This window comes from Mobiluncus curtisii subsp. curtisii ATCC 35241 (assembly GCF_000146285.1).
Classification (GTDB): Bacteria; Actinomycetota; Actinomycetes; order Actinomycetales; family Actinomycetaceae; genus Mobiluncus; species Mobiluncus curtisii.
Window position 1 is genome coordinate 900,614 of record NZ_GL385912.1, and the last position, 57,671, is coordinate 958,284.

The following is a 57,671-nucleotide window of genomic DNA, read 5'->3' on the forward strand; positions in this document are numbered from 1 at the left end:
GCTTGGAGCCAAATTACGGTATCTGCACGCGGAGCTTGCCACTAGGCAACTCCGGTTGCTGGAGTTAGTGGAATGCTTGGCACCAACGACCGTTTTCACCCCACCGAACATCCCTTTCACGAAAGCGAAATCGCCACCACCTGCATTTTTACCAAAACGAGAGATGAAGATAACCCTGAATCTGTGTTGAAATCGGTCATTCGTGTCCGCGCTAGGGGTGCAGAAGCTGCTCAATGGCGTGACGCCGCCGGTTTAAAGTGGTACCGGGTTGGTCGAACTTGGTGAACTGCCAGGGGGCAGCCAGACTCATGAAAGTATTAATGGCGACTTCCGGGCTGGTTTTCATTTCGTTTTGCAGCCAGGAGCGAATAATTACGAAAGTATTTTGCACCTGCTGCTCGGCAGCCATCTCTATCCAAAGCTCACCGTTGTTTTCTCCGGAATAAGTCACGTAATCCAGGACGTAGCGACGCAGGTATTGGTGAAAATAGTCGCTGAAATAGCCGCGCGTTCCCGACGAGGGCACGTCGAGGAAAATATGCCCGTAGACTTCGGCGTGACTGGCAATATGCTCCAGCAGCTCGATATAAATTTCGCGCCAGCGCAACAGGTAGTTTTCCCGGCTGGCACGGAGTAGCTGACCGATAGCCGGGAAGAACTCGTGGATTTCTGCCAGTAAACACTTGGCTAAAAGTTCGGCGGGGCTGGAGGCGTGAGCGTAAAACGTCCCTCGAGACACGCCCGCAGTTTTCGTTAGTTCTGACACGGAGACATCTTCTGGAGCCCGCGTGGCGCAGAGACGCAAAATGGCTTCATTCAGATTGGCTCGCGCGCGGGCATAGCGCGGATCCATCACTACTTCTCCACTCGGAAAGTTCAAAGGCTCATTTCTCGCCACAAAAGCATTGTGGCACAACCCTGAGACAGCCCGAAACAAAATGAGAATAACACAATACCCTATTGAACACCTGTCCAATAGGGCGTAATATAATTCCCGAAGCAAAGTGACTTCATTTCAACTCCGGAAAAGGAACACTTATGGCACATCAGAGCGAAACCCCCTCGGGAATCTCCCGACGGTCATTTTTACAATGGTCCGGTGTGGCTGCGGGAACCGCCACCTTGTTGAGCGTGGAAGGCTCCCTTCCGGGCTCTTCGGAGGCAAACGCGGCTGCATCTGACGACACCAAGCTGGTGTGGTCGGCTTGTACCGTGAACTGTGGTTCGCGCTGCCCACTGCAGCTGCAGGTTAAGAACGGTCGGGTAGTACGAGTTCTGCCTGACGACACCGGCACGAACGAACTCGGCTCGCAATCCGTGCGTGCTTGCGTGCGCGGTCGCTCCATTCGGCACCGGATATACAATCCGGATCGGCTGAAGAAGCCCTTGAAGCGTAAACCCGGCACGAAACGTGGTGCTGGCGAATGGGTCGAAATCAGCTGGAAGCAAGCCTTGGACGAAATCGCCCAAAAGATGAAAGAAATCAAAGCGAAGTACGGCAACGAAGCCTTTTACATCAACTACGGCACCGGCACCCTCGGATCTATCGTGTCTACCTCGTGGCCCCCGGATGCGACCGCCTTTGCCCGCCTGATGAACTGCTGGGGTGGCTACCTGGATCACTATTCCGACTACTCCACCACCGAAATCACCACTGCCTACCCGTACTTTTATGGGTCTTGGTTCGGTTCTAACTCACTCGATGACGCGGCACGCTCGAAACTGCAGGTCATGTTTGGCAACAACCCGCTGGAAACCCGCATGAGCGGGGGCGGGCTGACCTTCACCACGCTGGAGACAAAAAAGGCCTCTGGAGTGCGCACCATCATTATCGACCCGCGCTATTCCGAGACTGCCGTTGACCTAGCAGACCAGTGGGTGGCATTGCGTCCGGGGACGGATGCGGCTCTCGTGGCAGGCATGATTCACGTCATGCTGGAGGAAAACCTGCACGACCAAGCCTTCCTGGACACCTATTGCATCGGCTTCGACGAAGCCCACATGCCTCCCGGCGCTCCTGCGAATGCGTCTTACCGCGCCTATATCGAAGGCAAAAAGGACGGCGTCGAAAAAACTCCCCAGTGGGCTTCTGCCATCACCGGAGTTCCGGAACAAACCATCCGCCAACTGGCTCGTGAAATTGCCACCGCAAAGCCCTGCGCAATCACCCAGGGGTGGGGTCCGCAACGCCACGCCAACGGCGAAAACGCCGCGCGCGCCATCTTCCTGCTGGCTTGCGCGACCGGCAACGTGGGCGTCCCCGGCGGCGGTAACGGAGCTCGAGAGTCCTCACCCGGACTGGGAGTCGGCAAGAATCTGACCAGCTCGAAACCAAACCCGTCGATGAAGATTATCTCGGTGTTCTCCTGGCTGGACGCGATTGAACACGGCGAAAAAATGGACACGTTCAACTCGGGGGTCATGGAAAAGCCCGAGCCGGGAGCGCGTGACTTTAAAGTCCCGGTAGATGACAACGGCACCCCGACCAACACGAAGCTGGATGTCCCCATTAAGATGGTGTGGCAATACGGCGGAAACTCGCTGGTCAACCAAACTGGGGAAAACGCCGCTTCGGTGAAAATCCTCCAAGACGAATCCAAGTGCGAACTCATCGTCGATTGCGATATTCAGATGACGGTGTCTTGCCGATACGCTGACTACGTCCTACCTGGCACTTCTGCCGCCGAGGAATGCGACTATCATGCCGGGGAAAACGGCGCACCGATGGCGTATGGGATTGTTTCCTCCCAAGCCATCAAGCCTCTGTATCAGTGCAAGGACGTTTACACGATTTGCACCGAGCTGGCTGACCGCCTGGGTGTAAAGGATGACTTCACTGAGGGCAAGACTCGCGAAGATTGGCTGAAAGAGGCCATTGACACCGCGCGGGAGGATGACCCCGAACTGCCCACCTACGAGGAATGGAAAAAGATGGGCGTCTACCGTCGCTACGAAGGACCGATTGTCTCGATGGAAGACTTCCGCACGGACCCGCTGGCTAACCCCCTGTCGACGCCCAGCGGAAAGATTGAAATCTATTCCCAGCGCATCGAACAGATGGCTACCAAGTGGACTTTTGACGCCTTCCGCGAAAAAGCTGAAGGCGACCGGCTGGTGCCTTTGCCCGAGTACGTCGAGACTTGGGACGGACCGGCAGCCGCCATGACCGGCAAGTATCCGCTGCAATGCATCGGTCACCACTTTAAGGGTCGGACCCACTCCACGTATGGAAACGTGGACTGGCTGCGCGAAGCCCACCTGCAAACCATCTGGATTAACCCGATTGACGCCAAGGCTCGCGGAATCAAGAACGGCGATTTGGTGTTTGCCTACAATGACCGCGGCACCGTGCGAATTGAAGCGAAAGTTACTCCCCGCATTGCCCCCGGAGTGGTTTCCCTACCGCAGGGAGCCTGGTATCACCCGGTCGATGCCTCCGAGGTAAAACCTCCAGCCGGCGCCAATCCGGATATTCCGGTGGACATCGGCGGAAACACCAACACTTTGTCCTCGCTGCACCCCTCGCCCTTGGCGCACGGCAACGCGGTACATACCATCACCGTGGAAATTGAGAAGGCTTAGGAGGACATATCATGGCTGAAAACTTCACCAAAGCTGGCGCCAAGTACGGGTTCTATTTCAATCAGACCCGCTGCAACGGCTGCAAGGCCTGCCAGATTGCCTGTATCGACAAGCATGACCTGCCGCTGGGCGTACACTGGCGCAAAGTCGCGGAATACTCCGGCGGGACCTGGAAAGTCCAAGGCAACACCTTCCAACCGAAAGTGTTTGCCTACTATGTCTCCATTTCTTGTAACCACTGTGAATACCCGGTCTGCATGGAGGTTTGCCCCACCACCGCGATGAGCCGCCGCGAGGATGGCACCGTGTATGTGGATGAGTCGAAATGCGTGGGCTGCCGCTACTGCCAGTGGGCTTGCCCCTACGGCGCGCCCCAGCTCAACCCGGAGACTGGTCACATGTCAAAGTGCGACCTGTGCTACGACTATCGCTCGGAGGGCAAAGACCCGGCGTGCGTCGCGGCCTGCCCCTCCCGGGCTCTGGAGTGGGGTCCCATCGACGAACTCCGTAAGAAACACGGCAACCTCAACGGTATCGCTCCCCTGCCCGACCCGTCCTTGACGGAACCGCACCTGGTCATCGAAGCGCACCGGGACGCGGAACCGTGGGACCAAGCCACCGGCGAAATCACCAACCCGAAGGAGATCTGAAAATGGAAGAACTCCCTATGATTCTGTTTACCGTCATCGCCCAGATGGCGATTGGGGCTTTTTGGGCTCTGGGCTTTGTCCAGCTGCTCGGAAGGCTCCGCAAACTGCCTGGTGAATCCATTGACCGGGTGACTGACACCTCCCTGTTCGCAGTCGGACCGCTGCTGGTTCTCGGGTTCTTTGCGGCATTTTTCCACCTGAATGACCCGTTCCATGCGCCATTTACGCTGTTGCACGTCGGCTCCTCCTGGCTCAGCCGCGAACTGTTGAGCGGGGTACTGTTCGGCGGTTTCGGCTTCGTCTTTGCGGCATGCCAGTGGAATAAGTGGTTGACCCGAACCCTCCGTGACGCGTTGGCAGTCCTCACTGCGCTGAGCGGTCTGGCTCTGCTGGCGGCAATGAGTGGGGTCTATTGCACCGTCAAAACTATTCCGGCGTGGCATACTCCCGCGATTCCCGTGTTCTTCTTTGCCTCGGCTCTGTTGACCGGTCCGCTCGCGGTAGCGCTGAGCCTGCTGCTGGTGTGGAAAAAGGCACTGTCTGCGACCGATACGGTGTCTGCTCCCGAGAGCTGGAAAGACTGGCGTCAGCATCTGGCAGTCGGTCAAATCAGCGATGATCTGAAGTCGCTGGTGCATTCCGCGATGCAAATCCTCACCATTGTGTCGGCTGCCAGCGGCATCATCATCATGATTACCTACCCTGCCTACCTGTTGGGTCTGCATCAGCAGGGTGGGGCGGCAGCTCACGTAGCTGACGTTATCTCGGGTGGTTTCCTGACCTGCCGTCTGATCCTGCTGGGTATCGCGGTCGTTGGCGCGGGTGTGTTTGCGTTCACCCAGATTCGTTTGCATTCACAGCCCACTACCACTCTGACGGTCCTGCTGTGCGGGTCGCTGCTGCTGGCATTCATCAGTGAACTGATGGGTCGAGCCGTCCACTACGAAGGCTTGTGGCATGTAGGCTTGAATACAGTGCAACACGTTATCGCACCCTAACCGGGGTCCTAGAGAAACCTCGGTGGCTCCCGGCGCATTACCGGGAGCCACGCTTTATTACAGAAGGAAGATACCCATGAGTCAGCTAATCGACGCGCCCTCTCTCGATACTTTTGCCGCGTCTTTTTTGGTCTTGGGCCGGCTGCACCTTGGCCACGCAACTCCGGAAACCCGCCGCGAGGTCTATACGAACCTGTCAGACTGGCCCTTTTGGAACGAACCTAACCCCCACCCGGAGCTGGCTAGCCTCCACGCAGACGCCCACGCTGCCCTCACTCGCGGCACCGACCTGCTGCAACGCTCTTGGGAAAGCCACGAAGAGGACTCCACGATTCGCATGGATCAGGATTTTCTTTATGGAGTTTCTGCCACCGCCCGAGTCTCACCCTTTGAGTCTGTCCACGTCGGCGAGGAACAGCTGGTGTTTGATACCGAGACGATTCAAGTCCGGTGGTACTACTCCCAGCTAGGTTTGCGGGCTCCCCAGCTGCATACCGAACCGGATGACCACCTCGGGTTGGAGTTCGCCTTTCTGTCTCAGGGCTGCCAACGGATGCTGTCGGCGCTAGATGCGGGGCGGATTGAGGATTACCACGGCGTGCGCGACATCGTGGTAGCTTTCATTCGCGAACATCCTTTGCGGTGGATTCCCGCGACTCTGCGCGAAGCCGAGGTCCAGGCGCAAACTGCCTGGATGCAGGGGGTCGAAGCCCTGAGCTACGCTGCCTTCGCGTCTTGGTGCGTGACCCTGTCGACCCGGGGTCTGCTTCCCGCCGCGGAGGTTACGTCTGGGTTCGCTGCCCCCTATCGAGGTATTACGGCAGGTCACAAGGGAGTTGCGACGGGTAAGTTTGGTGACCCCGGCGTGCCGGGGGTAACGCGCGACGCGGTGAGCACCGCGGCACGTCTCCGCCATGAACTGCCCGGTGATTCCGGAACTTCGAGCGAACCAGGCACTCCTGACAGCCCCGAAAACCGCTCTGATCGCACTGGGGAAACCCCATCCTTATGAAAGACTCCCTGCTCGAACTGCTGCGCTATTTGAGCGCGGGGGAAGTCCCCGAAACTCTGGTTCTGGCTTGCGATCACAGCCCCCTGCCGCGCATACCCCGCCGGGTGTGCGCGCTGCATTACGATGCCTGCTGGAGCGGGGCACCTTTGGGTTCCCTCGCGCAGATTCTGGCACTAGGGGTGAGTCAGATTGCCTTTGTGCCGTGCTCACGAGGTGAGGGCTTGGGGCGGCTATTACAGCTCGGTGACGTGGTTTTCCCCGGTCGCTTGCGCCGATGGGAGACACCCCACCAGGGCAGGTTCGCTGGAAAATGGGTTGAGGTTTCGCAGCTGGGGGTATCGCGCCGGTCGTTCCTAGGGCTATCCACCACCTGTGCCCTGGATCTTCACGCCAACTGGCAAGAACGCAGCGCGCAGGCTTTTGCCTTGTTGGGGGTATCTGAGCCGCCGTCGGACCTGCCACCAGCGTGGACACTGCAGGTTGGCAAGTGTAGCGTCTGCGGGGTGTGCGTCGCTGCTTGCCCACACCAGGCTTTATCTCTGACACCTGACCCCGAGGACGCGGATGTGCTCGCCCTCACGCAAGACTTGGCTCGCTGTGAAGCCGATGGCGCCTGCCTGAAGCTATGCCCGGAACACACCTTGACAGCGCAAGGTCACCCCACTTGGTCACAAATCCACACCGGAGCCACCCAAACCCTGACCGAAGTAAAAACGAAGATTTGTCCCTCGTGCCGTAGCCGTTTTCCCGCTACCGCTGGCGAGCTCTGTCCCCTCTGCGCATTCCGCCAGGACCACCCCTTCGGGTCACTCATGCCCCGTTAGGAAATCAGAACCTCCGGGAAATCTGGTTTAGAAAATTGCACCGTCAGTTGACGGCATTCACCAGCAGCATGTCACTATTTCCATTTGCACTCTATGGTTAGTACCGAAACAGGCATACCGATAAACTGCACATCAAATTTGAGACTGGGTTCAACCCTAGAGCTGGCATTATGGATCCTGAAACTGAGCTGCCAACCATTGTTTAAATACATTTCTACAGTGTTGGTACTACCCTGTTTAAACTTTAGGGTCACAAGCTCGGTAGGAAGTTCAACTATAGGTGCAGATATTGTGGCTACAGTAATCGCGCTAGGTCTGTTCAATGTACCATGGATATTGAACGTGCTGATGATGGTGAGATGGCTGCGGTCATGGCTGACGACTTTGTAATAGTCTCTCGTACCAATGAGGTACTCAACCATTTTTTGCGGCATGTCAGGGTTAGCAGTATAGGCTCGGTACAGCTCGTCGATAAATGCCTGAAGCAGAGGTACGTAAACCGTTGTGTCTTTGTCGCGAATTTCGGACCACTTAAGACCTTGAGCTTTTTTAGCCGCCAGACAGGTAAAGATCGGCTCGACGTCATCCCAATACCTCTGACTACAGGGAATGCCGAACCACTCGTTGCCAAAGTCTAATTTGTGGCTGAGACGGCTATGCTTAACCGCTTCATGATTGTGCTTTACACTGAGACCGATTTCCCACTCAATAGCGTCCCGTTTTATAACTATGTCTCTAACATCGCCCTGTATTCCAGCACGGTCAGGTTGAAACTCTAGCGTGAGCACATCTGGATTGTCCTCACTCAACATGGGTTCTAGCTGGAGGATTGCATCTACTGCGGAATCAGCGGAGAGCTGGAACACTTCGCGCATATCTCCGCCAATTTGATTCCAGGCACTTTGATTTGCATAGAAGCTAGAATTATGTGCAATTTGGGTATTCCTAGTGTGGTGAAGTGTCTTGAATAAGGAATTTATCCAGGCATACTCATAAGCGCGTCCGTGATCATTGCTGTTTGCACCCATGAGCTTTTTTACCTTTCGGCGCAATGCCTTTAACTTCGTGGCCTCTCCCGGTCAGGAAAAGCCTGATTGCGGTGGCAATCTCGAAAGCAAGATTAACGGGGACGGCATTCCCAATCATCTTGTAGGCATTATTTGTCTCTTTGTAGATAAATTTGAAATCGTCGGGGAACCCTTGTATTCGCGCCACTTCTCGTATTGTCATGCGGCGATAGAGATTCTCACTGCCTTCGACAAAGCGACAGTCATTTTGACCAAATTTGACCATTTTCGGGGCCTGCGGATGCAGTTGGCATTGGCGACCCGATGCCTGCACGGTAAACGCTTGCTCATCCCAATTTTTAACTCGGTTCCGACTCATAAAAATTGGCGAGAATGCCCCGGTAAAGTATTCATTGTTATTAACTGCCTGAGGATTGTGACGGTTTTTCTCTGCCGCGGGGACAGCCGTTTCTTGCAAATCCCATATCACATCGCGCAAGGTAATTTTTTTGGCATCATCCTCAGTGGACCCCTTGGGGAACACGAAATCGATGTTTAAATCTTTTCGGAATCCTATATAGAATACACGTTTTCGTTCTTCGGCAACCCCATAGTTTTTCGCATTGACCATCGTCAAAGTAACATCGTATCCGGCTTCTTCGAATAGCGTAATTATATTTTGTACAGCTTCACTATGCCGGTTTGCCAACATTCCGCTGACATTTTCTGCCAGAAAGAATTTCGGTCTGAATTCTCTCAAAATGCGAATGTAATCATAAAACAGCTGCCCGCGAGCATCTTCAATCCCTCGTAAAGCCCCAGCTTCAGACCAAGACTGGCAGGGCGGACCACCGATGATGCCATCAACTTCACCATCAACAAAGGGCGCTATATCCTCAATAGTAACCCCTCTGATGTCTCCCTCAATGAGATGCGTATGCGGATGATTGGCTTTGAAGGTTTCATAGATTGTGGGATCAAATTCATTAGCTACCGGTATGTTAAAGCCGGCCTGTTCAAATCCCAGGTCAAGCCCCCCACACCCGCTAAACAAGCTAATTACATTCATACCATTTGTCCTCATTTACCATAAGCGTTGCCAAGCTCACCTACGAATCATCCCACTATGCGCCGTTTACGACGTTACTTACAGGTTTAGCTATCCCCTGCCGGACAGCGCAAATCCTCAACTTCAATCTATCAAGCGTCCGGATGGGTGCCTAATCACGCACCTTCCTTCCATACTCATTAAATACCTTGTGGGGTCAAGGTTACCCTTGACCCCACAAGGAAGATATTAACTATTCCTTGGTCGCTAGGGACAGCGGAATAGAGGGACCCATCGTAGTGGAGATAGAGACCTTCGTAATGTAGCGACCCTTGATAGTCGAGGGACGCAGGCGCTGGACTTCTTCCAGGACCGCCCGGAAGTTCTCTGCCAGCTTGGCAGGCTCAAACGAGCATTTGCCGACAATGAACTGCAGGTTGGCGTGCTTGTCGACACGGAACTCGATACGACCACCCTTGATGTCCTTGACAGCCTTCGCCACATCCATGGTGACAGTACCGGTCTTGGGGTTCGGCATCAGACCACGCGGACCGAGCACCTTACCCAAACGACCGACCTTGCCCATCAAATCGGGCGTCGCCACGGCGACATCAAAGTCGGTGTAGCCCTTGGAGACCTTTTCAATGAGTTCGTCCCCACCGACCTCGTCGGCGCCCGCAGCCTCAGCGTCTGCAGCCTTATCACCTACGGCAAAAACCAGGACCCGAGCGGTTTTGCCGGTGCCGTGAGGCAGAGAAACGGTGCCGCGCACCATCTGATCAGCCTTGCGGGGATCAACGTTCAGACGCATCGCAACCTCAACGGTCGCGTCGAACTTCACGGGGGAAGTATCTTTTACCAGCTTGAATGCGTCATCAATGGGATAGAGAGTGTCGGGAAGAATCTTCTTCGCGGCCTCGTTGTATTTCTTGGCGTGTTTCATGTTCTGCTCCTTACGCAGTCGTGGTGTGGGCAAACACTAAGCCCCTCCACAGTTTTGACGATTAACCGACCGTGATGCCCATGGATCGAGCGGTGCCCGCGATAATCTTCTTTGCGGCCTCGATGTCATTAGCGTTGAGATCTTGCATTTTTTCCGAAGCAATCTTTTCTACCTGATCCCAGGTCAGATTGGCGACCTTGACGGTGTTCGGGGTGCCCGAACCCTTCGGAACGCCCGCAGCCTTACGAATCATCTCGGAGGCAGGCGAGCTCTTGAGCACGTAGTCGAAGCTGTGATCTTCGTAAACGGTGATTTCTACCGGAACCACGGAGCCGCGCATCGATTCAGTCTTGGCGTTGTAGTCCTTGCAGAATTCCATAATGTTTACGCCGTGTTGGCTCAGTGCCGGGCCAATCGGCGGTGCCGGGTTTGCCCCACCGGCTTGAATCTGGAGCTTGATAACTCCGATGACTTTTTTCTTAGCCATATTTTGGGTCCTTTTCAATAGGGGTGTCGACCAGAGGTTTCCACCCAAACTCTTTTAACTTCATGAAAATCGTGATGACACGGTTTCCACTCGGTCTGTGTCCTCTCCCACGGCGGTTTCCCCGCGGGACGCTACCCGTTTATAGGCAGCAAAAGGTGCGCGCCATCAAGACGCACAAGGAAATATTCTAACGCTCCCCCGGCTTTTGCACCAATTTAGCCAATTCCCAGATGCGCGGCAGAGGGACGGGGCAGGAAGACCATCAACACGTAAAGCCCCAGCAGCACCAGGAATCCAAAGTGCAGACCCACGGCTGCCAGCAGCACCCCCAGCAGCAGCGGTGTCACGATAGCACCAGTCCCGGAAAGGCAACTAATGACCGCCGCCGCATGTTGCTTTTGCACCCCCGGCAACCCGGAAAACTCAGTCGCGCTGATGGGATACAGACAGCTCACACCCAAGCCGGTGATAAACAAACCAACTACTGCCACCGCGATTGAAGGCACAAAAGCGACCGCGACTGTGCCACAAAATCCTAAGCCCACAAACACCCACCAGGCCCAATAGCGGCGAGCAAAGGCAGCCCCACCCAGACGCCCCACCGCCATACCGACGGCAAATGCGGTCGCCAAACCCGAAGCCAGCGCCAATTCAACCCCCAATTCTCGCAGGCGCGTCACCGCCCAAGCGTACATGGCGAACTCGACTCCTGCAGTAAGCCCGAGCCTCATGATTTGGGAAGTAACCAGCCATCTGGAGGGCTTCACGCTGCCCCTAGGAGGGACTCCGGAGTCGGCGGCAGCGCCAGAAGTGCCCGTCTGGTCGCGGTGTCCGTCCGCAGCAGGGGTGGTGGCCGGGTCGCCGTGCCCCTCACCAGTTGCGGACACCGAATCGATTGCCACACTCAACCCCTTTTGCAATACCTGACGGAACGGCACCGCCGGGAGCTTCCAGCCCCATACCAAAGTGGGCACTGCCATCACCAGGACGAACCACAGCGCCATGCGACCAAAACCGGGAAAGACGCGTTCTACCAGGGCAAAAAGCACCGTTGTCACGATTGACACCGACGAGGAAATCCCGACAGTCAATGACATGTATTTCGTCCCCTCGACACCCACGAAAGTGCCGGCGACCCCTGCCGAAACAGTGGTGCCTCCCAAACAAGCCAAAGTCACCCCCACCAGGCTGACCGTAATCGAGGGACTCCAAGCTACCAGACACGTCCCCAGCAGGACCAACAGCGGAGCCAGCCGCAGCGACCAAACCGGTCCATTGCGCATCACCCAGGGTGCCAGCAGCCCCGAAACCAACATGCCAAAACCATAGGCGGCACCGAGCCAGTTAAGCGCCTCCGGTTTCACGCCGAGATCTCGGGACAGGGTGGCAATCAGAGAACCGGCAGCCGTGACGTAAAAACCTGCCATCGACAGCCCCAGTGCCATCGGCGGGAACATGCGTTTTTGGTCGTGCCAGATTTCCGGCCCTACGTTTGCAGAGTTCTGTGGCTTCGCGTTCATGTCTCACCTTCATTTTTTCGCGGCGGTCGGGTGCGGCTGTCGAGGAAAGAAAACAAAGATTATGGCTACCACCAGGGCTATCACTATGCATCCCGTACACCCCGCGAAAGACAGCACATAGCCGTGGCTCCAGGCGTTTGCCACCGCTAGGTCCACTCCTGGCGTGGTGGTTTCCAATCCCGCGGTGGCGCTAAAGAACACCCCGGTGAGAATCGCCGTTCCGATAGCAGTAAATATGCGCTGTCCGGTTTGCTGAATACCCCCGGCAATACCGCCTCGAGATGGCGGGACTTCCAGCATCGCCTGCGTTTGGTTCGCCGATCCCATAGAACCCGACCCAAAGCCCAGGACTGCCAGCCCCACACTGATGAGCCACACGGAACCACCACGGGCGAACAGCACCGCCATTACCGCGGTCAGTACCACGCCCACCAGCATTATCACCAGCGACCAGGCTTGGATGCTCCGACCGTGTTTGATGGTGTAGCGTGCCACCACGATGGAAGTCAACCCGGATAGAAACGCGCCGGGCATCCCGCTGAGGCCGGCAATCAGGGCAGTCTCACCGAAACCGTTTTGCAAGAACATGGCGTTGATGGCATACACAGAGGGCATACCCAAAAATTGGATAGCACCAATTGCGCTGGCGAAACTGTAGGAGGGAATCTTAAACAGCCGCAAGCTCACCATCGGGTAGCGTCCTCGCGCCTCGTAGGCTCGTTCCCACCAGACCCAGCCGGCCAGCACCGCGAAAGCCGCGGGAATCAGGATGAAACGCCACAGAGAACCGGTCGTGACGAAAGGCAACATCATGCCGATGACTGCTGCCCCCAGCAAAATCATCCCCACTGGGTCAAGGTCGACGCGGGGACGTTTCGGGACTTTCTTGCCAGACTTGGTAGCGAGGGCGATGTCTGCTTCCAAAGCCTCGATGCGGGCGCGACGCGCGAAGATGCGTTCCCGCTTAAACGGCAGCCACAGAATCGCACAAGCCACCCCCAGCAGACCCAGCGGCAGGTTGATGGAAAAAGCTAACCGCCAGCCCTCTTCCCTGCCAAAAATTGCAATCAAGAGACCTGTCAGCATCGGTCCTAGCGCCACAGTGACGGAGACGACCAGCCCCATCAGAGCGTAAGCCAGCGCGCGAGCCTGACCCGAAAAATACTGTTGAATGATTCCCGCAGTCTGGGGGCTAAAGATACCTGCGGCAAATCCTTGCAAAATGCGCATCCACACCAGCATGGATCCGGAAGTTGAGATGGCGCACAGGAATGAGGACAGGGAAAATAGCGCCAGACCCATGACGAACAGGAGCGACCTGCCAAACAAATCGCCAATACGCCCCATCGGCACCATCGATAGTCCAATAGCCAGGGCATACCCGGAAATAACCCACTGCACCTCTTGTGCGCTGGCTCCAATAGAATCGGGCAACACCGCGAGGGCAACGTTCACGGTGGAGACTTGCAGCAGGGTCAGAGCCAGTCCCATCAGGACCACAACCAGTATCAGCGAAGTGCGATATTTCTTGGAAGAACCGGGGACAGTGATAATCCGCGGGTCGCCATTATCAGCCTGGTGGAGAACCTGCGGGCTTTCGTTTTCATCTAAAAGTTCGCCGTTTTCATCGGGGACTTCAGTATTTTTTGCCATGTGTCGCCTGAAATTTCTGTGCCGTAAAAATAACCCAGAATAAAGTGATGGTGGCGGGTAAGGGATTCGAACCCCTGAAGCATTGCGCAGCTGATTTACAGTCAGTCCCCTTTGGCCACTCGGGAAACCCGCCATACGCTGAAAGCGCCCAACTAGACTACCAGATACGCCGCTATTTTCGCAAACATCGCTAGAGCAGAGTTTTGTAGATTACGGAGGCGATTGCATGAACGACCGATTTCAACTTGAATTCCACAGTCACGCTCGTAGTGATGTTTATAAAACTGCTGGTGGGCGCATTTTTAAGCTGTCAAGAATCTGATCAGGCGCGGCGAAATCGGTCGTTCGTGCCGAGTAATGCGTATCTGCGACCGCTCGCGGAGCATTACAAAATGACCGGCTCGGGCACCAGGGTAACCCCGTAAATCCCCTGCACCGCGGCAATGATATAGCTGGACAGGGCCGTGATGTCCGCGGCCGTGGCGTTGCCGCGGTTCGTCAACGACAGGACATGCTTCGTCGAGACACCCGCGCCTGCGCCCGGCAGGGAAAAACCTTTCGAAATGCCGGAGTGTTCGATGAGCCAGGCGGCAGATAGTTTCATTCCCGCCTGCCCGCTACCCCCCGGCAGCGTCGTCTCCCAGCGGGGAGCGTCCTCTGGCAACCCCAAAGCTGCCACCTCCGCGGTCGGCAATATCGGATTGGTAAAGAACGACCCTACTGACCAGGTGTCGTGGTCAGCGGGATCCAAAACCATGCCCTTGGAACGCCGCAACTCCAGCACCGCTGCGCGTATCTGCGCCGCCGGCACGACCGTGCCCAGCGGCACTCCGAGCGCCCCCGCCAACTGAGCGTATCTGACCGGGGTGCCCCCGCCGCGCTGCAGGACAAAATCAGCTTCCAGCACAATCCAGCGTCCGGTGGCAGGGTTTGTGCCGGGACGCGCCGGAGCGAACTGCGGTGTCCCGGAATCAGCCTCGACCTGCAGGCGAGACTGTTTCAGCAGGGAATCCCGGTAGCCGAACCGGAGGTCTGCCGCACGTAAATACACCAGCTGGCGCTCCTGTCGGTCCCACGCGGTGACTCCCAGCAGACAGTCCGCGACCTCCCCACCGTATGCCCCGATATTTTGCACGGGCGCTGCCCCGACCACACCGGGGATTCCGCTCAGCGCCTCCAGCCCGGAAAACCCTTGCGTCACACAAAACTCCACCAGCCGGTCCCAAGCCAGCCCGCCAGACGCGCTGAGAAATACGCACGAGGGAGTGGCAGCGGCCAGCTCCTGAGCTTGCGCCACGACCGCGGCGGCGTGGGAGTCTCGGGACGCACCAGGGCGCTGCTGAGGTCTGTCCGATGAGTTTACTCCGCCCGGATGCGAGTCAGGACCAGGTTCTGCAGTATGCGCCGAATCAGTACCGCCCATCCGCAAATCGCGAAACTCTGCCAGGGTAAATACCTGCACGTCCTCGCGACCATCGCGAAGCACCAATCCGGGAAAATCCCCATCCACTGGCACCAGGTTCGACCCACCACCCAGAAAGAGCAGCGGTTCTCTTGCCGCATCTGCCTGCGTAACCGCCTGAATCAGTTCGTCACGCTGCCGGCTGTGCAAAAATCGGCGCGCGGCTCCACCCACGCGCAAAGTACACAAATCTGCCAATCGCACTTTACGTCTCCTTACGCCCAAACCCTACCACCTGGTTCGGACCGCCCCGCTTAGGGCAGCTCTTCGATTTCGGCTTCGTCCTCGACGAATTCTTCGTATGGTCTGGGGGCAGGTCGCGGCTTCGCAAAGGTCGGCGGGTACACAGCCCGCGGGTCGATAGTTTCCTCGGCGGTTTCCGCGTTTGCCGGGGCATAAGGTTGCGCCGGATGAGGTTGGTTTGGTCCGGCAGCGTTCACCATGCCGGGATTTTGAACGAATCGCGGGTCCGCGGGTGGAACCGGTTGACCAGGGTTAACCGGCGCGCCGGACCCTTGCGCGCCCAGCGATACCGGGTTTACCTGCGGGGTTGCAACTTGCGCACCAAGCTGTCCCGCGTTGACCAGCGGGTGCAGGGACGGCGCTACGGGAGCACCCACGGTGGAATATCCTTCCATCGTTCGCGCCACAAAGGGATAGCCCGGAACAGATTGATTTTCCGGCGTGGCGGGATTGGCAGGATTCACAAGGTCAGCCGGGAGGGCGGGATTCTCAGGTACCGCTGGTGCCTGCGGTGGGGATGGCGTGCCTGGCAGCGGAGCGTTCCCTCCCGGCATCGCGCCTGTCGTGGCAGCTCCCGGCAGTGGCGTGTTTGTCTGCATCGGTATCCCCGGCGTCCCCGATGCCGGCAGAGGTGTCGGCGCGCCTGGTTCTACCGGCACGTTCGGTACACTTAGCGCACCCGGCGCGTTCGGTACACCCGGCGCGGCAAAACCGGAATCCGGAGGGGCGACGGGATTGCCGGGAACTTCTCCGGGGACTCCATTGGTCCCGCCCGCGTCCAGGTAACCGTAGGGCTGCCCGCCGGGAATGGTCGGCGTGCCACCGGACCAACCCCAGGGGTATGCCCCGTAGGCCTCCGCGGCGCTGGGATCCATCTGCCAATATCCCCCGTTGTAACCGTAGGGGTCAAAACCGTATCCACCGTAGGGGTCAGCGTATCCGGGGTCCCCATATAAATCCGCGTAAGGGCTGGTCGTCCCATAGCTGTAGCTGTCTACATACGGCTGCGCATAAGGGTCCATCCCGAAGTCTCCGTAAGGGTTGCCGTACCCGCCGTAGGGGTTGGCATAACCGTAGGGGTCGTAGGCATAAGGATCGAATCCAAAAGTTTTGACCGCTAGTTCCTGCATCTCTTTTTGCTTTTCCCAAGCCTTTTCCTGACGCTCCATCGCGTCTTTTTCTTTGTAAAACTCGCCCCACTCCTGCAAAGTCTGTGAGTCCAAACCGACCGCGGTGTCGTTGACGGATTGTCCCAATAAGTTTGCCAAGCCCGAATCCAGATTTGCGGATTCTTCCTCGTGTTCTTCTGGTAAATCGACAGTTTCTCCAGGGTTACTGTTCGGGTCCCGCACGATGGCAGGGTCAACCGGAATCAAGCTGGAGGCTACGCCCTCGTTCAAGGCGACGCGGTGTTCCACCAGTTCGCGCACAGCTTGGCGAATCTCTGCCAGCCCTTGACGTTCCTCCGGACTCAACCCAACCCCCGCACGCGCCGCCACTTTTGCCATATATGAGAAGGCTTGGGCGACTTCCTCGGGGGCTGAACCGGAACCCGGCGCCGTCAGCAGGTCCTTTTGTGGATTGTCCAGCACGGTCAAGAAATAATTTTTCTTGGGCTGGGGGACCGACCCTTTAATGAGTTCGTCCTCGTTGTAGTCCAACATATTCCGGAAGTTTTCCAAGGTGAACAGTTTTGGGTCGCGTTTATCGCTGAGTATCTCGACTTTCAGTTCTTTCATCAGCCGCCGGGACGGATCCAGTTTGCGCATAAACCACCAGGTCGGGATGCAAGCGAGAGCTAGGGAGCTGAGAGATACCGCCCAGCTCAACAACAGAGAGACAGCCGAAATCGCAAACGGACCGCTTTCGTATTGCAGTTGCGCCAGGAACTGCAGGCACCGCGACACTCCTGCCCCCAAAATGAACGTGCAAAACTTTTGCACATTGTTCAAGTCCTCGCGGCGCAACGCCATGTCCACCGCCAGGGGCACCCCCGGAACGGGGTTGCGCCAAGAAATCCGGTACTGGATGTATATCGCCATGCTCAGGAAGATTGCGCCTTCTATCAGGTAGTATCCTGCCGAGGCCATGATTTCTTCCCCCGAAATCGAGGCGTTGGGCTTTTCGAATACGACTCCCCCGACTACCAGCATGATTTCCGTCGCTATCCAGATGAGGATATACACCATCCAGGCGCGAATCCGGAAGCGCGGACTGATGACCCAGTTGTGGTTCGGTATCCAATTTAGGGGTCGGGGAAACCACACGTGAATCATCAACAGGTACGGCACCAGGAAAGCCACCCCAATTACCAGCACCAGCATGGTATTCATGGAGTTAAACGCATTTTCGGAAAGCAACCCCGAGTTATACATACTAATCAGGACAGCCGGGCTGAACATCACGGCGATCAGGGCGAAAGATACGGCGACGCGGAAAGTCCAGCCCATTTGAATCAAAGCTCGCCGGTGGTGCATCGGCATGGCGCGGGGGACCTGGGGTCGGAGCGGAACCATGAGGATAAAAATCGCCAGCAGAACCGGCAGCGGTCCGTATTTCGTAAAGACCTGAAATGCCCACGCCACCCCATTAGAGGGGAAGGTTAGCCAATCATCGAACACTTTGACGCCTTACCGCTGGTAATCCTAGATGTTTCTCATAGAGCCGAGAGCTGCGGTTTTGTCCGCAAACGACTTCCTGCCATTTCCTGTGTAGCACTCCCCAAACCAGCTCGAGGCATCCAGCCAACTCGTCACCGTCTCGGAGAGCAAACATTATCAGATTTTACCCGTTTAATTCCCAGAATTTGAACCTTTGAGCCACGAATCAACCTGGGTCAACAGTTTTGCTTTGGTTGACGCGCTGGCCAGGGACGCCCGAATCGAACCCGCTGCCAACTCCGCCAGTTCCCGGTCGGTGAACCCGGACGCCTGGCGGGCAGATTCATACTGGTCCAGCAGCCGCGACCGGAACAGCAACGGGTCATCCGCCCCCAGCGCAATCGTGGCACCGGCTTGGAACAGGGTGCGCAGGGGAACTTCGGCGAGGGTGGAATACACCCCTAGGGATACGTTCGAGGTCGGGCACACTTCCAGGGCAATACCGTGGTCAACCAGCGATTTCAACAGGTCGGGTTGTTCCGCCGCCCTGACGCCGTGCCCCAGGCGGGCAGGATGCAGGTGTTGCACCACCTGGGCGATATGTTCCGGACCGCGCAGTTCCCCACCGTGGGGAAAGCTGGCGAGCCCTGCCCTGGCAGCGATACGAAACGCCGGCTCAAAGTCGGGGGTGGAACCGGCGCGTTCATCATTGGAGAGCCCGAATCCAATGACTTCCCCCGGCTGGTCGCCCGCATAGCGGGCAGCTAAACGCGCCAAAGTCCGGGCGTCCATCGGGTTGCGGGTGCGAGATGCCGCCACAATGACCCCGATTTCTACCCCGGTTGCGGCAGTGGAAATTTTCGCTTCGTCCAGGATGATTTCCAGGGCGGGGGTCAGTCCGCCCACCCAGGGGGCATAAGATGTGGGGTCGACTTGAATCTCTAAACGTCGCGAGCCTTCGGCGGCGTCGTCCTCGGCGGCTTCCCGCACGATGCGACGCATCACCGCTTCGGAGCGCACCAGGGCTCGTGCCAAGTCATAGGAGCGCTGAAAGCGGAACCAGCCCCGCTCGTCAGCCGGGACGTGTAGCGGGTCGCCTTCTCCCATGAAACGCGGCAGACGCTGTCGGCTTTCCCGAGCCAGTTCCAGCAGTGTCTGGGGACGCATCGCTCCGGTGAAGTGCAGGTGCAGATGCGCTTTGGGCAAAGCCCGCAAATCCCGTTTTGGTTCACTCACAGTCATTAATCTAGGGGTTTTTCGCGCCGGGGGAAACTTCGCCCCGAAGTCGACGAGGACTCGGGATTAATATCCCGCCATTTCTTCCAGACGCCGAATGCGCTGATCCATCGGGGGGTGGGTGGAGAACAAGTTGCGCATCCTAAACGGGTTAGCAATCATCATGGCAGACACGGTTTGGCGCTGTGGAGTGGGCGCTAACGGAGCGCGCGCCACTCCGGTCTCCAGCTTCTTTAGCGCCGAAGCCAGTGCCAGCGGGTCATTGGCGAGGCGCGCCCCGTCCTCGTCCGCGTCAAACTCGCGGGTCCGGGAGATGCTCAGCTGAATCAGGGAAGCCGCAATCGGGGCTCCCAAGGCGAGCAGTAAACTGGCAACCGCACCCCCGTTTTCTCGATCGCGCCCTGAGAAAAACAGGGCAAACTGGGCTATTGAGGTAATGACCCCTGCCAAACCCGCTGCCACCGAGGAAGTGAGAATATCCCGGTTGTACACGTGCATGAGCTCATGCCCCAGCACCGCCCGCAGTTCGCGGGGTTCCAAGATGTCCAAAATGCCCTGGGTGACGCAGACGGCGGCATGTTGGGGGTTACGCCCGGTCGCGAAAGCGTTGGGGGTTTGGGTCGGGGCTAGGTATAGCGCCGGCATGGGTTGGTCGGCTTGCTGGCACAAGCCCTGTACCATCGAGTACAGTTCGGGGGCTTGTTGGGGGGTGAGCGGCTGGGCGTTCATGGCACGCAACGCAATTTTGTCTGAATTCCAGTAACCCACTGCGGTTTGAATCAAAGCAATGGCTCCGAACACGATTATCCACATGCCGTTTCCGGTGCCGCGCGCCAGCAGAGCCCCGATTGCCAACAGTACCATCCACAGGATTCCCATCAGAGCTGCGGTCTTCAAGCCATTAAAATGTTTCTTCACGGTTTGATTGTAACGATAAGTGAGCTACTTCTCGCCGGAAAGTATCCGCCTACGGTACGAATTTTCGCGCTATTGGTTGTCTTTTGAATCCCGCGGGGAAACTTCCGCACCGGAGGTGGCACCGGGCGAGACAGCTGCGGGGGCAGGAGGTTGCGGCGAGGACGGTGGTTCAGACGGAGGGGGTGCTTGTTTCGTCACGCGCGGCAGCTGGTTGAGTCCGGGATTGGAAAAAACTTTCACCCTGTTCACCGGGAAGTAGCGCAGGATGGTGCGTCCGACGATTTGTTCTTCATCCACAAACCCGTGGTTGTTGTCGTCCTGATGGTAGCGAGAATCCCCGGAATTGTCTCGGTTGTCCCCCATCACCCAGTACTTGCCGGCGGGCACTGTCACGTCAAAAGGTACCGGCATCAGGTTCGCGCCCTTTTTCAGGTAAGGCTCTTCCACAACTTTGCCGTTAACCTCAATCTGGTTTTGGGCACTGCAGCAGGTCACGTGGTCTCCCCCGACCCCGATGACTCGTTTCACCAGGTATCCTCCGGGATATTCAGGTTTCAGCTGCAGCACGCGCAGTCCTTTATCAACAGCCTGTCCGAACGAGGTTGCAGCAAAACCGGTGGGGTTGTCGTTCTTGAACTCGTCGGGGAGCCAGTCGTGGCGGTCCTCGAATACTACGATGTCACCGCGTTCGACGGGCTGAAAGTTCTTCATTTTAGAGACAAAGATTCGATCCCCCTTCATCAGGGTGTTTTCCATCGACTCGGAGGGAATCACGAAAAACTGAAAAATGAACGCTTTTGCCAACGCCATTAAGATGACGGCGACAACAACTCCCACGACCAGGTCTAGCCACCACGGCGAGTCTTTAGCCCTGCCGCGGTGAGTGTGCGACCGTGTCGTATCGGGGGTCACCGTGGCGAGCTCGAGAGGGTCACCAGTCCCCTCGGTCCGCTGCGTCTTTTTTCTCACGCCCTCAATCCTACCGTTTGACTACCGAGGAATGCGTCTCAGGATTAGAATTTGGGCTAATCCGGGGTTTCTGCCAGCCCTCGGTTGAGAAATCTTTGCAGGAAGGCGATTGAGATGTTGTTTTTCAAACCTTACAGAGCGCCGGTTAAAGGGGCCGTGGTGTTGATTACCGGGGCGGGTTCCGGGATTGGTCGACTCATGGCGATAGAAGCTGCCCGACGTGGGGCGAGGGCAGTGATTGTGTGGGACATGAATGCCGAGGCCGGGGCGGAAACTGCCGGTTTGGCAGAAGCTGCCGCTACGGCTCCGCAGTTCCGTGCCGGGTCGTTTCACGTGGACGTCACGGATGCGACGGCGGTGCATGAAGCTGCCAATCAGACTTTGGATGAGTTCGCCAGGGTCGACATCCTCATCAATAATGCCGGTATCGTCACTGGGAAACCCCTGCTGGAGACAACTGACAGCGAGGTGCAGCGGTCTTTTGCCGTGAACACAATTGCGCACTATCGCACGGTTCGCGAGTTTTTGCCGGGCATGATTGCACGAGACCGGGGCTCGGTGGTGACTATTGCTTCGGCTGCCGGGTTGGTCGGGGTCCCGCGTCAGTGTGATTACAATGGTTCCAAGTTTGGGGCGGTGGGTTTCGCGCAGTCGATGCGTGAGGAGTTGCGCCACATGCGCAGTCACGTCCACACTTTGCTGTATTGCCCGTATTACATTTCGACCGGCATGTTTGACGGGGTTAAGACCAAGTTCCCCCTGGTGTTGCCCATTCTCACTCCGGAAAAAGTTGCTACGCAGGTTTTGGACGCGATTGACAGAGGGACCCAATTTAAGGTCCATCCTCCGATTGTGCGCCTGGTACAAATTTTGCAAGCATTCCCGGTACCTTTCATGGACGCCTTGGTGGAACTATTCGGCGTCGCCGACACAATGAATGAGTTCAGGGGGCGCGCCGGCGACGCTACGAAGTAGCGTCAAATCGGCGCGCCAGCAGCGCGTAGCCGTTAAGAAACGGCACCGATGTGCCGTTTTAGGCGAAGCACCACAAAACATAAAACAGCGACGCTACGAAGTAGCGTCAAATCGGCGCGCCAGCAGCGCGTAGCCGTTAAGAAACGGCACCGATGTGCCGTTTTAGGCGAAGCACCACAAAACATAAAACAGCGACGCTACGAACAGGATTAAGCCTGACTATTGGAGCCGATTAATTTGGAGGTGCGCAAATTCGACCAGGGCGCGTTTCACTTCGCTATCCGGAATGTTTTGCAGGTGTGCCAGGGCGCGTTCTACCCATTCGCCCGCCAGGCGTTTCGTTTCTTCCGTCACCGGATGGGCTGCCAATTGGGCTGTGACCTGGGCTAAAACCGCATCATCTTGCAGGGCGTCAGTATCGGCTATCGCCTGCAGCAAGGCGCGGTCAGGACCAGTGTCGCGACCGTCCTGCACGGTCTTTTCCAGCAGCAGGACGGGGAAGGTTTTCGTGCCGTCACGCAGGTCGGCGCCGGGGGTTTTCCCGCTTTGTGCCTCGGTGGCTTGCAAATCTAGCACGTCATCAGCAATCTGGAAGGCCACACCCAAATCCTCACCGAACTGGGTCACTGCCGAGACTGTAGCGGCGTCACAGCCGGATAGTTCCGCCCCGTACAGCGCCGCACAGCCAATCAGCGCGCCGGTTTTGTCTCGCAATACGTCAATGTAGAACTCAATCGGGTCGTCATGGCTGTCGGGACCGAAAATGTCACGCATTTGCCCCTGACACAATCTCTCGAACGTTCGGGAGTGTTGCGCCACAATGGTGGGATTAAGCCCTGAAACCAGCAGGGACGCGCGGGAAAAAATCAAATCTCCTGCCATGACCGCCAGGGTGTTGTTCCACTGCACATGCGCCGCAGGTACCCCGCGACGCATGGTAGCTTCATCCATCAAATCGTCGTGATACAGTGAAGCCAAGTGAGTCAGCTCCACCGCGACTGCACCTTGCTTGACCTGGGAGGAAACCGGCTGATTCGGGGCTCCCAGCTGGGAAACCAACAGGGTCAGCAGGGGTCGCATCCGTTTCCCGCCAGCGGCCCGCAGATGGGACACCAAGGCAGAGGTCTTTTCGCGCTGTGTCTGCGTTTCCTGAACCAGCATCTGTTCGATGTCATCCAAGGCATCCCGGAGTTTTGTTTCCAGTAAGCCTGGGGTTTCCAGAACAGATTCTGTCGAGACTGGGTAATGCGTGTCCGCCAGTTTTTTTCTCACGTATCCAAGACTATGCGCCGAGGGTAAACAACGCCAAAAGGGGCTGGCTGGCAACACCTAACGCAACGGTCGTCAACGCACACAGCACGATGACACACTTGGTCAAGCCGTCACCAGCGGAGATGGTGGCAGTGTCGGGGGCAGGTTCGGTAAAGAACATGCGCATGATGACCCGGAAGTAAAAGAACGCGGTCACGACTGAGGCCAGTAACCCAATCAGAATCAGAGTCCCGTTGGCAGGGTCAGCCGCCAAGCCCGCCTCGAATACGAGGAATTTACCGATGAATCCTCCGGTCAGGGGGATACCCGCAAAGCTCAGCAGGAAGATTGCCATCGCGGCTGCCATTGCCGGGTGCTTGCGCCCCAGACCGTCCCAAGAGCTCAGCGCCGAAGCCTCCCCACGCACCGTGCCTTCTGCGTCCTCGTCACGCACTATCGAGACGACCGCAAAAGCACCAATGGTGGCGACACCATAAGCCAGGACGTAAAAGGCTATCGAGGCAAAAGCGGTAGCCGCCGCCCCAAACAGGGCAATCATGATGAATCCCACGTGCGCGATGGAGGAGTAAGCCAGCATCCGCTTCACGTCGCTCTGGACGATACCCAGGAAAGTGCCCACCACGATGGTCGCGATAATGACCACCCACATGAGGATAACGAAGTCCCAGCTCAGTTGGGTGTACAGGAAACCGTACAGGTGCAGCAGCGCACCAAACGCAGCGACTTTCACACCTGCCGCCATGAAGCCAGAAATCGGCGACGGCGCGCCTTGATAGACATCGGGAGCCCAGGCGTGGAACGGTACGGCGGAAACCTTAAAGAACAAGCCCACCAGCAGCATGGCTCCGCCGGTCAGGAGCATCCAGTCCAGACCTGGATTCAGGGACACCGCAGTGGACATTTCTATCAGGTTCAGGGTCCCGGTGTAGCCGTAGAGCATGGTGATACCCATCAGGAAGAAAGCCGATGCGAACGCGCCGAGGATAAAGTATTTCAGACCGGCTTCTTGGCTCAGCAGGCGGCGACGTCGACCCATCGCGCTCATGATGTAGAGCGGCAGGCTCATCAACTCCAACGCCACGAACAGGGTCAACAGGTTCCCCGCACTAATGAACGCCATCATGCCGCCCAGCGAAAACAGGAACAGGGCGTACAGTTCCGTGCGCTGGTAGCGAATCTTAATCGCGTAGTCCTCTTGGGACGAGCCGGGGGTGTCCGCTGCCTGGGGCGCAAAAGAGCCGTCGTTCGGGGTGGAACGGTCCACGACCACGAGCGCCGCCAACAGTCCCACGACCAGCAAAACCAGTTGGAATCCTAATGAGAGACGATCCTCCATAAAGGTTCCCGCCGCGATTTGTCGCGCTCCTTGGTGACCAACAGCGATAAAACGCCAACCCACCAGCACTATTGCGGCAAGGATGCTGGCAATAGTGAGGAATGCGTTGGCAGCTTTACGGAAACTCGGCCAGGGGAAAGCCTCAATCAGGGTCGCCAATACGGCTGCCCCTAACAGCACCAACAGCGGGCTCAGCGCATCCCATTCCACCACGGGGGTAACCTCCAAGGTCTTCACAAGCACCGGAAGAATCGCGTTCATTGGGCGCCTCCTTCGTTCGTGGCTATGACTTCGGGGGCAGACGCCGACCCGCTCTGTGACACCGCTTGATACATGAGAGCAGCATCGGGCTTAATCAGGTTCAAAGTCGGTCCCGGCAGGACCCCCAAACCGAACATTGCCAAAACCAGCGGAACCATGATGAACTTTTCCCGCCAATTCAAATCTTTGGCAGTACGCACCGCCCCGTCAATCGGTCCGGTAAACATATTCAGGTAAGGCACCAGCAGGTAAACCGAAGCCAACACGACCCCCAAGATTGACACCATCGCCGCTGCAATGTTCAGTTTAAACGTGCCGACCAGAATCAAGTATTCAGGCAGGAAACCGGACAGACCGGGCAGGGCGATAGCCGCCAAACCTGACACCAGGAACAGACCTGCCAAAGTCGGGGTCACCCTCTGGAAACCACGGTAGGCAGCAATTTCTTGGGTGCCACCGCGTGTGGTCAGCCAACCACTCAACAGGAATAAGCCGGCGATAGAGACCCCGTGGGCGACCATGTAGAGCATAGCGCCTTCAATCGCGGTCTGAGAGCCAATGTACAGTGCCAACACCATGAACCCGAAGTGGCTCACAGAGGTGAACGACACCAAACGCAGCAGGTCCTTTTGCGAAATCGCCGCCAGCGCCCCCCACAGAATCGAGAGCACCGCCAGCACCACAATAACCGGAGCTACCTTTGCGGATGCCGCGGGGAACAGCTGCCAGCAAAACATAATCATGCCCCAGGTCCCGACCTTGTCCAGCACACCCACCAGCAGCACGGAGGTGCCACCACGGGCGACTGCCGCGGTCGAGGGCAGCCAGGTGTGTACCGGAACCATCGGGGCTTTAATCGCAAAAGCGACCAGGAAAGTCATCATCATCCACACGCCTGCCGCGCCGGGGTGGAAATTCCCAGAGGTTAGGTAATCCATGTGGAAAGCCTGGTCGCCACCACCGGAATGCACGTACACTCCGATGATGCCAAACAGCATCACCAAACCGCCCACCAGGGAATACAGCACGAACTTGATGGCGGCGTGGCGACGCACTTGGGCGTCCCCGTTACCGTAACGACCCACCAGGAAGTACAGCGGAACCAGCATCCCCTCAAAAGCGATATAGAACAGCAACAGGTCACGGGCACAGAACAGCAGCACCATGAAAGATTCCAAAGCTAGGATGAGGGCGGCGTAGCCAGCTGCCGTGTTCGGGTCGTTGTCGTCCCGCCAAGAAGCCAGAATGACCAGGGGGGTCAGGGCGGTGGCGAGGATAATCATCACCATCCCCAGCCCGTTGACACCAAGCGCCCAAGACAGCCCTATTGCCGGCATCCACGCGTAGGATTCGCCCAGTTGAAAAGCTCCTGGCGTATCCGGTGCAAAGTCAAAGCTGGTAAACAGGGCCACCAGTACGCCTGCCAGAACGGCACCGGACACGGCGAGGCAGATTTCCTTGCCGATGGAACGTAGCCAGGGGATGAGCCATATCGCCAGGGCGAAACCCATGGGGATGCACACCAGCAAAGTCAACCAGGGGAAACCAGCCGGGGTCGGAATAGTCGTTTGAGTCAAAACCATGTTCATCCTTTGTTTACCTCACAGCCTTGTCACCAATACCAGGGCAAGAGCCAAAACTGTGCCGAACAGGGTCCAGCCAGCATAGCGACGCGGCGAGCCGGAGTGGAGTGACGTCCCGACCTTACCGAGCCACAGCGAGAGCCGACCGGAACCTTCCACAATGCCGTCAAGGACCGCCCGGTCTGCCACTGCCACCCCCGAGGACAAAGCCAGCGTCGGGATAATAGCGACCTTTTCATTGACCGCATCTTGGTAGAGGTCATCACGCGCTGCCATAATCAAGGCGTTGGCTTCGGGAATGGCGGTTTCTACGGGGCGTTTCATAAACAGCGCCCACGCGGTGACCACGCCGATGATGACTACGGCTAAGGTCAGCCCCATCAGCAGGGCTTCGGGCATGACCGGCTCGCCGTGGGGAACCGTCTGACCGCGGGCACCGATATTCACAATCGGATTCAGCCAGGTCACAAAGAGGTTGCCTACCGAAAGCAGACCGCCCAGCGCGATGGAGAATACGGACAGCACCAGGAGTGGGATGGTCATCCACGGGCTCGCCTCATGCGGGTGGACCGGGGCACCTTCCGCCTCGGTGGTCCAGCGCGCCTCCCCGTGGAAGATGAGGAAGAACAGGCGAGACATGTAGAAAGCGGTGATACCAGCACCGACCAGGGCAACGAGACCAAATACCCAGGGGTACCAGGTTCCGTAGTTCGGGTTGGGCAGGAAGGCTGCCTCGATGATTTTGTCTTTGGAAAAGAACCCGGAGAACGGCGGGATTCCCAGGATAGCCAGCCAGCCGATAAAGAACGCGAACCAGGTAATTTTCATGACCCGGAACAGCCCGCCGAAACGGCGAATGTTGACCTGCTCGCTCATCGCGTGCATGACCGAGCCGGCAGCGAGGAACAGTTGCGCCTTAAAGAACCCGTGGGTAATCAGGTGGAAGATGGCAAACGCCCAGCCGACTGGACCCAAGCCCGCCCCCAGCATCATGTAACCGATTTGGCTCATGGTAGAGGCTGCCAGCACCTTCTTCATATCGTCTTTCGCGCACCCCACGACGGCGCCGAACAGCAGGGTGATTGCCCCGACAATGGCGACGACCAGGGACGCGACCGGGGTTTGGGTATAGATAGCGCCGGAACGGACCATCAGGTACACGCCGGCAGTCACCATCGTGGCGGCGTGAATCAGCGCGGACACCGGAGTCGGACCGGCCATAGCGTCACCCAGCCAGGCTTGGAGGGGGAACTGGGCAGATTTACCACATGCCGCCAGCAGCAGGAACAGACCAATCACGGTCGCCCAAACCGGCTGTAGTGTGGCGCCCAGCACCTCGGCAAAGTCCACCGAACCCACCACGGCGAACATCGACATCATCGCCAACAGCAGCCCCAGGTCACCCACACGGTTCATGATGAAAGCCTTGTTCGCAGCCAAGGCATTGTTGTGGACCTGGTTCCAGAAGCCAATCAGCAGGTAAGACGCCAAACCGACACCTTCCCAACCGACGAACGTCACCAGGTAAGAGTTACCCAGCACCAGGGTCAGCATGGATGCCACAAAGAAGTTTAGATACGCAAAGAACCGACGCCGATCGGGGTCAGCTGCCATGTATCCCACCGAATAGATGTGAATCAGACCGCCGACGAACGTCACCAGCATCACGAACGAGATAGATAGCGGATCCAGCAGCAGACCGAAATTCACCGTCAGTTCCGAACCGGGCAGCCAGTTCCACACTGTCAGGCTTTGTGCCCGATTCTCGGGGGAACGTCCCAGCATTTCTGTCAGAATGACCACGCCAATCCCGAAGGACGCCCACGGTGCCAGCATCCCCAGGAAGTGTCCCCAAGCGTCCACGCGACGTCCCGCAATGAGCAGGAACATGGAACTTATGAAAGGAATGGCAATCATCAGCCAGGCATATTGGACCATGCCGGTGGCAGACCCGAATTGCAGAACCGCGCCGGTAGCCAGCCCGTTGAGTGGATTGAAAGTTTGCAGCATGTTTTCCTTTCCCCCTTAGCCGTTCAACAGGTTGAAGTCGTCGAGGGAGGTGGTGCGCCGGGAGCGGAACAGCGACACAATCAGCGCCAGACCGACCACGACTTCCGCAGCCGCCACGGTCATCACAAAGAACGCCAGGACTTGCCCGGTCATATTAGTGTTGGCTTCTCCCAGAGCCACCAGCGCGATATTGCACGAGTTCAGCATGATTTCCACGCCCATCAGGGCGATGACCGCGGAACGGTGGAGCAGCACGGTCAAGGCGCCTACGGCAAACAGAGCCAGCGCCACGAATACCAGGAACATCACGTTCATGCGTCTTCTCCTTCAGTCGTGGCGGTACCGGGTTCGGTGTGGTCCGCAATAGTTTTATCAAGCGGTTCTGCATGGTCTGGCAGGGCTTCGGGAGCGCCCGGTCCGGGCATTCCCACCGCGCCGGAACGGGCGACCGCCGCGGAGGCTTTCGCGCCATGCAGACCGACTCCCCCACTAATTTCGGCAGCCAAAGCACGCGCTGTCCACGGCGAGGCTTCCCCGAGCGAACGGTCTTCCCCGAGGACTCGCACCACGCGCGGCACCGATTCCGGTACCGGGCGTTGAGTTTCACCGCTGATAGCCGGCACATCCAAAGCGTTGGTTTCCGCATAGACGCCCGGCGGCACGGTCTGACCCAGGACGTGACCACCGTCTCGGTATGCTTTCATCCGCTGCTTCACCAGGAAAGGCTGGGTCAAGCGCGGCAGCAGTGCCTCGGAGTGAGTCAAGCTCATCGCCCCGACCGCTGCCACAATCAGCAGCGTGGCGACCATTTCCAGCGGTGCGTAGTAGGTGTTGATGACTTCAGAAGCCAGGCGCACCGGATTGGGATCCCCGCTGGGGCGCGCCGGAGCCCCGTTCACCGTGGTGTTTACGGCAGCAACAATCGCCATAATCCCGAAAGCCACGACCAGCAGCACGGCTGCCGCTACCGTCCCGACTTTGGAGTCTCGCGGCGAGTCCACCGCTTGCACCCCCACCAACATAATGACGAACAGGAACATCATCATGATGGCGCCGGTGTAAACCACAATCTGAACCGCGCCCAGGAACTCGGCTCCGACCGAAAAATAGATACCCGCGACACACACCATCATGGCGACCATATATACCGCGGCGTGAACTGCTCGATTCGACAGCGCTACCCCCAATGCCGCAATCAACGCCAGCGCGGAACATGCCGCTACGAAGATTGTCTGACCGGTGCCCATTTCGGGTAATTCCGCGACCGCTTGCAGCAAGTGGCTCATGCTTTCACCTCCTGTGCCGGTTTTCCGGCACTGGCCAAGGAGGCATCCTGCGGACGACGACTCGCAACCCAGTCAATCTGGTCGGGAGTCGCGCCGGTGACGCTTCCGTTGTAGTAATCCATGTCAGAAGTGCCTGACGCCATCGGATGCGGCGTGCTGAGCATCCCGGCGTTTAAAGGAACCAACAGGCGGTCCTTTTCAAAAATCAAATCCTCGCGGTTGTCATCCCAAATCTCGTAATCGTTGGACATCGTGAGGGCTCGCGTCGGGCAGGCTTCGATGCACATGCCGCAAAAGATGCAGCGCAGATAGTTGATTTCATATACTCGCCCGTATCGTTCCCCGGCACTGTACTGTGCCTCCGGGGTGTTTGCGGCGGCCTCTACATAGATGGCGTCCGCCGGGCACGCCCAGGCGCACAGTTCGCAGCCCACGCATTTTTCCAAGCCGTCCGGGTAACGGTTCAATTGGTGACGTCCATGGTAGCGCGGCTGAGTCGGCACCTTTTCAAAAGGGTACTGTTCAGTCACGTAAGGGCGGAAGAAGTTGCGGAACGTGACTCCGAAACCGGCGACTGCTTTCAGCGATTCCGCCAGGGGACCTTTCTTTTTTCGTTGCCACAGTTGCGGATCTGGGTCCGCCACGGGTTCAGGATTGGTCAGTGCTCCAGCGTCGGGATTCTCCGGTTCGTCCGGGGATGCAACCAAGTTGTTGTCAGAAGTTTGCGCGCTCACTTTTCTTCCTTTCCGCCCGTGATGGCAGTCTCAGCCGGGGTGCTGGGAGTTACTTTCAAGAGTCCAGAACGCGGACTGGGAGGCAGCTCCTGTCCAGGGAGGGGCGGGACCGGGAAACCATCCGCCATCGGGTCAAAGGGCTCAGGGGCGGCCGGTTTCACTTTCTTGACGGGAATCAGCATCACGATAATCAACAGCACCACGCAGACCCCAGCCACCGCAAACATGATTTGTTGCGAGTTGAAACCGAAGAATACGGGCAGAGCCTTAATCCACGCGACTGCCATCATCCACACGAACCCGACCGGAATCAAGACCTTCCAGCCGAGATTCATGAACTGGTCATAACGGAAACGCACCTGGGTGCCACGCACCCACACGAAAATCCAGAACAGAGACCACACCTTGACGTTAAACCACAGAATGCCCCACCACGGCGACCCGGCGACAGGATTCATCAAGTCCCACGCCCACGGCGCTTTGTAACCGCCCAGGAACATAGTCACCGCCACGGCGGAAACGTTAAAGATATTGATATATTCCGCCAGGTAGTACCAGGCGAAGTTCATTCCCGAGTACTCGGTTTGGTGCCCTGCCACCAGCTCGCTTTCGCATTCCGTCAAGTCGAAAGGCAGACGGTTCGTTTCCCCGAAAGAAGCGATGAGATACACGACAAAGGCAGGGAGCAGACCCAACAGCCAGCTCGGATCCTTTTGCGCCTCCACAATTTCGGAGGTGGACATAGAACCAGCCATGATGAACACACTGACCAAGGCGGTGCCCATCGCCAGCTCGTAAGAGATAACTTGTGCCGTGGAACGCACCGAACCCAACAGCGGGAACGGAGAGTTCGCGGACCAACCACCTAGGACGATGCCATAGATACCGAGGGAAGAAATCGCCAGCACAATTAGGGTGGCGACCCCGGAGTCGAACAGCTGCAGCGGGGTGGAAATCCCGAAAACTGTCGCATTTGGTCCGAACGGAATCAACGCGTAAATGGCAAAAGCCGTGAACGCCACCAGCATCGGGGAAATCAGATAAATCAGGGTGTCAGCGCCCTTGAGACGGAAGTTTTCTTTAAACACCATCTTGCCAGCGTCCGCGACGGCTTGGAGCAGACCGAACGGACCGCGCACATTCGGACCGGGACGGGTCTGGATGCGCCCCAGCCCACGGCGCTCTACCCACAGCGCCAACAGCACGTAGAGAATCAGCACCACGATGATAATCAGGGCTTTAATCAGGGAAATCCACCAGGTTTCCTGACTGAAGTCAGCCCCTTTCGGAGCCGGAGCCGCGGCGGACCACAGGTCAGTACCCAGGGCGGTCAGGATAGGAGTCAATGTGTACATAATGGTTACGCCTCCGCTGCTTTCAAGCTAACAAGCTGACCGTAAGCCGAACCCAAGGTTTCGTGAACCAGGGATCCGGGGGAGCATTCCGGCATCCACACGACCCGATCCGGCATGTCCGTGAGCACCACCGGCAGGGTCACGGTACCTCGCGGTCCCGTAATCTTGGCAATATCGGTAATGCCGTTCTCCTGGGCGGTTGCCGCGCTCAGGCGCACCACCGGGACTCTGGCAGTTCCTGCCAAATCCGGTTCGCCATCCTGGCAGCGACCCGCATCCAGCAGTGGCTTCCAGGTAATGACCAAAGCCTGCCCCGCTTCGGGGGGAACAATGGGGGGATCCTGCCGGAAAGGCGCCCCCAAACGAATGCCTTCCCAGGAACCCAGTTCCTCGTACTCATGCCAGATAGCAGCCAGAGAGTCCAACCCCAGGTCGTATCCCGCAGCCCGACCCAGCAGGTTCATGACCTTCCAGTCCGGCAACGCGTGCGATGCCAAAGCCTGACCGAAGGGACGCAGTCGTCCCTCCCAGTTGACGAAAGTACCGCTCTTTTCGTGGGGCGGTGCCACCGGCAGCACGACATCGGCATATTGGGTGATTTCGGTCTGGCGCACTTCCAGCTGGATGACATGCTTCACGCCTTTGAGGACTTCTCGTGTCCCCTCCGGGTCCTCCAGGTCGCGCAGGTCAACCCCACCCATCACCATAGTGGTGCCGGGCAGGAACTGTTCCCAAGCCTCGGGGGTCAGCATACACCGGAAGCACAGCGGCAGATTCTCGTGCAGCGGCTCCGTCAAGCCCCACGCCGCGTCAATGTTGGCACGAGCCATCGGATCGGTCACCAGGCGACCGCGTGGCAGCAGACCGGGGAAACAGCCCGCCTCGATGGCGGCACGCGAACCGGCGCGGCGCGGTATCCATGCCCACGCAGCGTTGGTGGCGTCAGCCAGGCGCGCGGCATACTCCAGCTCGTCAACGACCAGGCTGGCACGCTCCCCCATCAGCACCAGCGCACCGGGTTGGCTGAGGGATTCTTTCACCCAGGCAAACTCGCCTTGGCCAGCGATGATGTCTTGTAAAATCTGGAGTTGCTCCCCCGGCTGGTTTTGCACCAGGGTGGCGCCGAGTTTGCGCGCCCCATCGCTCAAGAACGGGGCCAGCGTGGCGACTTTCGTGCCGTGGTTTTGCGTGGCTTTCCGCAGCCGCAAGAACAGGGTGGCGCATTCGTCCTCCGGTTCCAAATCGACCAGGAACACAAACGGTGCTTTTTCAATATCTTGGTAGGTCACTGTTACCGGACGCCCCGCGACCCGCAGTTTGATGAAGTTCACCTCATCCATGCGGAAGTCTCGCGCCCGCGCATCCACGATGTTCGATTTGCCCACCACGTGCGCAAACTTGCCCCAAGCGTAGTAATCTTCGAGGGTGAGATGCTCGCCGGGAAAGAACGTGACCTCGGAGTTTTGTGCAGATTCTTTAACATAGGCGGCAGCCCGCGAAAGGGCGGTGCCCCAGTCAGTTTCCTCCAACTCGCCCGCGTCGTTACGCACCATCGGGCGGGTCAAGCGGTCTGTAGAGGACTGCCAGGCGAACGCGTAACGGTCCTTGTCAGAAATCCATTCCTCGTTGACCTCGGGATTATCCCCTGCCAGGTGACGCAACACGACCCCGCGGCGTGCGTCGACCCGGATTTCTGCCCCGCTAGCATCCTGGTCGGTAATCGAGGGGGTAGATATGAGATCGTGGGGACGCGCCCGGAACCGATAGGAGGCATTCGTGAGCGCCCCGACCGGGCAGATTTGGGTGACATTGCCGGAAAAGTACGAGGCGAAACGTCGACCGGACACGTCACGATGCGCCACGTCCGGGTGTCCCGAATGCATCGAACCGATGATGCCAGGCTCTCCGCTGGGGCCGGTCATTGATTCACAAGGGGTGACGGTAGCGCCGTCCGGGTTCGCCTCCTCGTCATATATTCCCAACACCTGCGTGTCGAAGGAACCGATGTTTTCCCCCATAAAGAAATGGTGATCGCATGGAGAGGAACCGCCACCCCGCCCTTGTAGGTCCAAAAATACGTCCCCGGCGATTTCCTTGCCGAAACGCACGCAGCGCTGGCACAGCACGCAGCGATCCCGGTCCAGCAAAATCTCGGAGGTCAAGCGCACTGGCTTGGGCCAGACTCGCTTTTTATCAGTGAAACGCGAAGTCGGATTGCCTTCCATGAAGGTCTGGTTTTGCAGCGGGCATTCCCCGGCTTTATCGCAAACCGGGCAGTCCAGCGGGTGATTGACCAGCAGGAACTCCAGGATACCGTTCTGAGCCTTCGCCGCGACCTCGGAGCTGAGCTGGGTGTAAATCTCCATCCGATCCGTGCAGGTGGTCGAGCAAGCCGGCATTGGTTTGGGCATCTTGGCGACGTCTCCCTGCCGGTTGGGCATGGCGACCTCCACCAGACACGCCCGGCATGCTGCCACCGGCTTCAGCAACGGGTGGTCACAGAAGCGCGGCACGTACACTCCAGCTTGTTCACAAGCCCGAATCGCCAAGGTGCCTTGGGGCACCTCCAGGGGCTTGCCGTCAACTTTAATATTGACCATTTGCACTTCGTCGCTCATTTATTTACCTACCTCACCCGCTGCCTCGTGGTAATACACGCTGCGTTCGTAGGGGAACAACTCCCAAGCCGGAGTTGTGTAGCCTTTTTCAAACTCGTCACGGAAACGTTCGATGCCCGACTTCACCGGCGTGATGGCCGCGTCCCCCAGCGCGCAGAAGCAGCGCCCACCAATCTCGGAAGTAATCGACAGCAGCTTGTCCACGTCACCCACTTCACCTTTACCGGCTTCGAGACGGTGCATGATTTGCTTCATCCAATAGGTGCCTTCCCGGCACGGGGTGCATTTGCCGCAGGATTCATGCTGATAAAAATCCACCCAACGGGTCATGACACGCACCACCGAAGTCGTTTCGTCAAACACTTGAATCGCTCGGGTCGCCAGCATCGACCCAGCGGCGGCGACTTCCTCATAAGTCAGGGGAACGTCCAGTTCAGCGGGGGTAAAGATGGGTGCCGAGGAGCCCCCGACCGCCCAGAATTTCAGGTCGTGTCCAGCTCGCACCCCGCCGCAGTATCCCAACAGTTGCCGCATCGTAATCCCGAACGGCGCCTCGAACTGACCGGGGCGGGCGACGTGACCGGAAACCGAGAAAATCCCGTGTCCCTTGGACTTTTCTGTGCCCATCGCGGCGTACCAGTTATCCGAATACTTAAAAATACCCGCGACCTGGGAAATCGTCTCGACGTTATTGATGACGGTGGGACGGGCGTACAGCCCCTGAGCGGCCGGGAACGGCGGTTTCAACCGCGGGTGTCCGCGCCTGCCTTCCAGCGAATCCAGCAGGGCGGTTTCCTCACCACAGATGTAGGCTCCCGCCCCGGAGTGGGCAGTAATCTTGAGGTCGCCCAGCAATCCCGCCTCGGTTGCTTCCCGGATAGCAGCCAGCAGTCGGCGCAGCGGGTGGGTCACTTCTCCGCGCAGATACACGAAAGCGTGTTCGCAGCGAATCGCGCGCGAACAGATTGCCATCCCCTCGATGAGGGCGTGCGGGTTCGCCATGATTTGCGGAATATCCTTGCAGGTCCCCGGCTCGGACTCGTCAGCGTTCACCGTCAGGTAGCGCGGCAAACCGTCATCGGGAGGCAGGAACGACCACTTCAACCCCGCGGGGAAACCGGCACCACCACGCCCGCGCAACCCCGAGTTCTTGACCGCAGCCAACACCTCCGCAGGATCCATCGAGTTGGCTTTTGCCAGACCCTGGTATCCCCCACGTGCCCGGTATGCCTCCAGGGTCCAAGACCGGTCCACGCCCCACATATCCGACAAAATCGGGGTCAGTGGCACCTCACCGCCAGGAATATCAGTCAGGTTCAATTCACTCATGACTATTCACCTTCCTTCGGTTCGGGAGCTGACCAGCCCGGGTCGCTGGGGATTCCCCAACCCTTTTCCGCGGCGATACGCTTGCCCAACAGGGTGGGAACACCTGCAGAGTCGCCCTCGTCCGCCAGTCCGTCCTCGAATCCCGCCAAGAGGTGTTCGTTTTCCTTAAAGGTCGGGACGCGATTTGGACCACGAGTCGGCTGCACCGGGTTGCCCGCCCGCAAATCGTCGACCAGTTTCACCGCCGATTGCGGGGTTTGGTTATCAAAGAATTCCCAGTTCACCATAATGACGGGGGCAAAGTCGCAGGCAGCGTTACATTCAATCGCCTCCAGGGTGACTTTCCCGTCCGCGGTCGTTTCTCCGTTGCCGATGCCCAAGTGGTCACACACGGTTTCCCAAATTTCGTCGCCCCCCATGACGGCGCACAGCGAAGTGGTGCACACCCCCACGTTGTATTCCCCGTTGGGACGGCGCTTGTACTGGGTATAGAACGTAGCCACCGCCGAGACTTCTGCGGGACTGATACCTAACAGTTCGGAACACAGCTCGATACCGTTGGCGGATACGAAGCCGTCCTCGGACTGGACCAGATGCAGCAACGGCAGCAGCGCCGAACGCGAGTGCCCCTCGGGATAGCGAGAAATAATCTCTTGACCTTCGCGAACCAGGCGCGCTTTGACGTCCTCGGGATACGGTTTCATCGATCCACACCTCCAAACACCGGGTCAATCGAACCGATTGACACCACCAAGTCAGAAATCAAGCCGCCCTCGCACATCATGGAGGCAGACTGCAGGTTTGCATAAGAGGGGTCGCGGAAGTGGGCACGGTACGGGTGGGTGCCCCCGTCGGTCACCAGGTGCACACCCTGGATGCCCTTAGCGTGCTCGACCTGGGCGTAAACTTGACCGGGCGGAATCCGGAAGCCTTCGGTCACCAGCTTAAAGTGATGTATAAGTTCCTCCATCGAGTGCCCCAGAATGTGCGACACATGCTCCGGGTCTTGGCCTTGGCCATCGGCACCGATGGTCAGCTTGGAGGGGTAGGCGAACTTCGGGTCGGCAATCATCACCGGCTCTCCCTCGCTCTGTTCTAGGCGATCCAGCACCTGATACACGATGCGCAGAGACTGATACATTTCCTCGAAACGCACCTCGGTACGGGTGTAGCAGTCGGAATGGTCGCGGGTGGGAACATCGAACGTGTACGCCTCATACCCGCAGTAGGGCTGCAGCTTGCGCATATCCAGCGGCAAACCGCCTGCCCGCAGGCACGGACCGGTCAGGGACAGCGCCATCATGGTGGACAGCGGCAGCCACCCCACATTCTTCATCCGACCAATAAAGATGGGGTTGGCCATAATCAAGTCCTGCATTTCGCCAATGTCGCGTTTCACCAGCGGAAGCTTTTCCCGAATCATGTCTATGGTGTCATCCAGCAGGTCGTTGGACACACCGCCGGGACGCATATAGGTGTTGTTCATCCGCAGGCCGGTGATGTGCTCGAAAATCCGCAGGATTTCTTCGCGACCCCGGAAACCGGTGGTCAGCATGGTCGTCGCGCCCAACTCGTTCGCGCCGGTACCGACAGCGACCAGGTGCGAAGCAATCCGGTTCAGTTCCATCAACAGCACCCGGATTTCGCTGGCGCGCCGCGGTACCTGATCCGTCACTCCCAGAGCTTTTTCGACTGCCAAACACCAGGCGACTTCTGAAAAGAACGGCGCTACGTAATCCATCCGGCTGCAGTAGGCGACGCCCTGATTGTAAGTGCGGTATTCCATAGATTTTTCGATACCGGTGTGCAGGTAGCCGGTGCCCAGACGGCAGTCCTTAACCGTCTCGCCTTCCAGCTCCACAATGACGCGCAGCACGCCGTGGGTGGAGGGATGCACCGGACCCAGGTTAACGGCAATCCGGTCATTGTGAGCCGACTCGAGGTCAGCCGCCATCGCCGACCATTCCCCGTCATGAACGGAGAACTCCGGCATTCCCGCCACGGAGTCGCTCGCCCCCGCGGCAGCATGAACATGCTGCGTTTTTGCCTCTGGGTTTATCGTTTCGGTACTCAACTGTAGCTCCTCCGCGTGTCAGCCGGCGGGACAGTGCCGCCCTTGAATTGCACTGGAATCCCGCCCAGCGGGTAGTCCTTACGCTGCGGGTGCCCGACCCAATCGTCGGGAAGCAGGGACCGGGTCAGAGCCGGGTGCCCGGTAAAGATGATGCCCATCATGTCGAACGCTTCTCGCTCGTGCCAGTTGTTTCCGGGGTAAATATCCACGATGGAAGGGATTTTCGGGTCATCTTCAGGAGCCGCAGTCTCGATGCGCAAGTTGTGGTTGTGGGTCACACTGATGAAGTGATACACGGCATGCAGTTCCTGCCCGGTGTCGTGCGGGTAATGCACCCCGGAGACACCCATGCACAGTTCAAAGCGCAGGTCCTGGTCATCACGCAACGCTTTTGCGACCGTCACCAGGTGTTCACGGGCGACGTGAATCGTCAGCTCGCCGTGGGAAACGACGACCCGGTCTATGGCAGTGAGAGGCTCCACCCCGGCCCCACGCAAATCCTCCTCCAGATAGTCCACGCAGTCGTCGAACCAGCCCCCGTAAGGCTTCGGGGATTGCCCCGGCATCCGCACTTCTCGGTGCAACAGACCGTAGCCGGAAGTGTCGCCGGTGCCGTGGACCCCAAACGGGTTGTCCCGCACTCCCAGGGATTCGCCGCGAGGATTAGCGTACTGGGGCAGCTTCGGCTCCGGGTCACCCTCCGGGGCGGATTGCAAATCTTGAGTTTCTTCGCTCACGCCATCAGTCCCTTCATGTCGTTCAATGAGGCTGCCTGCAGCGCCGCCGCTTCCGCTTTGCGGATGGCTTCCTCACGATGCTTGCCCAAAGGATCTTGCTTGATATGGTCGCGTAAGCTCAGCAATGCCCCCAGCAGCATTTCCGGACGCGGCGGGCAGCCCGGCAAATAGATGTCTACCGGCACCACGTGGTCGCAGCCCTGCACGATTGCGTAGTTATTGAACACGCCACCGGATGATGCACAAGCCCCCATCGAGATAACCCACTTCGGGTCTGCCATCTCGTCATATACGTTGCGCATGATGGTGGCCATCTTGTGCGAAACCCGACCCGAAACCAGCATGACGTCGGCGTGGCGCGGAGAGGAGCGGAACACTTCCGAACCGAAACGGGCAATGTCGAAACGTGACGCGGCAGTCGCCATCATCTCAATAGCGCAGCATGCCAGCCCCATCGTGACGGGCCAAATCGAGAGGGAGCGTGCAAAATCAGTAATTTTTTCCGGGAAGGCCGCCAAGCCGTCAGAATCTTGATCCATCATTTTTGGTTTCCTCCAAAATACTTGGAACGGTTTAATTCCAGTCAAAGCCGCGACGGGCCCACACATAGATGAAAGGCACTGCCAGCAGTTCCACGAAAGTCATCATCACGAACAAGCCAAACTTTCCTTGCTGGAAAAAGGAAATCGCCCAGGGGTAGAGAAACACCACCTCGATGTCGAAAACGATAAACATCATGGCGGTCAGGTAATACTTAACCGGGAAACGCGCCTGGCTTCCACGATTCGGAGTGGGGTCACAGCCACATTCATAGTTGGCATTCTTAACGCGGTTTGGCTTCGTGGGACCGAACAGGTAACCCGCCAAAACTCCTACTAATGCCACCACCCCGGCCACTAACAGCATAATCAGCAGCGCTACGTAAACATTCATAGCTTCTCCATCTTTAAACCGCCTGAGCTGCTTGCCGGCACTCTAGCCAGCAGATTTTTCCCAAGCGAGTTGCCAGTTCCACCCTACAGTTTTTCCCTTTACTCCGGGAAGCTTTGTCTGCAAGGCGTGATTATCTCCGGGTTTGTCCTGGTTTTGCGCCCCCTGCAGCATTTAACGTGGATTCGATTTAGGAAAAAAAGAGTTTTCATATTGGGACCTGGGTCCCTCTCAGAGGGGAAGGAGCCAGGGGCACCAAAAAACGGGGAGGCAAAATAGCTCGGGTCCCTTCCAGACAGGAAAGATGCCAGGCGACAGCCGCCGGGGGTCCAGTCGCTCTGTAGCGTGGCTTCACCGGCTCGGTAATATCACGATGCGGCGACACAGAGACACGCTCGGGTTGAACGCCAGATTGAACCCCGGACCTCGGGAGCGCTCGGCAAACCTCGCCTCAAATTCCGGTGTTGCGACAGGCGTGCGGTTCTGCACTCTCGGGCGTAGGACTGCGTCGGGAGTCTACCCGCGTGCCCCTCCGCCGGTTTTGGGCGCTGAGCGGGGGAACCTAGGATGGATGGGTGCTATTCGTCCACACTCGCGCCCTTGACCGCGATTTGTCCCCGGAGCTGTTCCCTATGGACCCCGCGGCACTCCCCACGGACGGATTTTTCTTTGCGTCTCCCCCTGCACAAGGCGCCCCCCTCACGTTGGCAGCGCCGGGTTTAGGGGATATTCCCGGCCAGGACTTTGCGCCAGCCTGGCATTGGGAGGACGGCTCAGACCTGGATCGGGCAGGCGCAGCGTGGTACCTGGTAGGACGCCACGCCCAGGTGTTTGATGCGGTGCAGCGACGCGGCACCGGCCCGGTGGCTTTCGCGTCCTTTGGTTTTAACAGCGCGGCGACCCCGGTTTTTGTCCTGCCGTCATTCCTGGTGGGCAGCGACGCCCAAGGGGCGTGGATTACCGTGGCTTATCAAGCCGAGAGTGTTGATGAGCCTAGAGCGGACCGATTGTATCGGGCCGCCCTGGCTTGGATTAAAAACTTTCCCCACCGCCAGCGCCAAGATGCCCTGCAAACGCAACCTTCCGCCGTAGTGGGAAAAACGTCTTACCAGGAAAACGTTGCCGCCGCCGTGCGCGCTATCCGCGAGGGCAAAGCGGAGAAAATCGTGATGGCTCGCCCGGCTCGCTTCGAGTTCGCCGGGGAGGCTGGCGCGGAACGGGCACGGGCAGCCGGTGGGGCTTTGGCCTCCCGCCTGCGCGAACGCTACCCGACTTGCTGGATTTTCAACGTCGGGGGGCTGGTCGGAGCCACGCCAGAGATGCTGCTGGAGGCTGCAGCGGGACGGGCACATTCGCGGGTTTTGGCAGGCACGGCGACGCCCGGCGAGGACGTGGATTTGGCTCACTCAGCGAAGAACCTGGCGGAACACCAGGTGGCGCTGCGTTCGGTGGCCGAGCCTTTGCGTCGCGTCGACCCCGATTTAGAGGCGAGCGGGCCGTACCTGTTACAGCTGCCGAATCTGACCCATTTGGCTACGGATTTGCACCTGCGGGTGCCGGCGGGCAAGACGCTGTTACACCTGGTCGCACAGTTTCACCCCACGGCGGCGGTGTGCGGGCTGCCGCGGGAGTTTGCGCGGACGTTCATCTCTCGGTTTGAAGCGAATCGCGGGCGTTACGCCGGACCGGTGGGCTGGGTCGATGCCCAGGGCGGGGGTCAGTTGGCTTTGGCGCTGCGGTGCGCCCAGCTCGATGCGCTCGGCGTGGAGGCCTGGGTCGGGGCGGGCATCATGGCAGATTCTGACCCGGAAACCGAATGGCAGGAAACCGGGGCGAAACTGGCGCCAATCCGGGATTGTCTGAACTTGTCGGCTGATTGACCCGCGGGGCGCGCCCCAAAATTGCAGCCCCGGCAGGGGGATTTGCATGAACGACCGATTTCAGACCTAAATCTGCACCACAGCGCCCTTGCGCATTTGCAAAACCGCTGGTAGACCCGTTTCTGAAGTGATTGAGTCGCGCCAAACCGAACCGAAAACGGTCATTCGTGCACGCCCGCTAGATTCCCCTGCGGGAATAAACAGTGGGATTTGGGCTGTAGCTGCCATTATTGGCAGCTACAGCCCTATTTCCACCTTTTATCCGCAAAAGTAACCCGGACCGGAACAGCGGGCGCGACCGAAGCAGGGGGGGCGACTCAGCGAGAGGCTGGGGGGTGAGCATTTTGCGACAATAGTCGCGCAAAACGCGAGGGGGCACTCCCCCTTACGCCTCTCGCGAGCACCCCCCGCGACGAAGCGCCCACACCGGAACCCCCTAACCCGACGGGACTAACCCCGGAAACTAATCGAGACTGTTGGGATTCAGCAAGAAATCCAGGACGCTCATGGTGAGGATTCCGTGCTGGTCATATGTGGGTTTCACCGTATCGCGCACCAGCAAGATTTTTTTGAAACTGTCCGGGACCTCCACAAGCGGAGCTTTCTCTTGGCGTTCCTTTTCCGAGTCCGGGATACGCCAGGCAGATTGCAGGTAGCAGCGCCGCGAACCAAGATTTGCCACGAAATCTACCTCGAGGTTTTTCCGAATGACTTTGCCATCTTGACGAGCCTGTTTTTCCACGCAACCGACATCGACCGAGAAACCCCGCAGGCGCAGCTCGTTATAAATAATGTTCTCCATCAGGTGGTTTTCCTCGACTTGGCGAAAGTTCAACCTGGCGTTACGCAGGCCCACGTCCTCGAAATAGTATTTTTGCGGACTCCCGATATATTTCCGACCTTTCACGTCATAGCGAGACGCCGCCTCAACCAGGAAAGACTCCTTTAGATACGCGATATAGGACGCGATGGTGTTCGCGCTGAGTTTTGACTTGAGGACACTCTTGAATGTCGCCTCTATCCGCGACGGGTTCACCAGCGAACCAACCGAGGACGCCAGCACATTCACCAAGTCCTCTAACTCTTGCGTTTTCTCAATTCCGTTCCGGGCAATAATGTCCTTTAAATAAGTTTCCGCAAACAAGCGCTCCAGGTAGCGCGACTTTTGCTGGTCACTGCGCATCGACAGCACCAGCGGCATTCCCCCATAGAGCACATACTCCGCCCAACCGCCATACCGGTCCCCCTCGAATCCACTCATGTACTCTGCAAAAGACAGTGGCCGCACCCGAACCTCGTCCCCGCGTCCCCGAAACTCGGTCAGCACATCAGTGGAAAGCATCTTCGAGTTACTGCCTGTCACGTAAACATCCACGTTGTGGGAACGGAGCAACCCATTCAAGACCCCGTAAAGGCGCGGGACCGACGTTCCTTTCAGCTCTTGGTCTGTAATCGCATACTGGACTTCGTCAATGAGCACGTAGTATTGCGAGGTTTTTTCAAGGAGTCTGGATTTCAGGTAATCGTTGAGCGCGCCGGGGTCGCGGTAAGCTGTCGCGTCTTCCGTATCCAGCGCGATTTCAATAATGTGTTCATCGTCCACACCCAGTTCCCGACGCAGATAATCGGCAAACAGCCTAAACAGCAGGTAAGTTTTTCCGCAGCGTCGAACCCCGGTAATGACTTTAATCATCCCGTTTTGCATCCGATCAATGAGCTGGTTGAGATAAACGTCCCGGCGGATTTCCATACTGTTAGTCTACTTCACTTTGAGCGATTTTGTTACATGTAGCAAAATCGCTCAAAGCACGCGTGTGCGCCAGACCAGACACAGGACTCTGCGCCATTAACACCAAACCCCCTCACCAACAGTGAACTATTCAACTCACCATCGACATTTAAGTGCTACACTTAACGTATTACAGCGCAATGCGAGGGGGAGATTACAATGGCGAAAACTACCACCGCGATACGTTTTGACCAGCAGGAACGTGAGTGGATACAAGCATATGCCGACTTCTTAGGAATCAGTTTTTCACAATTTATCCGTCGGGCAGCGTTAGAAAAACTGGAAGATGCCCTCGACACGCAAGACTATATGCAAGCCCTGAAAGAAGACGACGGCACCCGTTACACCACGGATGAGATTATGCGCGAAGTCATGGAAGACGAGTGACCCAAGCAAATGACTTATCAAGTCCGCTGGACCAATGCCGCTCGCAAAGACCTAAAAAGTATCCCTAAAAAGCAACGCATCCTCCTCGTGACGTGGGTCCGCGACCACCTGGACGGGTGCGAGAACCCCAGAGGCATCCCCCAAGGTAAACAGCTGCAGGGAACCAAAAACGGCTGGCGCTGGAGAATCGGTTCCTACCGAGTGATAGGACAGATTAAAGATCAGGAACTGGTGATTAACATTGTCCGCGCCGGGCACAGACAAGGTGTTTATCGCCCCTTACCCAAGATTTAAGCCACTGATTTATCCCACCAGCAAACACGAGCACTACACACGACCTTCCAACCCGACAAAACTAAAACCACAACCCCGGCACAGAGCGTTGTCAGGATGGCTTTTTGGCGAAAATAAGTACGTAAAATCGCCAATATTGGCGATTTTCAGGACCTAAAACCGGTTTTGGGCTTCATGCGCGGGATCTTATGGGGACTTACACGAACGACCGATTTCAAACCAAAATCCACGATATTGCCCCACCTTGCTTGTGCAAAACCGCTGGTAGACCCGATTCTAGCTGAATAAAGAGGCTCCAAAGCGAAACGTAATCGGTCATTCGTGCAGGGCATGACGTAAACCCCGCCACGGGCCTGGCGGTAGGATAGAACCTATGCGCGCGAACCTAGACAAGAATCCTCACGACGTCCAATCCATGTTCAATGCCGTGGCTCGACGTTACGATTTGATGAATTTCCTCGCCTCCCTGGGGCAGGAAAAAATATGGCGCGCCCACGTGAAGCGCGCGGTGGTGACGCGACCATTTCTGAAAGTTCTGGATGTGGCCGCTGGGACTGGCGCCAGCTCGATTGAGTTCGTGCGCGCCGGAGCCAAAGTCGTGGCAGTTGATTTTTCCGAAGGCATGATTGCCGAGGGGCGTCGACGTCACCCGGAGATTGACTTTCAGCAGGGTGACGCGATGAACCTGGACTTTCCCGACAATACTTTTGATTGCGTCACCATCAGTTTTGGGCTGCGCAACGTCTCGGATCTGGACCGGGCTTTGCGCGAGTTTTACCGGGTGGTGCGCCCCGGCGGGCACGTGGTGGTGTGCGAATTTTCCCGACCGACTTTTGCCCCGTTTAGAGCCGTTTATCGGTTCTTTTTGCACCGGGTTATGCCGCCGATTGCTCGGTTGTTCTCGACCGACGCGGTGGCGTATGACTACCTGGCGGAATCTATCTTGGCTTGGCCCTCTCAGTACCAGTTCGCCGCCCACCTGCGCGCGGCAGGTTTCGAGCGCCTGCAGCTCAAGAATCTCACCGGCGGTATCGTCGCCCTGCATCGAGGCTACAAACTGAAGTAACCGCCGGTCCGGGGGCATCTCCTAGAATCGGTAAAACGTAAAAGTTCCTGGTGGCGTTTTTTCGTCGCACACCCGGCTTTTACTGACAATGCGTGGTGATAGCCGCATCTCTCCGAAGTCCCGATGACGCCGGCGCTCAGCCCCACCTGGTCGTACCACTGGGGATATTTCTGGTCACCCCTGCGGCACCTCGCCTAATTGCTGGAACACTTGAGAGTGAAAGAAAATTCGTAGTGCGGTGCGGCGACTTGGTAGCATTCCTGCAACTTCGGTCCGCAGCTTTGGGAACCGATTCCCGCCATGCGATGATCCAGACACAGCACGGTTTCCGGGACCTCGACCAGTTCATAATCGTGAGCTTTCGCCCCCAGTTCTTCTTGCGTAAAGTGCGACGCGTTGAAACTGAATTCCGCCCCGCTCACCACCTCTAAACTGGCGTTCTCGCCGCTCAACTTGAGGTAGTCACAGGAGCAGCGCGACCCGTTTTCTTGTGGGCGCAAATAGTGCTGGAACAGGTCCCGAACGGGGCTGCAGAAACGCCCGTGCCAGGCAGAACGACGTTTGTCGAGGTAGTTTTCGTGCGGTCCCAGCCCTGACCAGTCCGCTTGGGTAAAGTCTTGGTCCAGGAAGATTCGCCATCCCAAGCGCGGTAGTTCCGGAAACTGCGTATCACGGGTGACGCTGGCGTTCATCCGCAAGGCTCCATCGTCGCCTAATACCCATTCCAGGTCTGCTTTTAAAATGGGCTGAATCGACGGCGCCACCAGCGCTACCTGCGATTTCACCACCATACTGGTGCCGGACACCACCTCGACTGAATAGGCATAGGGGGTGCAACGGTCATAGTGTGCCCGCTCCCACCGCGTCCGGATATACGCGTCGTTGTCGGTCGGGGCACGCCAAATGTTGAGTTCCATCGGTCGGGTCAGGAGCGCCCCCGCGCGGCCACGCCAATCGGTGAGCATTCCGGTGAACCGGGAAAACACGTAGGTGTATGCGCCCAGCTCAATCGTGATTTCCTTGGGACTGGTTTCGATATGGGGAGCGTGAGGTGCCGGAATGGTCCGGAGTTCCTGGCTGAGCTGACGGGCAGGCAGACAGCGCGGGTCGGCGTTATCCAGAGCAAACTCGTCGAACCCCAATAAATGCCCCGCCTCCAGGCAGGCGAACGGACGGGACAGGTACGTTTCCACCCTCAGGAAACACCTCCCGCCGGCAGGAACGTCTATGGAAAGCGGAATTTCTACACTCTGGTGGGGCGCCAGCGGGGGCAGATCGATAGCGCCGCTGTCCTCCGCGCCGTCTCGCACCCTCACCCATTTCAGGGTGGCAAAATCGGCGGTGTTGAGGTGATCAGCCATATTTGTCGCCCGCAGCAACCCAGCCTTTTGGTCATAGCTAAACCGCAAGGGACGGTACACATTTTTAACCTCCCACAGCCCGATATGCGGGGTGCGGTCGGGGCTGACCAGCCCGTCGACGCAAAAGTTCCCGTCGTGGGGGGATTCCCCCGAGTCTCCACCGTAGAGCAGACGACCGTCGGCGTCTGGCACCGCGTGGTCGCACCATTCCCAGATGAACCCGCCGCACATGCGCGCGTCTGCCTGCACCAGGGCCCAGTAATCCTCTAAATCCCCCGGACCGTTGCCCATCGCGTGACAGTACTCCACCAGCAGGAATGGCTTGTCGCCGAGGTTATCCAGGTAGTCTGTGATGTCGGAAAGCGGGGGGTACATTCGGGAGTACAGGTCGATATTGTGGTAATCATAAGTGCGGTCGTGGGACCGATAGTAGGCGCTTTCGTAGTGCGTCACCCGGGTGGGGTCAAAGTCTTTGATCCATTGCAGCGCGGTTTCGACAGTTACCCCGTAAGCACATTCGTTGCCTGCCGACCAGGAGAACACGCACGGACGATTCTTTTCGCTGTGAACACAGCGCTGGACCCGGTCCAGGATGGCAGGAATCCACTCCGGGTTGTCCGCGATGGGTTTATTCCACAGCTCCACCACGTTTTCTTCCGATTCGTCGGTCAGGACGCGGTTTCGGGTGCCATGGCTTTCATTATCCGCTTCGCTCATCACGTAAAAACCCAGCTCATCGCACAGATGATAGAACTGGGGGCAGTTCGGGTAGTGGGAGGTGCGCACCGCGTTGATATTGTGCTGGCGCATCAGCTCTAAATCCCGTTTCATCTGGGCTAGCGAGACGACCGGTCCGGTTTGCGCTTCACTTTCGTGACGGTTTACGCCTTTGATTTTGATGGGGTTGCCGTTCATTTTCAGCACGGCGTCAGTGATGGTCACGGTACGGATGCCGACCCGTTCCGTGATGACTTCGTGCGCAGATTCCATCACCATGGTATAGAGGCGGGGTGCGCCAGGATTCCACAGTTTCGGGTGTTCGAGGTGGAACTCGGTGGCATGGGTGTAGGTTTCGTCCCCATCGCACAAGGGGTGTAGCTCGGTTTGCCCCACAATGTTGGGTCCGTCGGTGAGCGTTACCGTGACCGGGCAGGGTCCCCCGCGGAAATTCGCGCGCAGTTTCACGCCGGCACCGTTGGGCTGTATCTCGGTGGTGAGGAAGTAATCCTTGAGGTGTGCCGCGGGACGTTTCAGCAGGTAGACATCGCGGATAATGCCCGAACAGCGGAACTTGTCCTGGTCTTCCAGGTAGCTGCCATCCGACCATTTACAGACCAGTACCGCCAGCGTATTCGTCCCCTCCCGCAGAAACTCGGTGACCTCAAAAGCGGAAACCGTGTGGGAGACTTGTGAATACCCCACGTAACGCCCGTTCAGCCACAGGTAGAAACACGAGTCAACGCCCTCGAAAACGAGGGTGGCATCGGGGGCTTGCGGATCTGGCTGGTAGTGAAACTCATGACGGTAAGCGCCGGCGGGGTTGGCATGGGGCACATAAGGGGGGTCAAAAGGGAACGGGTAGTTGATGTTCGTGTACTGGTGGGAGTCGTAACCGTGGTACTGCCACGCGCCGGGGGTGGGAATCGTGTCGGGAAGCCCCGCAGCTCCGGGAGTGAAAAAATCCTCCGGCACGTCCTCTACGCAGGGATAGAATCCGAACTTCCACACACCGTTGAGCAGCTGGAAACGGTCTGAACGCTCACGGTCCAGGTTGAAATTCGGGATTTGCGCCGAGGCGTGCGCGACCTCGGGGGAAACCGGAATGTAGTAAGCCCGCGGCGCCACGGTATTTTCGTGTAAAACGTTGAGGTTCTGGTGGTGATTTGGTAACTGCATAAAAGTCTCCTCGGGGAGGTGCCACGGGAATCGTATCCACCGACGCTGGTGTCATCGTTCTCACCGGCACTGGTAACGATAACACAGTTTTGCCGGGGGCGGCGGTGCACATAAATGCCAGGCTGGCCGCCACCCGTAGGTAGCGACCAGCCAGCTAAACTCACGCTCGCGACTATTGCGCCTGGAGCGTCACGGGAATCTTCTTTTCTGTCCCACCGCGCACCACGGTCAGTTCCACCGTGTCACCCACGGCATACTGCCGCACGAAACCGACCAGGGACAACGAGCCTTTCACGGGCTTGCCGTCAATCATGGTGATGATGTCCCCCTGTTTCAGACCGGCTTTATCAGCTGCCGAACCGGAGTTTATTTCTTGCACCCGCGCCCCCAAGCGGGACACTTTGTCTACGGTGGCGACCTCTTGACCCACAACTACGCCGAGCGCTGCGTGTACCGCTTCGCCGTGATCAATCAGCTGGGTAGCAATCATCGAAGCCTGATTAATCGGGATGGCAAACCCCAACCCGATAGACCCTGCCTGCCCCTCTCCGGTCGAGCCGCCAGAACCCGAAAGACTCGCGATAGACGAAGTCACGCCCACTATCCGCCCTCGTGAATCAAACAAGGGACCGCCGGAGTTACCCGGATTCACCGCCGCATCCACCTGAATCGCGTTCGTGGTGACTTCGGTGGGAGCGGTGCTTTTTTCAGGCTGGGAAGGCTGCAGCATCCCGCCACCACCGAAATAACGGCGCAGACCGAAGGGGTCACGTTCATCCTCATCATCGGAACCGCCCCCCTGCACCGCCTGCACTCGCACCGGACGGTTCAGTGCCGAGACAATGCCCGTGGTCACTGTGGACGACAGCCCCAGAGGGTTACCGATAGCCGCGACTGACTCCCCGACTTTCAAGTCGTCAGAGTTGCCCAACGGCGCTACGGTCAAGTCTTTCGGAGGGTTCTCGATTTTTATCACTGCCAGGTCGGTCAGCACGTCACGACCCACAATTTTGGCTTTGTACAAGCGCCCGTCGGACAGTTCCACGGTAATGACTCCGTTGCCGTCCGCAGCCCCCGCCACCACGTGATTGTTGGTCAGGATGTGACCTTTCGAGTCGATAATCGAGCCGGAGCCCTGGTCGGATTCGCTGTTCGTTTCCACCGAGATTGCCACCACGGCGGGACGGACCGCTTTGGCGACTGCCTCCCAGTTCGGGTTCTGCGAGTTGGAGTTCGCTACCGGCTCGGGGGTGGCGACGTCTTTATCCTCTGGATTAAACAGGGTGGAACTGGTCGTTTCCCCGTCATGCCCGAGCAAACCGCTCTGTTCGACGGCGTACAAACCACCGGTGCTCAGCAGCGAAGCCGCCACTGCCACGCCAATCAAGGCTCCCCAACCAGGACGGCTTTTTTCCGCTTTGCCCCCTGGGGTTGCTGCCCAAGTCAAGCTGTTTTGCAGCGGGTTTGTCGCCCCGCGGCCGCCAGCAAAGGGGTCGGATGTCGCAAACGGGTTGCCTCCGGGATTGCCCGGCTGACCGGGGTTCATCCCGTTTGGCTGCCCCTGGTTCGGACTGGTCGCGGCAGGTGACGGGCTGGCAGGGTTCGCGAGGGGGTCAGAAAATCCCGGAGTGGTACCCCAAAATGCGTTGGCGCCGTACTGTGTCGAAGGGTTCGGCGATGCCGGATTGGTCGTGTTGGCAGCATTGGCAGAAGTGGGGTCGGTCGGTTTGGTCGAGGCAGCGTCGGGCACACTGGTGAAGTTACCAACGGGCTGTTCAGCCGGGACGCTCCCGGATGGACTGGTGAACCCGTCACCACCAGGACTTGTGAAACCGTCACCGGACGGACTGGCGAACCCCGCGCTGACCGCTTCGCCAGAGGTCGGCGCAACCGCGCTGGCTTGTCCAGCAGGGGTGACCGAGATAATCCGACCGCTCAGGCTCGGAGTTTGTGTCTCGGGGGTCTGCGGGCTGGCCGGCGCCGCGACCTCATTAGAGTTCTGGGGATTCATGGGAATCTGCGTTTCTTGATGTTCCGGGGTGGACCCGGTGTTTTCCCGGCGTTCCGGCGCGGACGCCTCCTCGGGGGAAGCCCAGGGATTATTCGTATCGCTCACTGTTTACTCCTCATAAGTTCTCTTCGGTTTTAACCCGGCGACTTCAAAATTACCTGGGATGCAGGCGGCTGGCAGTGACCAAAGCTCGTTCCCAGGTAGGATTTGCCGGGTTTGCGCTTACTTTCTGCCGGCACTGGCACAGCACAGGTATCGCGTCAACACCAGCACCGGAACCGACGTCAGCGTAAAGGGTCCCAACTTTGATTCGGACGCTGCGGGATATGTTGCCGCAGCTGCCGGAATCTTCAAAGTCAGGTGGACGGGAGGATGACCTCCATCAGGCTCAAACCCCTGACCGGTTGGCACAGAGCCGCCACCAGCTCTGCCGGGCTGCCTATCTGCACGGCTTGCCAGCCCGCTGCCCGAGCCAGCTCGCAAATGTCTCCGACCTGGGGGGTGAGGAACATCCGCGTGAAAGTATCCGCCGGAGCTGCGCCGTGTTCCAGGCTGCCAAAAATCCGTCCGCCCCCGTTGTTTATCACAATGACCTGCAAGTTTGGCACGGTTTCTACCCGACCGTGGCACAGCGCCCCCAGGTCATGAAAGAACGAAACGTCCCCCAAGACCAGCCGCATCGGTTGCCGCCGTGCCAGCGCGGCTCCCCACGCCGCAGCAATGGTGCCATCAATCCCCGCCAGGCCCCGGTTGGTAAAGACACGATGCCCCCCGAACGCACCGTCCTGGTGATTTACCGACTGGACGTCTGCCTGCTCGGGGGCTGGAATCAGGTTTCGGGCGAAATTGCGCGCCACCGTGTCAAAAACTCGGATGGTCAGGGAGGCTCCCAGGTACAAATCCAGCGGCTCGGACACAGTCATGGTGCTGTCCCAAATCGTTTGTGCGGCGCGGTGAAAACCCCAGTCACGGGTCAGCGCCGCGACGGCGTTTTCCCCCGCGGCACGCCACATTTCCAGCCAGTTTTCCGGGGTCTCGGCGGTGGGATGGCGGGGAGTCGCGACTGACGACGGTTTCGCCACTTTCTCCAGTTCACAAGCCAGGGTGGCAGCGTCTGTCCAGTGCCGCGCGATGTTGCCCGCCAGGTTCACCGTTGTTCCCGGTGCACCCACGGTTTCCACGGGAATGTCCCGGCGAGAAATGAGTCGCGTAATCGGCCGGGTCAGGGTGGGACGACCCGCGACGATGACTCGTTCCAGGTTGTGTTCGACCACTGCCGACAATGTGGTTCCGGCAGCTTTGGCGTATCCTCGCATCGCGTGAGGATGGCAGCGCCAGGCGGTTTGCGGCTCGGCAAGGACGGGAATCCCCGCGTTTTTCACTACCTCACGCAAGTCCGCGTAGGTGGCGTCGCTGAGGTCCCCGGCGATCAGCAGGGTGCCGCGGGGTGACTGGTCGGGGTCAAAAGGTTCCTCGCGGGCGTTGGCGCTGACGCTAGCGCTGGTTGCGGCGAACGCTTCGATAGCTTCGGGGGGCGCCAGAGGTTCGATAAAGCTAGCATTGAGGTGTGCTGGACCGGTGGCTGGGAATTGTTTTTCGTTGGTGGCAGGATGGGGAGGAGGAGCTTCACCCCGACAGGCTGCCGCGACCTCAGAGACTACCTCTGACAATACAGCGGAGGTAATGCCGGGTTGTATATCGGCAGCGAAACGCACGAATTCCCCGAAAATTCCCGGCTGCCAGGTGGTTTGATTCGCACCAGTGCCGCGTAGTGCGGCGGGACGATCCGCGCTGAGGATCAGCAACGGCACCCCCGCATGGGCTGCTTCCATCACAGCGGGGAGGGCGTTGCCCACCGCGGTGCCGGACGTCATCACCAGAACTGCCGGGTGACCCGCTCGTGCCGCCCCTAGCGCCATAAATGCCGCGTCCCGCTCGTCAATACGCACGTGCAGGTCCAGGCGGTGGCTGGCTGCCAAGTGGTTCAAGGCATATCCCAAGGGGGCATCACGAGAGCCGGGACAGTAAAACCAATGCGTGAATCCCTGCTGCACCAATAAACGCGCCAGCTCCTCAGCGTATTGCTGGGATGATGCGTCTTGACCGTGTCGCTGCCTGGTGTCGTCCACAACTCGCCCTTTCGCTGCTTTGCATCCTTTTTTGCGTCTCCCAGAATCTGGTGAAACCGTTGAAATGCCAGGAAACGAAAGCTGTTTCGGAAACTGCCAGATTTTCGTCTCCGGGGTCAATGCTACCTTTCAAGTACTATCGCACGTACCGAAGGGAGGTTTATGGACAGAACACCGTCAGACAGTTTCGATTCAGTTCAATGCTGACATGGCGCGAATGTTTAGCCATCTTGTTGTGCGGGCACTCAGCCGTTTTCTTGGGGCAGCTGGATTTTGGTGGCACGACCGCCGTGAATCCAATATCCGCGGGCAGGCGGAAAGGCAATGCCGTCTTGAGGGACGCTAACGCCAAAGATGGCGGCAGTGTCGGAGGCACTCAAACCTAGAGAGAGTCCCGCGGCGGGGGCTTTCACCGCCGCATTCAGCTCGGAGTCTGTCATCCAAGACAGTCCGTCGCGGGAAGTGGCAGCGCCGGAGGCAAAGACCAGGTGTCCCTGGCGACGTGCCGCGCGGATGATGTCTGCCATCGCTGTGGCAGCGTCCGTGTTCTGCGCGAATCCGGGCAGGTCGGCAATAAAGATAGCTAGACCGGGGAATCTCGGCGGGGACTTTTGCTCCGCGACGGAGAGCAGGTGGTGATAAAAGTCGCGGAAGTCTGAAAAGCCGCAGGCTACCGCGTCCCACATCGCCAGTCCTGCCAAGGTTTTCAACGCGGGCGAGCTTTCCTCACGGCTCTGTGCAGACAACAGCACCATCCCGGTGTCTGGGCTGGAGGTGCGCAGCGAACGAGCCAGCCAGCGCAGGACTGCCAAGCTCACCGCCCGATCGACTTCCCCGCTACCCCGCGCAATGAGGTACACTCCGCTGGTATTGGTGTTGATTTGTCGACCACCGGGGGCGCTCAGTCCCAGCGCCATTTCTCCCGCAGGAGGTGTGGCGAGGGCGGTGGCAAACACCGGCACGGCTAACCGGGCAATCCGGTGGGCTGGAGTTTTTGCCAAGGCGCTCAAGCGTTCCAGGATACGTGTTTGGGCAGGCTCGGAGGGGTCGTTACCGAGGACAGCTACCTGAATAGCTCGCGGGTCATCGGCAACCACGCCACTGCCGGGGATGGAACCGTTCAACTCGATTCGCATCCCAAATGCACCTCGCCAGGCCGCCGGGAGGTTCTCGACGCTGTCGGCACTGATGACGAAGTGGATCCCGACGACCCTGCCGCCGGTGATGAGTTCCAGAAAACTGGCGGAGCTGGCTCCCGGCAAGGACTCCAGCACGGTTTCCAAACCGTCAATCGCGACAATAATTCGCTCACCACGGTCCATTTCGTCGCCGTCAACAGCATCCGTGCCGAGGGGCATGCCAGGCTGCTTTGCAGGTCGTGTGCCACGCAGCACAGCGCGCAGTTCAGGAAAATCACGGGTGGCGTTGCGCTGCGCCACTGCAGTGCGCCAACGCCACCTGCTGACCAGGTATTCCATCGTGTCGGCAATTGTCTCCGGCTCGTTGGCATGAGCTACCACTCCCACGTTTGCCCAGTTAGACAGCACATCGAGAGTCGAGTCGGCGCTGCAAACATAGAGAGCAACGGGGTTACCTCCGGTGTTTAGACTATCGGCAGCAATAGCTCGCAACACTCCAGTGCGCCCACTACCGCGCGGACCTGCCACGAACAGGTTGCCCTCGTGGTCGGGACTAAACCCAAAGGGGACGACTTCTTGACGCCCCAGGTCATCGCGCACTCCCAGGCGGAACTCCGCATCGCTGGATTGCCCCAAAGACGCCAGGTCATAGACTTTCTCCAGCCCGGAAGTCCACCGCCGGACGGTAGATTTACCGCGATAAAACGACCCTGCCAGCACCGAAAGCGGGGTCAAAGCCGCCGAGTCCCCACTTGTGTCAGTCCGAGGAAAATTCCCCCTCACCAGAGCCGGGACTCGCCGCTGACTGCCCGCCGACAGCGCCGGGGGGAACTCCGTTCCGCCCAGGGGTGTGAAATTCACGGGAGCCAATTCGGGATCACTAAAATCCGTAACCATCAGGGAATTTAAGGTTTGAAAACTGGTCGCAACCCCGCCGACCAGCAGAATTCCGCGACCGGGATGTGAAAAAGCCGACCGCGAATCAATTTCGAGACTGCCACAGACCACCTCCAGGGCTGCACCTTCCAGATGCAGCACAACACGTGTCGGCAGATATTTCAAGGCTTCACGGGGCAATTTTTCGGTATTCCCGATACTCACCACCAAATGCAACCCCAGGGAGCGGTACATATGCAGCCGTTCAACCAGCTGCGAGAGCTGCCGCGCGGTAAACGACTCCCCCACGGCGATGACGACAATTAAATCCGCCGGAGTACCCGATATTTTCGCCGCGCGCGCCCGCACCAAGCTGCCCGCCCCGGATTCCCTCAGCCAGTTTTCTCGCCGCTCAGTCTCCGCCTCCAGGTAGCGCAGCAACCGGGCAAACACAGCATTTCCCCGCCCCGACTCAATGCCTAAACAGTGTGGAGTTTGCCCCAGTTCACCCCAGTTCGTAGCGCGGGAATCAAAAATTACCCAGCTCACATCCTCCGGACGCCGGGTCAGCGCCAAACCCGCCAGGTAAGCAGCGATGGCATTGGTCCGGGCAGCCTGGTTTTCTCCCGCTACAACAGCGTTTTTACCGTCAGCCAAATCCAACAACACCGGACCGGCAGCACCGTAGCCTATCGCTGCCGTACAGCGACCCCCGTCTCCCGACTCACCAAAAACCGCCGTGCTTTCCTCAGCTGTCAGGGGATAAACATCGGTCAACTGGGCGCTAATAGGCAAAGGCTCGGCGGTTTTGCCCGGTAGCTTCAGATTAGCCAGGAGCTCCGTAACTTTCCGCGCACCAGGGGTGGTCAGCAGCAACGGTTCCACACTCAGTTGGGTCGGACGGGCTGACTGCAGTGGAATCCCGTTAGCGGCAGTGTGCCGTCCCGCCGGCGGGGTAGTTCCGGGAATGCGGGACACACCGTCCTGCCAAGACCCGGTCGCCAGGTCCAGAACTTGCCGCACGGCACTCACTGCACTGCCGAGATTATCAACGGCGTTAACCAGCCAAATCCCTGGCTCCTCGGCAAAATCTTCCCATCGAGAGCCTGCCGGGACTTCTCCGTCGATTACCAGCAACAGGCGCTGACGCGAACCGCGCTGCCCCTTTTGACCGCTCCAGGCTTGCGCCAATCTCTCGGCGCTCGCTTCACTCAGGTCACAAACCGGCTCGACCGCTAAATCCTCGCGCACCGCGGCGCCGTGCGGCAGATAGTTAACCCACGTCCACTGTGCAGGTTTCGTCCCGGCGACCACGATTTTTAAGTCGGCAGGGGAATAGCGCAAGGCAGCGCGAATCAGGAACTGATTCAGCGCCGGTCCACGCAAGTTCTCGGGACCTGTCATCGCCAGCGGACCGGAATCCGCCGGAACGAAGGCCACTTCCAGACCGGTATGCCCCTCGCCGATGGTAGCGGCACCAATGGCGTTAATCCTGCGGTTAATCGCCGCGATTTGCCCCGAGGCTGCCTGCCCCATCTCCGCGTTAGACACCGAGTCCGGGACCGCGGCTCCGGCTGACCGGTGGACGACCGCGGCGGCTTCTGACCCCGTACTCGATCCCGCAAGCGGTCCCCAGCCGCGAAACGGGGTCGCCGTCCCGTGGCTGCTCAGCGTAATTTCTGGATAAACCTGGGTGAAACCGACCGGAATGCGCATTTGCACACTCGCGTGTCCCCACAGTCCAGGCAGCAGGGCGTGGTGGGGATCCGACAGGTCGGGAACACTGTCGCGTATCGCCACGTCACGGCGATGCAAAGCTGCCTGAATCTGGGGAGTGAGCGCAACCATGTCCCGCTCATAACGCACCCAAGCCGCCCGGTTTTGAGTCAACGCCCACCCGACTTCTGAGCCACCCGCAACTACTGCCAAACCCAGCAGGGCAAACGCGACGGCACTGGGGAAGATGACTGCCAGCACCCCAAACAGCACCACCGGCACCACGGGTAAGGCAAGCGTCGCGGGATTTGCCAACCACAAGCGTGGTCGCGCCGGCATTTCTATGTTGATTCCCAGCGGTTCGGGGTCAGCAGCCGGTGGGGGTGAATACGCCAGCAGCGACTTCATACCCGCGGGAGCCGGCGGTAACTCGTCGCTCTCCCCCACCAGTGCCAAACCTGCCCCCGGCGGTATCGGCGCTTTTGCCAACGGCAAATCGCGCGGCAGCACGTAAGGTTTACCGACCTGCGCCGGATGTGTCCCGCCCGACTCACCGCGCGGGACTTGTGACCCCGACGTCTCGGCAACGACCGGCAGGGACCCGGTACCGCCCGGATCCAGCAGGGGCGCCAACGGCGTGACGCTGAGACGAGACGTCTGCCCGCCGCCTAAAGTGGTGACCACATCTGCCACTCGGGCACGGGCGTCTGCCTGCAGCAAGACTTCGGCAGGGCTGCCATCCACCAAGATTCGGACTGGTCGTCGCATCAGGCTGCAAACCTCAACAGGTAGTTTGGCGCCAGTTCCAGCACGTCACCGGGCTGAATGTTGTACCGCTTGTGCGGCTGTAAATCCACAATCTGACCCGTCGCCCGGCACAAGCGGGTGCCGTTATCAGACCCCAGGTCCTCCACGGTGACTTCCCACCCCTCGGTACAGATTCGGGCGTGAGTGCGGGAAATTTCGAGAATTTCCGGCGGGGTCGTCAGGGAAAATACCCCTTCGCGCCCGTGTGTCTCCGGGGCGCGACCGACCACTAATTCGCCTGTCAGCTCGACAGTCTGTTGGTCGGTGGAACGCACCCAGCCCAGTTTCGGGGATGCCACTTGCATCGGCGCGTCCAGGACACCACCGCACACTCGACAGCGGGGAAAATCCAGCGGGTTATGGTGACCCAGCGGACAAATCCGCACGGTAAACGGGGTACCTCCATCAGCACAGTGTTTCATCGTGCCCCCTCACTGCCCGGAGGAGGAGGCGGGGGTGGCAAAAGGGAGTTTGGGGGCGCGGGCGACTCGGAGAGCGCAGGATCAGCCGGTTCCGTGGGGGCGAGTGCGGATTCCGGGGCGGTCACGTCGAGCACAATCGCGGTCACATTATCGTGCCCGCCCGCCTGTAAAGCCAGATTCACCAGTGCGTTCACTGCCGTTTCGGGGGTGGGGTTGTCGCCCAGCGCCCGCCCGATGGCACCGTCA

44 protein-coding genes and 1 tRNA gene (1 of these 45 cut by a window edge) are annotated in these 57,671 nt (G+C 58.5%); 10 read left to right on the forward strand and 35 right to left on the reverse strand.

From position 1 onward, the window contains the following. Positions 1 to 211 precede the first annotated feature (211 nt). Positions 212 to 898 carry a TetR/AcrR family transcriptional regulator gene (locus HMPREF0574_RS04010; protein ID WP_236585819.1) on the reverse strand — a complete coding sequence of 229 codons (687 nt, stop codon included), beginning with the start codon at positions 896 to 898 and terminating at the stop codon, positions 212 to 214. Between the two features lie 140 nt (positions 899 to 1,038). On the opposite strand from HMPREF0574_RS04010, the gene HMPREF0574_RS04015 reads away from it, so the two are divergent. The 5 genes from HMPREF0574_RS04015 to HMPREF0574_RS04035 all read left to right on the forward strand — a co-directional run bounded on the left by HMPREF0574_RS04015 (position 1,039) and on the right by HMPREF0574_RS04035 (position 7,066). Further along, the gene (locus HMPREF0574_RS04015; protein WP_004007416.1) at positions 1,039 to 3,582 is read left to right on the forward strand and encodes a DMSO/selenate family reductase complex A subunit; all 2,544 of its coding nucleotides are present in this window, start codon (positions 1,039 to 1,041) and stop codon (positions 3,580 to 3,582) included. Positions 3,583 to 3,593: 11 nt separating this feature from the next. Beyond that, entirely contained in the window at positions 3,594 to 4,232 is a 639-nt protein-coding gene (locus tag HMPREF0574_RS04020; RefSeq protein WP_004007417.1) for a DMSO/selenate family reductase complex B subunit, read from the forward strand. A gap of 2 nt (positions 4,233 to 4,234) precedes the next feature. Then, the gene (locus tag HMPREF0574_RS04025; protein WP_004007418.1) at positions 4,235 to 5,230 is read left to right on the forward strand and encodes a dimethyl sulfoxide reductase anchor subunit family protein; all 996 of its coding nucleotides are present in this window, start codon (positions 4,235 to 4,237) and stop codon (positions 5,228 to 5,230) included. 76 nt (positions 5,231 to 5,306) lie between these two features. Then, positions 5,307 to 6,242, forward strand: coding sequence for a TorD/DmsD family molecular chaperone (locus HMPREF0574_RS04030; protein WP_004007419.1), 936 nt, complete (start codon positions 5,307 to 5,309; stop codon positions 6,240 to 6,242). Then, positions 6,239 to 7,066 (forward strand): 4Fe-4S dicluster domain-containing protein, encoded by an 828-nt coding sequence (locus HMPREF0574_RS04035; RefSeq protein ID WP_004007420.1) that lies wholly within the window; start codon positions 6,239 to 6,241, stop codon positions 7,064 to 7,066. Before HMPREF0574_RS04030 ends, HMPREF0574_RS04035 begins: the two co-directional genes overlap by 4 nt. Positions 7,067 to 7,140: 74 nt before the next feature. Here the strand turns inward: HMPREF0574_RS04035 and HMPREF0574_RS04040 are convergent, their stop codons facing one another. The 12 genes from HMPREF0574_RS04040 to lepB form a co-directional block, all read right to left on the reverse strand. Further along, positions 7,141 to 8,094, reverse strand: coding sequence for a HaeIII family restriction endonuclease (locus tag HMPREF0574_RS04040; RefSeq protein ID WP_004007421.1), 954 nt, complete (start codon positions 8,092 to 8,094; stop codon positions 7,141 to 7,143). Further along, positions 8,075 to 9,142, reverse strand: a complete 1,068-nt coding sequence (locus HMPREF0574_RS04045; protein ID WP_004007422.1) for a DNA cytosine methyltransferase — start codon at positions 9,140 to 9,142, stop codon at positions 8,075 to 8,077. The genes HMPREF0574_RS04040 and HMPREF0574_RS04045 overlap by 20 nt, the downstream gene beginning before the upstream one ends. A gap of 232 nt (positions 9,143 to 9,374) precedes the next feature. After that, a complete protein-coding gene (rplA, locus tag HMPREF0574_RS04050) occupies positions 9,375 to 10,064 on the reverse strand; it encodes a 50S ribosomal protein L1 (RefSeq protein WP_004007423.1) in 690 nt (229 codons plus the stop codon). A 61-nt stretch (positions 10,065 to 10,125) separates the two neighbouring features. Further along, on the reverse strand, positions 10,126 to 10,551 hold the full coding sequence (gene rplK, locus HMPREF0574_RS04055; protein ID WP_004007424.1) for a 50S ribosomal protein L11: 426 nt from the start codon (positions 10,549 to 10,551) through the stop codon (positions 10,126 to 10,128). A 215-nt stretch (positions 10,552 to 10,766) separates the two neighbouring features. Then, positions 10,767 to 12,071, reverse strand: coding sequence for an MFS transporter (locus HMPREF0574_RS04060; RefSeq protein ID WP_004007425.1), 1,305 nt, complete (start codon positions 12,069 to 12,071; stop codon positions 10,767 to 10,769). A gap of 9 nt (positions 12,072 to 12,080) precedes the next feature. Next, entirely contained in the window at positions 12,081 to 13,724 is a 1,644-nt protein-coding gene (locus HMPREF0574_RS04065; RefSeq protein WP_004007426.1) for an MFS transporter, read from the reverse strand. A 48-nt stretch (positions 13,725 to 13,772) separates the two neighbouring features. Next, positions 13,773 to 13,857 (reverse strand) — tRNA-Tyr (locus HMPREF0574_RS04070). 252 nt (positions 13,858 to 14,109) lie between these two features. After that, positions 14,110 to 15,390 carry a UDP-N-acetylmuramate dehydrogenase gene (locus HMPREF0574_RS04075; RefSeq protein WP_004007427.1) on the reverse strand — a complete coding sequence of 427 codons (1,281 nt, stop codon included), beginning with the start codon at positions 15,388 to 15,390 and terminating at the stop codon, positions 14,110 to 14,112. A gap of 50 nt (positions 15,391 to 15,440) precedes the next feature. Next, positions 15,441 to 18,050 carry a hypothetical protein gene (locus HMPREF0574_RS04080; RefSeq protein WP_004007428.1) on the reverse strand — a complete coding sequence of 870 codons (2,610 nt, stop codon included), beginning with the start codon at positions 18,048 to 18,050 and terminating at the stop codon, positions 15,441 to 15,443. A 171-nt stretch (positions 18,051 to 18,221) separates the two neighbouring features. Next, complete coding sequence (locus tag HMPREF0574_RS04085) at positions 18,222 to 19,271, reverse strand: adenosine deaminase (protein ID WP_004007429.1); 1,050 nt, start codon at positions 19,269 to 19,271, stop codon at positions 18,222 to 18,224. Between the two features lie 60 nt (positions 19,272 to 19,331). Beyond that, the gene (gene htpX, locus HMPREF0574_RS04090) at positions 19,332 to 20,183 is read right to left on the reverse strand and encodes a zinc metalloprotease HtpX (protein WP_004007430.1); all 852 of its coding nucleotides are present in this window, start codon (positions 20,181 to 20,183) and stop codon (positions 19,332 to 19,334) included. A gap of 69 nt (positions 20,184 to 20,252) precedes the next feature. Further along, a complete protein-coding gene (gene lepB, locus HMPREF0574_RS04095; protein WP_004007431.1) occupies positions 20,253 to 21,152 on the reverse strand; it encodes a signal peptidase I in 900 nt (299 codons plus the stop codon). Between the two features lie 114 nt (positions 21,153 to 21,266). On the opposite strand from lepB, the gene HMPREF0574_RS04100 reads away from it, so the two are divergent. Beyond that, positions 21,267 to 22,127, forward strand: coding sequence for an SDR family oxidoreductase (locus HMPREF0574_RS04100; RefSeq protein ID WP_004007432.1), 861 nt, complete (start codon positions 21,267 to 21,269; stop codon positions 22,125 to 22,127). Positions 22,128 to 22,346: 219 nt separating this feature from the next. Here the strand turns inward: HMPREF0574_RS04100 and HMPREF0574_RS04105 are convergent, their stop codons facing one another. From HMPREF0574_RS04105 to ndhC, 15 genes are read right to left on the reverse strand one after another with little or no spacing between them, the layout of a single operon-like run. After that, on the reverse strand, positions 22,347 to 23,399 hold the full coding sequence (locus HMPREF0574_RS04105) for a polyprenyl synthetase family protein (protein ID WP_004007433.1): 1,053 nt from the start codon (positions 23,397 to 23,399) through the stop codon (positions 22,347 to 22,349). A gap of 10 nt (positions 23,400 to 23,409) precedes the next feature. Next, positions 23,410 to 24,996, reverse strand: a complete 1,587-nt coding sequence (gene nuoN, locus HMPREF0574_RS04110; protein ID WP_004007434.1) for an NADH-quinone oxidoreductase subunit NuoN — start codon at positions 24,994 to 24,996, stop codon at positions 23,410 to 23,412. Further along, positions 24,993 to 26,585, reverse strand: a complete 1,593-nt coding sequence (locus HMPREF0574_RS04115; RefSeq protein ID WP_004007435.1) for a complex I subunit 4 family protein — start codon at positions 26,583 to 26,585, stop codon at positions 24,993 to 24,995. Before HMPREF0574_RS04115 ends, nuoN begins: the two co-directional genes overlap by 4 nt. Before the next feature lie 12 nt (positions 26,586 to 26,597). Then, positions 26,598 to 28,589, reverse strand: coding sequence for an NADH-quinone oxidoreductase subunit L (gene nuoL, locus HMPREF0574_RS04120; RefSeq protein ID WP_004007436.1), 1,992 nt, complete (start codon positions 28,587 to 28,589; stop codon positions 26,598 to 26,600). 15 nt (positions 28,590 to 28,604) lie between these two features. After that, on the reverse strand, positions 28,605 to 28,904 hold the full coding sequence (gene nuoK / locus HMPREF0574_RS04125) for an NADH-quinone oxidoreductase subunit NuoK (RefSeq protein WP_004007437.1): 300 nt from the start codon (positions 28,902 to 28,904) through the stop codon (positions 28,605 to 28,607). Further along, positions 28,901 to 29,875 (reverse strand): NADH-quinone oxidoreductase subunit J, encoded by a 975-nt coding sequence (locus HMPREF0574_RS04130; RefSeq protein ID WP_004007438.1) that lies wholly within the window; start codon positions 29,873 to 29,875, stop codon positions 28,901 to 28,903. The genes nuoK and HMPREF0574_RS04130 overlap by 4 nt, the downstream gene beginning before the upstream one ends. Next, on the reverse strand, positions 29,872 to 30,609 hold the full coding sequence (gene nuoI / locus HMPREF0574_RS04135; RefSeq protein WP_004007439.1) for an NADH-quinone oxidoreductase subunit NuoI: 738 nt from the start codon (positions 30,607 to 30,609) through the stop codon (positions 29,872 to 29,874). Before nuoI ends, HMPREF0574_RS04130 begins: the two co-directional genes overlap by 4 nt. Next, positions 30,606 to 31,964 (reverse strand): NADH-quinone oxidoreductase subunit NuoH, encoded by a 1,359-nt coding sequence (gene nuoH, locus HMPREF0574_RS04140; RefSeq protein ID WP_004007440.1) that lies wholly within the window; start codon positions 31,962 to 31,964, stop codon positions 30,606 to 30,608. The genes nuoI and nuoH overlap by 4 nt, the downstream gene beginning before the upstream one ends. Before the next feature lie 5 nt (positions 31,965 to 31,969). After that, positions 31,970 to 34,582, reverse strand: coding sequence for an NADH-quinone oxidoreductase subunit G (locus HMPREF0574_RS04145; protein ID WP_004007441.1), 2,613 nt, complete (start codon positions 34,580 to 34,582; stop codon positions 31,970 to 31,972). Further along, complete coding sequence (gene nuoF / locus HMPREF0574_RS04150; protein ID WP_004007442.1) at positions 34,583 to 35,911, reverse strand: NADH-quinone oxidoreductase subunit NuoF; 1,329 nt, start codon at positions 35,909 to 35,911, stop codon at positions 34,583 to 34,585. A 2-nt stretch (positions 35,912 to 35,913) separates the two neighbouring features. After that, positions 35,914 to 36,615 (reverse strand): NADH-quinone oxidoreductase subunit NuoE, encoded by a 702-nt coding sequence (nuoE, locus tag HMPREF0574_RS04155; RefSeq protein ID WP_004007443.1) that lies wholly within the window; start codon positions 36,613 to 36,615, stop codon positions 35,914 to 35,916. Then, positions 36,612 to 37,985: an NADH-quinone oxidoreductase subunit D gene (locus HMPREF0574_RS04160; protein ID WP_004007444.1), complete on the reverse strand. Its 1,374-nt coding sequence runs from the start codon at positions 37,983 to 37,985 to the stop codon at positions 36,612 to 36,614. The genes nuoE and HMPREF0574_RS04160 overlap by 4 nt, the downstream gene beginning before the upstream one ends. Beyond that, positions 37,982 to 38,722, reverse strand: a complete 741-nt coding sequence (locus HMPREF0574_RS04165) for an NADH-quinone oxidoreductase subunit C (RefSeq protein WP_004007445.1) — start codon at positions 38,720 to 38,722, stop codon at positions 37,982 to 37,984. The genes HMPREF0574_RS04160 and HMPREF0574_RS04165 overlap by 4 nt, the downstream gene beginning before the upstream one ends. After that, on the reverse strand, positions 38,719 to 39,264 hold the full coding sequence (locus HMPREF0574_RS04170; protein WP_004007446.1) for an NADH-quinone oxidoreductase subunit B: 546 nt from the start codon (positions 39,262 to 39,264) through the stop codon (positions 38,719 to 38,721). The genes HMPREF0574_RS04165 and HMPREF0574_RS04170 overlap by 4 nt, the downstream gene beginning before the upstream one ends. Positions 39,265 to 39,295: 31 nt before the next feature. Further along, on the reverse strand, positions 39,296 to 39,655 hold the full coding sequence (gene ndhC / locus HMPREF0574_RS04175; RefSeq protein WP_004007447.1) for an NADH-quinone oxidoreductase subunit A: 360 nt from the start codon (positions 39,653 to 39,655) through the stop codon (positions 39,296 to 39,298). Positions 39,656 to 40,227: 572 nt separating this feature from the next. On the opposite strand from ndhC, the gene HMPREF0574_RS04180 reads away from it, so the two are divergent. Beyond that, on the forward strand, positions 40,228 to 41,532 hold the full coding sequence (locus HMPREF0574_RS04180) for an isochorismate synthase (protein WP_004007449.1): 1,305 nt from the start codon (positions 40,228 to 40,230) through the stop codon (positions 41,530 to 41,532). Positions 41,533 to 41,995: 463 nt separating this feature from the next. On the opposite strand, the gene HMPREF0574_RS04185 is transcribed toward HMPREF0574_RS04180, so the two are convergent. After that, positions 41,996 to 43,282, reverse strand: a complete 1,287-nt coding sequence (locus HMPREF0574_RS04185; RefSeq protein WP_004007451.1) for an ATP-binding protein — start codon at positions 43,280 to 43,282, stop codon at positions 41,996 to 41,998. A gap of 198 nt (positions 43,283 to 43,480) precedes the next feature. Between HMPREF0574_RS04185 and relB the strand changes: the two genes are divergently transcribed. The 3 genes from relB (at position 43,481) to HMPREF0574_RS04200 (ending at position 45,068) form a co-directional block, all read left to right on the forward strand. Continuing rightward, positions 43,481 to 43,708, forward strand: a complete 228-nt coding sequence (relB, locus tag HMPREF0574_RS04190) for a type II toxin-antitoxin system RelB family antitoxin (RefSeq protein ID WP_004007452.1) — start codon at positions 43,481 to 43,483, stop codon at positions 43,706 to 43,708. A 9-nt stretch (positions 43,709 to 43,717) separates the two neighbouring features. After that, on the forward strand, positions 43,718 to 44,002 hold the full coding sequence (locus tag HMPREF0574_RS04195) for a type II toxin-antitoxin system RelE family toxin (RefSeq protein ID WP_004007453.1): 285 nt from the start codon (positions 43,718 to 43,720) through the stop codon (positions 44,000 to 44,002). Positions 44,003 to 44,375: 373 nt separating this feature from the next. Further along, positions 44,376 to 45,068 (forward strand): class I SAM-dependent methyltransferase, encoded by a 693-nt coding sequence (locus HMPREF0574_RS04200; protein WP_004007454.1) that lies wholly within the window; start codon positions 44,376 to 44,378, stop codon positions 45,066 to 45,068. Positions 45,069 to 45,262: 194 nt separating this feature from the next. Here HMPREF0574_RS04200 and HMPREF0574_RS04205 read toward each other — a convergent pair whose 3' ends face one another. From HMPREF0574_RS04205 to HMPREF0574_RS04230, 6 genes are all read right to left on the reverse strand, one after another. Next, positions 45,263 to 48,325, reverse strand: a complete 3,063-nt coding sequence (locus HMPREF0574_RS04205) for a glycoside hydrolase family 2 TIM barrel-domain containing protein (protein ID WP_004007455.1) — start codon at positions 48,323 to 48,325, stop codon at positions 45,263 to 45,265. 172 nt (positions 48,326 to 48,497) lie between these two features. Then, positions 48,498 to 50,441, reverse strand: a complete 1,944-nt coding sequence (locus tag HMPREF0574_RS04210) for a trypsin-like peptidase domain-containing protein (RefSeq protein WP_004007456.1) — start codon at positions 50,439 to 50,441, stop codon at positions 48,498 to 48,500. Positions 50,442 to 50,692: 251 nt separating this feature from the next. After that, a complete protein-coding gene (gene menD / locus HMPREF0574_RS04215; RefSeq protein ID WP_004007458.1) occupies positions 50,693 to 52,465 on the reverse strand; it encodes a 2-succinyl-5-enolpyruvyl-6-hydroxy-3-cyclohexene-1-carboxylic-acid synthase in 1,773 nt (590 codons plus the stop codon). Between the two features lie 245 nt (positions 52,466 to 52,710). Continuing rightward, the gene (locus HMPREF0574_RS04220) at positions 52,711 to 56,964 is read right to left on the reverse strand and encodes an FtsK/SpoIIIE domain-containing protein (protein WP_004007459.1); all 4,254 of its coding nucleotides are present in this window, start codon (positions 56,962 to 56,964) and stop codon (positions 52,711 to 52,713) included. Beyond that, positions 56,964 to 57,425, reverse strand: coding sequence for an FHA domain-containing protein (locus tag HMPREF0574_RS04225; RefSeq protein ID WP_004007460.1), 462 nt, complete (start codon positions 57,423 to 57,425; stop codon positions 56,964 to 56,966). Before HMPREF0574_RS04225 ends, HMPREF0574_RS04220 begins: the two co-directional genes overlap by 1 nt. After that, on the reverse strand, positions 57,422 to 57,671 hold the 3' portion of the coding sequence (locus HMPREF0574_RS04230; protein WP_004007461.1) for a PP2C family protein-serine/threonine phosphatase. The gene runs 686 nt beyond the window's last position; the window shows 250 of its 936 coding nt (coding positions 687-936); its start codon lies beyond the right edge, outside the window; the stop codon is at positions 57,422 to 57,424. The genes HMPREF0574_RS04225 and HMPREF0574_RS04230 overlap by 4 nt, the downstream gene beginning before the upstream one ends.

Excerpts from the sequence above, each read along its gene's own strand:
- HMPREF0574_RS04170 (WP_004007446.1), bottom strand. The coding sequence starts at position 39,264 with ATGATGGATCAAGATTCTGACGGCTTGGCGGCCTTCCCGGAAAAAATT.
- HMPREF0574_RS04100 (WP_004007432.1), top strand. The coding sequence starts at position 21,267 with ATGTTGTTTTTCAAACCTTACAGAGCGCCGGTTAAAGGGGCCGTGGTG.
- HMPREF0574_RS04145 (WP_004007441.1), bottom strand. The coding sequence starts at position 34,582 with ATGAGCGACGAAGTGCAAATGGTCAATATTAAAGTTGACGGCAAGCCC.
- HMPREF0574_RS04225 (WP_004007460.1), bottom strand. The coding sequence starts at position 57,425 with ATGAAACACTGTGCTGATGGAGGTACCCCGTTTACCGTGCGGATTTGT.
- HMPREF0574_RS04030 (WP_004007419.1), top strand. The coding sequence starts at position 5,307 with ATGAGTCAGCTAATCGACGCGCCCTCTCTCGATACTTTTGCCGCGTCT.
- nuoL (WP_004007436.1), bottom strand. The coding sequence starts at position 28,589 with ATGCTGCAAACTTTCAATCCACTCAACGGGCTGGCTACCGGCGCGGTT.
- nuoN (WP_004007434.1), bottom strand. The coding sequence starts at position 24,996 with ATGAACGCGATTCTTCCGGTGCTTGTGAAGACCTTGGAGGTTACCCCC.
- HMPREF0574_RS04035 (WP_004007420.1), top strand. The coding sequence starts at position 6,239 with ATGAAAGACTCCCTGCTCGAACTGCTGCGCTATTTGAGCGCGGGGGAA.
- HMPREF0574_RS04065 (WP_004007426.1), bottom strand. The coding sequence starts at position 13,724 with ATGGCAAAAAATACTGAAGTCCCCGATGAAAACGGCGAACTTTTAGAT.
- rplK (WP_004007424.1), bottom strand. The coding sequence starts at position 10,551 with ATGGCTAAGAAAAAAGTCATCGGAGTTATCAAGCTCCAGATTCAAGCC.
- HMPREF0574_RS04045 (WP_004007422.1), bottom strand. The coding sequence starts at position 9,142 with ATGAATGTAATTAGCTTGTTTAGCGGGTGTGGGGGGCTTGACCTGGGA.
- relB (WP_004007452.1), top strand. The coding sequence starts at position 43,481 with ATGGCGAAAACTACCACCGCGATACGTTTTGACCAGCAGGAACGTGAG.
- HMPREF0574_RS04220 (WP_004007459.1), bottom strand. The coding sequence starts at position 56,964 with ATGCGACGACCAGTCCGAATCTTGGTGGATGGCAGCCCTGCCGAAGTC.
- HMPREF0574_RS04185 (WP_004007451.1), bottom strand. The coding sequence starts at position 43,282 with ATGGAAATCCGCCGGGACGTTTATCTCAACCAGCTCATTGATCGGATG.
- HMPREF0574_RS04015 (WP_004007416.1), top strand. The coding sequence starts at position 1,039 with ATGGCACATCAGAGCGAAACCCCCTCGGGAATCTCCCGACGGTCATTT.
- HMPREF0574_RS04040 (WP_004007421.1), bottom strand. The coding sequence starts at position 8,094 with ATGGGTGCAAACAGCAATGATCACGGACGCGCTTATGAGTATGCCTGG.
- rplA (WP_004007423.1), bottom strand. The coding sequence starts at position 10,064 with ATGAAACACGCCAAGAAATACAACGAGGCCGCGAAGAAGATTCTTCCC.
- HMPREF0574_RS04130 (WP_004007438.1), bottom strand. The coding sequence starts at position 29,875 with ATGAGCCACTTGCTGCAAGCGGTCGCGGAATTACCCGAAATGGGCACC.
- HMPREF0574_RS04195 (WP_004007453.1), top strand. The coding sequence starts at position 43,718 with ATGACTTATCAAGTCCGCTGGACCAATGCCGCTCGCAAAGACCTAAAA.
- nuoE (WP_004007443.1), bottom strand. The coding sequence starts at position 36,615 with ATGAAACCGTATCCCGAGGACGTCAAAGCGCGCCTGGTTCGCGAAGGT.
- HMPREF0574_RS04060 (WP_004007425.1), bottom strand. The coding sequence starts at position 12,071 with ATGAACGCGAAGCCACAGAACTCTGCAAACGTAGGGCCGGAAATCTGG.
- HMPREF0574_RS04085 (WP_004007429.1), bottom strand. The coding sequence starts at position 19,271 with ATGACTGTGAGTGAACCAAAACGGGATTTGCGGGCTTTGCCCAAAGCG.
- nuoK (WP_004007437.1), bottom strand. The coding sequence starts at position 28,904 with ATGAACGTGATGTTCCTGGTATTCGTGGCGCTGGCTCTGTTTGCCGTA.
- nuoF (WP_004007442.1), bottom strand. The coding sequence starts at position 35,911 with ATGAGTGAATTGAACCTGACTGATATTCCTGGCGGTGAGGTGCCACTG.
- HMPREF0574_RS04020 (WP_004007417.1), top strand. The coding sequence starts at position 3,594 with ATGGCTGAAAACTTCACCAAAGCTGGCGCCAAGTACGGGTTCTATTTC.
- ndhC (WP_004007447.1), bottom strand. The coding sequence starts at position 39,655 with ATGAATGTTTACGTAGCGCTGCTGATTATGCTGTTAGTGGCCGGGGTG.
- nuoH (WP_004007440.1), bottom strand. The coding sequence starts at position 31,964 with ATGTACACATTGACTCCTATCCTGACCGCCCTGGGTACTGACCTGTGG.
- HMPREF0574_RS04200 (WP_004007454.1), top strand. The coding sequence starts at position 44,376 with ATGCGCGCGAACCTAGACAAGAATCCTCACGACGTCCAATCCATGTTC.
- HMPREF0574_RS04205 (WP_004007455.1), bottom strand. The coding sequence starts at position 48,325 with ATGCAGTTACCAAATCACCACCAGAACCTCAACGTTTTACACGAAAAT.
- HMPREF0574_RS04025 (WP_004007418.1), top strand. The coding sequence starts at position 4,235 with ATGGAAGAACTCCCTATGATTCTGTTTACCGTCATCGCCCAGATGGCG.
- HMPREF0574_RS04115 (WP_004007435.1), bottom strand. The coding sequence starts at position 26,585 with ATGAACATGGTTTTGACTCAAACGACTATTCCGACCCCGGCTGGTTTC.